At 66.6% G+C, this 54,975-nt stretch carries 55 protein-coding genes and 1 riboswitch (1 of these 56 only partly in view); of the genes, 36 read left to right on the top strand and 19 right to left on the bottom strand.

Going from position 1 to position 54,975, the window contains the following annotated elements; genetic code table 11:
* Positions 1 to 2,309: the 5' portion of an Orn/Lys/Arg decarboxylase N-terminal domain-containing protein gene (locus ACQR1F_RS28880; protein WP_316218493.1), read on the bottom strand. The gene continues 49 nt to the left of window position 1, outside the view; the window shows 2,309 of its 2,358 coding nt (coding positions 1-2,309); the start codon lies at positions 2,307 to 2,309; its stop codon lies off the left edge, out of view.
* A 144-nt stretch (positions 2,310 to 2,453) separates the two neighbouring features.
* On the opposite strand from ACQR1F_RS28880, the gene cobT reads away from it, so the two are divergent.
* Genes cobT through cobS form a run of 3 tightly spaced genes read left to right on the top strand, consistent with a single transcriptional unit; the run spans position 2,454 to position 4,818 of the window.
* Positions 2,454 to 3,509, top strand: coding sequence for a nicotinate-nucleotide--dimethylbenzimidazole phosphoribosyltransferase (gene cobT, locus ACQR1F_RS28875; protein ID WP_434914313.1), 1,056 nt, complete (start codon positions 2,454 to 2,456; stop codon positions 3,507 to 3,509).
* Positions 3,509 to 4,102, top strand: a complete 594-nt coding sequence (locus ACQR1F_RS28870) for a histidine phosphatase family protein (RefSeq protein WP_316218491.1) — start codon at positions 3,509 to 3,511, stop codon at positions 4,100 to 4,102. Before cobT ends, ACQR1F_RS28870 begins: the two co-directional genes overlap by 1 nt.
* Positions 4,099 to 4,818 carry an adenosylcobinamide-GDP ribazoletransferase gene (gene cobS / locus ACQR1F_RS28865; protein WP_316182763.1) on the top strand — a complete coding sequence of 240 codons (720 nt, stop codon included), beginning with the start codon at positions 4,099 to 4,101 and terminating at the stop codon, positions 4,816 to 4,818. The genes ACQR1F_RS28870 and cobS overlap by 4 nt, the downstream gene beginning before the upstream one ends.
* Here the strand turns inward: cobS and cobD are convergent.
* Complete coding sequence (gene cobD / locus ACQR1F_RS28860; protein WP_434914312.1) at positions 4,815 to 5,867, bottom strand: threonine-phosphate decarboxylase CobD; 1,053 nt, start codon at positions 5,865 to 5,867, stop codon at positions 4,815 to 4,817. The genes cobS and cobD overlap by 4 nt on opposite strands.
* Positions 5,868 to 5,904: 37 nt before the next feature.
* On the opposite strand from cobD, the gene cbiB reads away from it, so the two are divergent.
* Positions 5,905 to 6,876 carry an adenosylcobinamide-phosphate synthase CbiB gene (gene cbiB / locus ACQR1F_RS28855; RefSeq protein WP_434914311.1) on the top strand — a complete coding sequence of 324 codons (972 nt, stop codon included), beginning with the start codon at positions 5,905 to 5,907 and terminating at the stop codon, positions 6,874 to 6,876.
* On the opposite strand, the gene ACQR1F_RS28850 is transcribed toward cbiB, so the two are convergent.
* From ACQR1F_RS28850 to cobU, 3 genes are read right to left on the bottom strand one after another with little or no spacing between them, the layout of a single operon-like run.
* On the bottom strand, positions 6,863 to 8,356 hold the full coding sequence (locus ACQR1F_RS28850) for a cobyric acid synthase (RefSeq protein ID WP_434914310.1): 1,494 nt from the start codon (positions 8,354 to 8,356) through the stop codon (positions 6,863 to 6,865). The genes cbiB and ACQR1F_RS28850 overlap by 14 nt on opposite strands.
* Positions 8,357 to 8,360: 4 nt before the next feature.
* Positions 8,361 to 8,969 carry a cob(I)yrinic acid a,c-diamide adenosyltransferase gene (gene cobO / locus ACQR1F_RS28845; RefSeq protein ID WP_042339416.1) on the bottom strand — a complete coding sequence of 203 codons (609 nt, stop codon included), beginning with the start codon at positions 8,967 to 8,969 and terminating at the stop codon, positions 8,361 to 8,363.
* A gap of 16 nt (positions 8,970 to 8,985) precedes the next feature.
* Positions 8,986 to 9,522 (bottom strand): bifunctional adenosylcobinamide kinase/adenosylcobinamide-phosphate guanylyltransferase, encoded by a 537-nt coding sequence (cobU, locus tag ACQR1F_RS28840; protein ID WP_434840406.1) that lies wholly within the window; start codon positions 9,520 to 9,522, stop codon positions 8,986 to 8,988.
* Positions 9,523 to 9,556: 34 nt separating this feature from the next.
* Positions 9,557 to 9,749: riboswitch (cobalamin riboswitch) on the top strand.
* A gap of 119 nt (positions 9,750 to 9,868) precedes the next feature.
* Here cobU and ACQR1F_RS28835 point away from each other — a divergent pair.
* Genes ACQR1F_RS28835 through cobJ form a run of 8 tightly spaced genes read left to right on the top strand, consistent with a single transcriptional unit; the run spans position 9,869 to position 18,802 of the window.
* Complete coding sequence (locus ACQR1F_RS28835; protein ID WP_316182768.1) at positions 9,869 to 10,501, top strand: HupE/UreJ family protein; 633 nt, start codon at positions 9,869 to 9,871, stop codon at positions 10,499 to 10,501.
* 3 nt (positions 10,502 to 10,504) lie between these two features.
* Complete coding sequence (locus ACQR1F_RS28830; RefSeq protein WP_315805170.1) at positions 10,505 to 10,900, top strand: DUF1636 domain-containing protein; 396 nt, start codon at positions 10,505 to 10,507, stop codon at positions 10,898 to 10,900.
* A 20-nt stretch (positions 10,901 to 10,920) separates the two neighbouring features.
* Positions 10,921 to 11,958 carry a cobalamin biosynthesis protein CobW gene (cobW, locus tag ACQR1F_RS28825; protein WP_434840407.1) on the top strand — a complete coding sequence of 346 codons (1,038 nt, stop codon included), beginning with the start codon at positions 10,921 to 10,923 and terminating at the stop codon, positions 11,956 to 11,958.
* Positions 11,959 to 11,967: 9 nt separating this feature from the next.
* A complete protein-coding gene (cobN, locus tag ACQR1F_RS28820; protein ID WP_434914309.1) occupies positions 11,968 to 15,390 on the top strand; it encodes a cobaltochelatase subunit CobN in 3,423 nt (1,140 codons plus the stop codon).
* A complete protein-coding gene (gene cobG / locus ACQR1F_RS28815; RefSeq protein WP_434914308.1) occupies positions 15,387 to 16,658 on the top strand; it encodes a precorrin-3B synthase in 1,272 nt (423 codons plus the stop codon). The genes cobN and cobG overlap by 4 nt, the downstream gene beginning before the upstream one ends.
* Positions 16,651 to 17,283 carry a precorrin-8X methylmutase gene (locus tag ACQR1F_RS28810; protein WP_434914307.1) on the top strand — a complete coding sequence of 211 codons (633 nt, stop codon included), beginning with the start codon at positions 16,651 to 16,653 and terminating at the stop codon, positions 17,281 to 17,283. The genes cobG and ACQR1F_RS28810 overlap by 8 nt, the downstream gene beginning before the upstream one ends.
* On the top strand, positions 17,280 to 18,038 hold the full coding sequence (locus ACQR1F_RS28805; protein WP_315805130.1) for a precorrin-2 C(20)-methyltransferase: 759 nt from the start codon (positions 17,280 to 17,282) through the stop codon (positions 18,036 to 18,038). Before ACQR1F_RS28810 ends, ACQR1F_RS28805 begins: the two co-directional genes overlap by 4 nt.
* Positions 18,035 to 18,802, top strand: coding sequence for a precorrin-3B C(17)-methyltransferase (gene cobJ, locus ACQR1F_RS28800; protein WP_315805131.1), 768 nt, complete (start codon positions 18,035 to 18,037; stop codon positions 18,800 to 18,802). Before ACQR1F_RS28805 ends, cobJ begins: the two co-directional genes overlap by 4 nt.
* Here the strand turns inward: cobJ and ACQR1F_RS28795 are convergent.
* Positions 18,766 to 19,539, bottom strand: a complete 774-nt coding sequence (locus ACQR1F_RS28795) for a cobalt-precorrin-6A reductase (RefSeq protein ID WP_434894274.1) — start codon at positions 19,537 to 19,539, stop codon at positions 18,766 to 18,768. The two genes, cobJ and ACQR1F_RS28795, sit on opposite strands and share 37 nt — an antisense overlap.
* Before the next feature lie 14 nt (positions 19,540 to 19,553).
* Between ACQR1F_RS28795 and cbiE the strand changes: the two genes are divergently transcribed.
* From cbiE to cobM, 3 genes are read left to right on the top strand one after another with little or no spacing between them, the layout of a single operon-like run.
* A complete protein-coding gene (gene cbiE / locus ACQR1F_RS28790; RefSeq protein ID WP_434840411.1) occupies positions 19,554 to 20,789 on the top strand; it encodes a precorrin-6y C5,15-methyltransferase (decarboxylating) subunit CbiE in 1,236 nt (411 codons plus the stop codon).
* Positions 20,786 to 21,190, top strand: a complete 405-nt coding sequence (locus ACQR1F_RS28785; RefSeq protein ID WP_316182776.1) for a cobalamin biosynthesis protein — start codon at positions 20,786 to 20,788, stop codon at positions 21,188 to 21,190. Before cbiE ends, ACQR1F_RS28785 begins: the two co-directional genes overlap by 4 nt.
* Positions 21,187 to 21,948 (top strand): precorrin-4 C(11)-methyltransferase, encoded by a 762-nt coding sequence (cobM, locus tag ACQR1F_RS28780; protein ID WP_434914306.1) that lies wholly within the window; start codon positions 21,187 to 21,189, stop codon positions 21,946 to 21,948. The genes ACQR1F_RS28785 and cobM overlap by 4 nt, the downstream gene beginning before the upstream one ends.
* Here the strand turns inward: cobM and ACQR1F_RS28775 are convergent.
* Complete coding sequence (locus ACQR1F_RS28775) at positions 21,918 to 23,048, bottom strand: cobalt-precorrin-5B (C(1))-methyltransferase (protein WP_434896340.1); 1,131 nt, start codon at positions 23,046 to 23,048, stop codon at positions 21,918 to 21,920. The genes cobM and ACQR1F_RS28775 overlap by 31 nt on opposite strands.
* 47 nt (positions 23,049 to 23,095) lie before the next feature.
* Between ACQR1F_RS28775 and ACQR1F_RS28770 the strand changes: the two genes are divergently transcribed.
* Positions 23,096 to 24,436 (top strand): cobyrinate a,c-diamide synthase, encoded by a 1,341-nt coding sequence (locus ACQR1F_RS28770; RefSeq protein ID WP_434888099.1) that lies wholly within the window; start codon positions 23,096 to 23,098, stop codon positions 24,434 to 24,436.
* Positions 24,433 to 25,089, top strand: a complete 657-nt coding sequence (gene bluB / locus ACQR1F_RS28765) for a 5,6-dimethylbenzimidazole synthase (RefSeq protein WP_316182780.1) — start codon at positions 24,433 to 24,435, stop codon at positions 25,087 to 25,089. The genes ACQR1F_RS28770 and bluB overlap by 4 nt, the downstream gene beginning before the upstream one ends.
* 1 nt (position 25,090) lies before the next feature.
* On the opposite strand, the gene ACQR1F_RS28760 is transcribed toward bluB, so the two are convergent.
* The gene (locus ACQR1F_RS28760; RefSeq protein WP_434914305.1) at positions 25,091 to 25,816 is read right to left on the bottom strand and encodes a formyltransferase family protein; all 726 of its coding nucleotides are present in this window, start codon (positions 25,814 to 25,816) and stop codon (positions 25,091 to 25,093) included.
* Positions 25,817 to 25,834: 18 nt separating this feature from the next.
* Positions 25,835 to 27,166 (bottom strand): hypothetical protein, encoded by a 1,332-nt coding sequence (locus ACQR1F_RS28755; protein ID WP_434914304.1) that lies wholly within the window; start codon positions 27,164 to 27,166, stop codon positions 25,835 to 25,837.
* Between the two features lie 734 nt (positions 27,167 to 27,900).
* Here ACQR1F_RS28755 and ACQR1F_RS28750 point away from each other — a divergent pair.
* The 12 genes from ACQR1F_RS28750 (at position 27,901) to ACQR1F_RS28695 (ending at position 38,222) form a co-directional block, all read left to right on the top strand.
* The gene (locus tag ACQR1F_RS28750; RefSeq protein ID WP_316182783.1) at positions 27,901 to 28,110 is read left to right on the top strand and encodes a hypothetical protein; all 210 of its coding nucleotides are present in this window, start codon (positions 27,901 to 27,903) and stop codon (positions 28,108 to 28,110) included.
* Entirely contained in the window at positions 28,107 to 28,814 is a 708-nt protein-coding gene (locus ACQR1F_RS28745) for an RNA polymerase sigma factor (protein ID WP_434914303.1), read from the top strand. Before ACQR1F_RS28750 ends, ACQR1F_RS28745 begins: the two co-directional genes overlap by 4 nt.
* Before the next feature lie 138 nt (positions 28,815 to 28,952).
* On the top strand, positions 28,953 to 29,777 hold the full coding sequence (locus tag ACQR1F_RS28740; RefSeq protein WP_315756400.1) for a flagellin: 825 nt from the start codon (positions 28,953 to 28,955) through the stop codon (positions 29,775 to 29,777).
* A 61-nt stretch (positions 29,778 to 29,838) separates the two neighbouring features.
* Positions 29,839 to 31,551 carry a flagellar filament capping protein FliD gene (gene fliD / locus ACQR1F_RS28735; RefSeq protein WP_434914302.1) on the top strand — a complete coding sequence of 571 codons (1,713 nt, stop codon included), beginning with the start codon at positions 29,839 to 29,841 and terminating at the stop codon, positions 31,549 to 31,551.
* Positions 31,551 to 31,976: a flagellar export chaperone FliS gene (gene fliS, locus ACQR1F_RS28730; protein ID WP_434914301.1), complete on the top strand. Its 426-nt coding sequence runs from the start codon at positions 31,551 to 31,553 to the stop codon at positions 31,974 to 31,976. The genes fliD and fliS overlap by 1 nt, the downstream gene beginning before the upstream one ends.
* Positions 31,977 to 32,208: 232 nt before the next feature.
* Entirely contained in the window at positions 32,209 to 32,481 is a 273-nt protein-coding gene (locus ACQR1F_RS28725) for a hypothetical protein (RefSeq protein WP_434914300.1), read from the top strand.
* A gap of 365 nt (positions 32,482 to 32,846) precedes the next feature.
* The gene (locus ACQR1F_RS28720) at positions 32,847 to 33,512 is read left to right on the top strand and encodes a flagellar hook assembly protein FlgD (RefSeq protein WP_434914299.1); all 666 of its coding nucleotides are present in this window, start codon (positions 32,847 to 32,849) and stop codon (positions 33,510 to 33,512) included.
* Between the two features lie 22 nt (positions 33,513 to 33,534).
* On the top strand, positions 33,535 to 34,773 hold the full coding sequence (gene flgE / locus ACQR1F_RS28715) for a flagellar hook protein FlgE (protein WP_315805148.1): 1,239 nt from the start codon (positions 33,535 to 33,537) through the stop codon (positions 34,771 to 34,773).
* A gap of 2 nt (positions 34,774 to 34,775) precedes the next feature.
* The gene (locus tag ACQR1F_RS28710; protein WP_315805149.1) at positions 34,776 to 35,045 is read left to right on the top strand and encodes a hypothetical protein; all 270 of its coding nucleotides are present in this window, start codon (positions 34,776 to 34,778) and stop codon (positions 35,043 to 35,045) included.
* Between the two features lie 15 nt (positions 35,046 to 35,060).
* Complete coding sequence (locus tag ACQR1F_RS28705) at positions 35,061 to 35,513, top strand: flagellar protein FlgN (RefSeq protein ID WP_315805150.1); 453 nt, start codon at positions 35,061 to 35,063, stop codon at positions 35,511 to 35,513.
* 27 nt (positions 35,514 to 35,540) lie between these two features.
* Positions 35,541 to 37,298 carry a flagellar hook-associated protein FlgK gene (gene flgK / locus ACQR1F_RS28700; RefSeq protein ID WP_434891076.1) on the top strand — a complete coding sequence of 586 codons (1,758 nt, stop codon included), beginning with the start codon at positions 35,541 to 35,543 and terminating at the stop codon, positions 37,296 to 37,298.
* Between the two features lie 15 nt (positions 37,299 to 37,313).
* Positions 37,314 to 38,222 (top strand): flagellin, encoded by a 909-nt coding sequence (locus ACQR1F_RS28695; protein WP_434914298.1) that lies wholly within the window; start codon positions 37,314 to 37,316, stop codon positions 38,220 to 38,222.
* Between the two features lie 316 nt (positions 38,223 to 38,538).
* Here the strand turns inward: ACQR1F_RS28695 and ACQR1F_RS28690 are convergent, their stop codons facing one another.
* The 6 genes from ACQR1F_RS28690 to ACQR1F_RS28665 form a co-directional block, all read right to left on the bottom strand.
* Entirely contained in the window at positions 38,539 to 39,078 is a 540-nt protein-coding gene (locus tag ACQR1F_RS28690) for a hypothetical protein (protein ID WP_434914297.1), read from the bottom strand.
* A 140-nt stretch (positions 39,079 to 39,218) separates the two neighbouring features.
* On the bottom strand, positions 39,219 to 39,617 hold the full coding sequence (locus ACQR1F_RS28685; protein ID WP_434872405.1) for a BA14K family protein: 399 nt from the start codon (positions 39,615 to 39,617) through the stop codon (positions 39,219 to 39,221).
* 123 nt (positions 39,618 to 39,740) lie between these two features.
* The gene (locus ACQR1F_RS28680; protein WP_434914296.1) at positions 39,741 to 40,523 is read right to left on the bottom strand and encodes an alpha/beta fold hydrolase; all 783 of its coding nucleotides are present in this window, start codon (positions 40,521 to 40,523) and stop codon (positions 39,741 to 39,743) included.
* A 3-nt stretch (positions 40,524 to 40,526) separates the two neighbouring features.
* Positions 40,527 to 41,822: an O-acetylhomoserine aminocarboxypropyltransferase gene (locus tag ACQR1F_RS28675; protein WP_434914295.1), complete on the bottom strand. Its 1,296-nt coding sequence runs from the start codon at positions 41,820 to 41,822 to the stop codon at positions 40,527 to 40,529.
* Between the two features lie 92 nt (positions 41,823 to 41,914).
* A complete protein-coding gene (locus tag ACQR1F_RS28670; protein ID WP_315805157.1) occupies positions 41,915 to 42,535 on the bottom strand; it encodes a nitroreductase family protein in 621 nt (206 codons plus the stop codon).
* Between the two features lie 81 nt (positions 42,536 to 42,616).
* On the bottom strand, positions 42,617 to 43,615 hold the full coding sequence (locus ACQR1F_RS28665; RefSeq protein WP_434882703.1) for an aliphatic sulfonate ABC transporter substrate-binding protein: 999 nt from the start codon (positions 43,613 to 43,615) through the stop codon (positions 42,617 to 42,619).
* 1,153 nt (positions 43,616 to 44,768) lie between these two features.
* On the opposite strand from ACQR1F_RS28665, the gene ACQR1F_RS28660 reads away from it, so the two are divergent.
* On the top strand, positions 44,769 to 46,604 hold the full coding sequence (locus ACQR1F_RS28660; RefSeq protein WP_316238628.1) for a hypothetical protein: 1,836 nt from the start codon (positions 44,769 to 44,771) through the stop codon (positions 46,602 to 46,604).
* 313 nt (positions 46,605 to 46,917) lie between these two features.
* Here the strand turns inward: ACQR1F_RS28660 and ACQR1F_RS28655 are convergent, their stop codons facing one another.
* The gene (locus ACQR1F_RS28655; protein WP_434914294.1) at positions 46,918 to 47,568 is read right to left on the bottom strand and encodes a TetR family transcriptional regulator; all 651 of its coding nucleotides are present in this window, start codon (positions 47,566 to 47,568) and stop codon (positions 46,918 to 46,920) included.
* A 92-nt stretch (positions 47,569 to 47,660) separates the two neighbouring features.
* On the opposite strand from ACQR1F_RS28655, the gene ACQR1F_RS28650 reads away from it, so the two are divergent.
* Both ACQR1F_RS28650 and ACQR1F_RS28645 read left to right on the top strand, forming a co-directional pair.
* Complete coding sequence (locus tag ACQR1F_RS28650) at positions 47,661 to 48,323, top strand: O-methyltransferase (RefSeq protein WP_434882704.1); 663 nt, start codon at positions 47,661 to 47,663, stop codon at positions 48,321 to 48,323.
* Between the two features lie 115 nt (positions 48,324 to 48,438).
* Entirely contained in the window at positions 48,439 to 49,089 is a 651-nt protein-coding gene (locus ACQR1F_RS28645; protein WP_434914293.1) for an aspartate/glutamate racemase family protein, read from the top strand.
* Between the two features lie 16 nt (positions 49,090 to 49,105).
* On the opposite strand, the gene ACQR1F_RS28640 is transcribed toward ACQR1F_RS28645, so the two are convergent.
* Positions 49,106 to 50,464, bottom strand: coding sequence for an LLM class flavin-dependent oxidoreductase (locus ACQR1F_RS28640; RefSeq protein WP_434914291.1), 1,359 nt, complete (start codon positions 50,462 to 50,464; stop codon positions 49,106 to 49,108).
* Between the two features lie 210 nt (positions 50,465 to 50,674).
* Here ACQR1F_RS28640 and ACQR1F_RS28635 point away from each other — a divergent pair, with 210 nt between their 5' ends.
* Both ACQR1F_RS28635 and ACQR1F_RS28630 read left to right on the top strand, forming a co-directional pair.
* Positions 50,675 to 52,342: a tannase/feruloyl esterase family alpha/beta hydrolase gene (locus tag ACQR1F_RS28635; protein WP_434914290.1), complete on the top strand. Its 1,668-nt coding sequence runs from the start codon at positions 50,675 to 50,677 to the stop codon at positions 52,340 to 52,342.
* Between the two features lie 140 nt (positions 52,343 to 52,482).
* Entirely contained in the window at positions 52,483 to 52,692 is a 210-nt protein-coding gene (locus tag ACQR1F_RS28630; protein WP_315805163.1) for a PRC-barrel domain containing protein, read from the top strand.
* Positions 52,693 to 52,722: 30 nt separating this feature from the next.
* Here ACQR1F_RS28630 and ACQR1F_RS28625 read toward each other — a convergent pair whose 3' ends face one another.
* Complete coding sequence (locus ACQR1F_RS28625) at positions 52,723 to 53,163, bottom strand: NUDIX hydrolase (protein ID WP_434872397.1); 441 nt, start codon at positions 53,161 to 53,163, stop codon at positions 52,723 to 52,725.
* A gap of 268 nt (positions 53,164 to 53,431) precedes the next feature.
* Between ACQR1F_RS28625 and ACQR1F_RS28620 the strand changes: the two genes are divergently transcribed.
* Together ACQR1F_RS28620 and ACQR1F_RS28615 are read left to right on the top strand one after the other, a co-directional pair.
* On the top strand, positions 53,432 to 53,659 hold the full coding sequence (locus ACQR1F_RS28620) for a hypothetical protein (protein ID WP_315805173.1): 228 nt from the start codon (positions 53,432 to 53,434) through the stop codon (positions 53,657 to 53,659).
* Positions 53,660 to 54,247: 588 nt separating this feature from the next.
* Positions 54,248 to 54,532, top strand: coding sequence for a hypothetical protein (locus tag ACQR1F_RS28615; RefSeq protein WP_434914289.1), 285 nt, complete (start codon positions 54,248 to 54,250; stop codon positions 54,530 to 54,532).
* 89 nt (positions 54,533 to 54,621) lie between these two features.
* Here the strand turns inward: ACQR1F_RS28615 and ACQR1F_RS28610 are convergent.
* On the bottom strand, positions 54,622 to 54,975 hold a 354-nt coding region (locus ACQR1F_RS28610), incomplete at its 5' end, for a hypothetical protein (protein ID WP_434914288.1).

Here is a 54,975-nt window from a genome sequence, read left to right as displayed (position 1 = left end):
AGCTCCTTGTACAGTCCCTGGATCTCGACGTCGAAGCCGGGATAGGCGTTGAACGCCCGCTCGAACATCTTGAGGTAATCGATCATCGGCTGGGCGCGCGCGGAGAGCCGCTCGCCCGGAACGATGGTAGCGATGCCCGGCGGATAGACCACGAACGGCGTCGTCGCAACGCGCCCGGCGATCTGGTCGATCGGCAGGTAATCGACCTCGTTGCGCATCAGTGCACGCGCTGCCTCGCGCGGCGACATCGCGATCTCCGGCAAATGCTGCGGCTGGAACTGCTTTGCCTGCAGCGCGCTCACCTCGGCCTCGCGATAGAACCGATGCATCTCGCCGCAGAGGTCGCGCAGCCGCAGCTTGCCGTAGCGCGCAAAGCGCTTCCGGGTGAACTCCGGAATGGCGTCCTCCAGCAGCACGTTGTCATCGTGGAGCCGCTTGAAGGCGACCAGGCCGCTGATCAGGGTTCCGGCCTTGCTGGCCTCGACACCCGGCGTCAGCAGGAACAGCAGCGAGTTGAGGTCGTTCTTCTCCGCCACGATGCGGTTCTCGCGCAGATATTGGGCGACGATCGGCGCCGGGATGCCGTGGTCGGCATAGCCGCCGGTGGCGCGATCAAAGCCTGGGGTCAGCAGGGTCAGCTTGTTCGGATCGGTCATGGTGAAGCCGGCGGCGAGATCCGGAAAGCCGTGCCATGCGGCCCCGGGCGCGAGCTGCCAGAGGGACGCGTCGGTCGCGAGCTGGTCGGTCGAGATCGCCTCCCAGGCCACATCGTGGCTGGCTCCGGGATTGGCCGCATCGGGAATCGAGACGCGATCCGGCACGAACGGCTCGAAGAACCAGCGCCGTGCCGGATCCTTCTCCTTCTCCTCGAATTCCCTGCGCATCGCCCGGATCTTCTTGCGCAATTCGATGCCGAGCCGGATCGTGTCGTCCCACAGCACCTCGCCGGAGCGGCCCTTCATCATCTGCGCGCCGACGTCCAGCGAGGCGAACAGCGGGTAGAACGGCGATGTCGAGGCGTGCTGCATGAAGCTCTCGTTGAAGCGCCGATGCTCGATCCGCCGCCGCTGCCCCTTGATGTGGCGGTCCTTGACGTGGATCTGCGAGGCCTGGGAGAAGCTCGCGAGCTGCTTGTGGGTCGATTGCGTGGCGATGATGCCTGGTGCGTCGGGTCCGAGATCGCCGAGGCCCATGGCGAAGCGGCCGGCATAGAGCGGGTGGAACTTCATGAACCCCGCCCAGGCCTCGTCGAACATGATGTAGTCGCAGAGGTGGCCGATCCGCTTCAGGATCATCTCGGCGCTGTGGATCGTGCCGTCATAGGTGCACTGCTCGACCACCGCGACGCGGAACGGCCGCTCCTTGCGCCAGGCGTCGGGGTCCTTCACCAGCGGGTTGTCGCGGATTTGTTGCCGCAGGTGCTGCTCGTCGAGCAGGTCCCAGCGCATCGGGCCGATCAGGCCCCAGGGGTTGCGAACTGTCGGGACGTAGATCGGGACGCCGCCCGAGATGAGCAGCGCACCATGATGGGCCGCCTTGTGGTTGTTGCGGTCGAACAGCACGAGGTCACCATCGGTGACCAGCGCGCCCAACACGACCTTGTTGGAGGTCGAGGTGCCGTTGAGGACGAAATAGGTCTTCTCGGCGCCAAAGATTTGCGCCGCTTCCTTCTGCGCGCGCAGCGCCGGTCCCTCATGGGTCAGGAGATCACCGAGATCGAGCACGGAATTGTCAAGGTCGTCGCGGAATACGGCTTCGCCGAGATGCTCGACGAAGATCCGGCCGATCGGGCTGCGGCTGTAGAACACGCCGCCATTGTGGCCGGGACAGGTCCAGAGCTGGTTGCCTTCCTCGGCATAGTCGACCAGCGTGCCGAAGAACGGCGTCTTCAGCGTCTCCGCGTATTGCTTCAGCCGGCTGATCAGGTTCTTGGCGATGAAGGCGGGCGTCTCCTCCGACAGGAAGACATAGCCGTCGATGAAGTCGAGCACCTCGACCGGCAGATCCTCGAACCGCTTGCGGCGGATCAGGAGGATGATCGGGAAGTCCAGTCCGCGCCGGCGCATCAGATTGATCAGCGACGCCGTCTTGCCCTCCAGTCCCTTCTTGCCCCAGTCGACGACCATGCAGCCGATCGCGGCGTCCGTCTGCACCGCGATCTCGGCGTCCTCCAGCTTGCGGGCGCGCACCACCTCGAAGCCCGAGCGCTGGATCTCCTCGATGATCTGGTTGAAGCGGACGCCGGCGAGATCGTCGGTCTCGAACACGGGCGCGGCGAACAGGAAGGTGAAGCGGCGGAAGTAATCCATGAGCGTCTTTCGGGCTGGGTGGGGCAGCCACCTGTCGTCACGTTCGATGACGGTTCGATGACAATTGGGCGCCTCACGGAGCTTGTCTCGGCCGTCTCGCGGTGGCAATCGTCCCGAACCCGAGTGACGCTGAAAGGATCCGCGGTGCTTCCTGAATGGATCAGCCTTGATTGTGCGGCCCCGTCCGAACTCCATCGGCAGGCGGCGCTGGAACGCCAGGCGCAGTTGACCAAGCCGTTTGGCGCCCTTGGGCGATTGGAGCAGGTGGCGGTCGAACTGGCGGCGCTGCAGGCCCTGGAACGGCCGGGGGCCGACAGGGTCCCGGTGGTGCTGTTCGCAGGGGATCACGGCATCGCGGCGCAGGGCGTGTCGGCCTATCCGCCGGAAGTGACGGTGCAGATGCTGCACAACTTCGCGGCCGGTGGTGCGGCGATCTCGGTGCTGGCGCGCAGTCTGGGCTGCCCGCTTGAGGTGGTCGACGTCGGGACGCTGGCGCATGAGCCGGTGCCCGGCGTCGTCGTCGACAAGCCGCGGCGCGGCACCCGCGATTTCAGCACCGAGGCGGCGCTGACGCCGGAGGAGGTTGCGTTCGCGGCCGAAGCCGGACGGCGGGCGGTGCTGCGGCAGGCCGATCACGCGCCGCAACTCGTGATCTTCGGCGAGATGGGGATCGGTAATACAACGTCGGCGGCGGCGATCGCCGCCGCGCTGCTGTCCTGTGCGCCTGTCGACACCGTCGGCAGCGGCACCGGGCTCGACGCCGACGGGCGGGCCAGGAAGGCCGCGGTGATCGTCGACGCATTGCGGCGACACGGGCTCACGGCGGGAGCGGCCGTCGCGGACATCCTGAAAGCGGTCGGCGGCTTCGAGATCATCGCGATGGCCGGCGCGATCGTCGCCGCCGCGCAGCGGCGCTGGCCGGTGCTGGTCGACGGCTTCATCGTCTCGGTCGCGGCGCTGGTTGCCGTCCGCCTCAATCCGTCCTGCCGTGCGTGGCTGCTGTTCTCGCATCGCTCGGCCGAACGCGGCCACGCCATTGTGCTCGACGCGCTCGGCGCGCGTCCTCTGATCGACCTCGATCTGCGGCTCGGCGAGGCCTCCGGCGCCGCCACCGCGCTGCCGATCATCCGGCTGGCTTGTGCGCTTCACGGGGGCATGGCGACCTTCGCGGAGGCCGCTGTATCAGGAGCCAAGCCCTGATGCGGATCGATCTGCTGCGGCACGGGACGACGGGGCGGGACGGCCATCTCGACGGCCGTACCGACCCGCCGCTCAGCGACCTCGGCTGGGACCAATTCCGGCGGCAGACGCAGAGCCGGATCTGGCGCAGCGTTGTCAGCTCGCCGTTGGCGCGCGCACGTGCGGCGGCGGAGGACTATGCGCGACAGGCCGGCTGCGCGCTGGACATCGATGCGGACTGGAGCGAGCTCGATTTCGGGCACTGGGACGGGCGAAGCCGCCGTGACCTCGCCGCCGAGCCCGGGGGGAAAGGTTTGCTCGACGCCTTTCATGCTGATCCCACAGTCCGGGCACCGGGCGGTGAGAGCTGGGTCGATCTGCGAGCGCGTGTCACGCGCGCGACTGATCGCATTCTGGCAAAGTCCGGGCCTGCGCCGGTTCTGGTGGTGACGCATGGCGGCGCCGTGCGTGCCGCGCTGTCGCATCTGCTCGGCTGGCCGCTGCGCCAGCTATGGAGCCTGCGTATCTGTCCCGGCACGCGGATCACACTCGAAGCCGGGCAGGGCGATGATGGTGTAGCTTGGGGCGAAATCGTCGAGATCATTCAGCCATGACGCTTCGTGAATTCTGGATTGCATTGCAGTTCCTGACGCGGCTGCCGACCCCACGCGTCGCGGAGTCGCGACCGGACGATCTTGCGCGGGCGTCGGTCTGGTTTCCGGCCGCGGGACTGGTGATTGGCGCCTGTCTGGCGCTGATCGCCCGCCTTTTTCATGAGGCCGATCCGTGGATCGTCGCGCTGGCCGTGCTGGTCGCCTGGATCTGGATCACCGGCGCGCTGCATCTCGATGGGCTCGGCGACGTCGCTGATGCGTTCGGCGCCGCGCATGGCAAGCCTGAACGCTTCATCGCCGTGCTCGGCGATCCCCATGCCGGCAGCTTCGCCGTGGTCGCGATATCGCTTCAGATCGCCGCCAAGCTGGTGCTGATCGCCGAGCTGGCCACGGGCCCGACGGCCTGGGTGCTGCTGCTGATCCCGGCTTGGGCACGGCTGGGAACGCTGGTCTGCACCAAGACGCTGCTGTCGCTGAAGCCGGGGCTCGGCGCGAGCGTCGCGAACAGCGTCGGTTGGAATGTCATTATCGCGTGGGGCGGCGTGCTCGTGATCGCCGCGCTGGCCGGCGCGGTCCCGACGCTGCTCGCCATCGTGCTCCTGCCGGCGGTCGCATTCTATTGGCAATGGCGGCTCGGCGGCATCACTGGTGATTGCCATGGCGCTAGCATCGAGGTCACGGAAACACTGCTGCTTGCCGCCTGCGTGCTCGGCTAGAAGGCGCCGCCGAGCGCCTGCGCCAGCCGCTGCCACTCGGACTCGTCGCCTGGCAGGCCGAAGCGCAGCCAGTTTGGCTGAGCCGGAAAACGCCGGACGTGGATGCCGTGCCGGGCGAGCCGCTCGGCCAATGCGGCAGCATTCGCGTTCTCGACCAGCCTGAACAGGGGTGTTCCGCCAAGAGCCCTGGAACCGAGGCTGTGAATTTGGCAGCCGGACGCGGTCAGCATCGTATCGAGCCGTTGTCCGTCGGACACCAGCCTCACGCGTGCGTCCCGCAGCCATTGGTCGTCAGCCAGAGCAATCGAACCTATCGCAAGCGCAGGTCCAGACACGGCCCATGGACCCAGCGCACGGCGCAATTGATCGGCCAGGTCCTGGGAAGTTATGGCAAAGCCGAGCCTCAATCCTGCCAGGCCGTAAGCCTTTCCGAACGATCGCAACACCAGAGTGGCTGGTGGCAAGTTCGGAATCAGGCTCGCCTCCACGGGACAGAAATCAGCAAAAGCTTCGTCTACCACAAGCAGGCCGTTGCGACGCGCGAGCGTCACGCCGAGCAAGTGGAGCGTGGCGCGTGGCAGCAATCGTCCAGTGGGATTGTTCGGGTTGACCACAATGGCGACGTCTGCTTCCGCCAGCGCATCGACCTTGTCGACCAAACGCACTCGGTGACCGCAGCGGCGCCAGCAGAGCTCATGTTCTTCGTAGGTCGGCGCAAACACAGCGACCGAACTTGAAGCGCGCAGGCGCGGCAGAATCTGCAGCAGCGCTTGGGTGCCTGCGGCCACAACAATCGATGCGGGTGTCTGCAGGCGGTACCGTGCAGCGGCAACGGACAGCAGCGCGTCCTCGTCGGGCTTGCTGGGCAACCGTGTCCAGCTCTCAGCCGGGACCGTCGGCACGGGGTAAGGGATCGGATTGATGCCGGTCGACAGATCGATCCACGGCAGCGGTGCGTCCGGGTAGAGACGGCTGACCGCAGCGAGATCGCCGCCGTGAAGGATCGCTTCCGGCTCATCCTTATGCGTGCTAGTCGCTCTGTCGTCCATCTCGTTCCTTTACATGCCTTTCCTTCAGCGGAGATCGATGTTCGTCTCTCTCGCGCTCACGGCGCTCCTCGTCGAGGCGGCGGTCGGCTATCCCCAGGTGCTGGTGCAGCGGATCGGACATCCCGTGATGTGGATGGGCGCGCTGATAGCATGGGGGGACCGCCGCTGGAACAGGGCAGCAGACAGCTTTGCCGCACGACGCGCGCGCGGCATTGCGCTCGTGTGCCTGCTCGTCGTCGGGATGATGGCCACCGGCCTCATTGCAACATGGGTCGTGCAGGCGCTCGTCGGCGAGCCGGTTGCAACCATCATCCTTGGTGTGGCGGCAAGCAGCCTGCTGGCCCAGCGCAGTCTCGATACGCATGTCGCCGCGGTCGCAGAGGGGTTGGAGCAGCAGGGACTCGACGGCGGCCGCCGGGCCGTGGCGATGATCGTCGGCCGCGATCCCGAGCGGCTGGATGAAGCCGGCGTCGCGCGGGCTGCGGTCGAGAGCCTGGCTGAGAACTTCTCCGATGGTATCGTTGCGCCGCTGTTCTGGCTCGTCTTCGGCGGTCTTCCAGGCATCCTGATCTACAAGACTCTCAACACCGCCGACAGCATGATCGGTCATCTCTCTGACCGTCACCGCGCATTCGGCTGGGCGGCGGCGCGGCTCGATGATCTCGTCAACTTGCCGGCCTCGCGCCTGTCCGCGCTGTGGATCGCAGCCGCTGCGGTCTGCATCCCCAACGCCTCGGCTTCGGCCGCACTGCGAGACGTTGCACGCGATGCATCGAAGCATCGTTCGCCCAATGCCGGCTGGCCGGAAGCGGCGATGGCCGGTGCGCTTGGATTGCGCCTGGCAGGACCGCGCGTCTATCACGGGCATCTCGTCACCGACGCCTGGATGGGAGACGGGCGCGCCGATCTCGACGCGTCCGACATCCGGCGCGCCTTGCGGCTGTATCGGCTAGCGTGTCTGGTTCAGGCCGTGGTCGTCGCAGGACTCGTCCTGGTCAGGATCGTGTAGCCGCCTCCGGTGGTGCGGGCTGGCTGGCCAGCGCGAGGATGCGGTCGACGTCGACGTGGCGTTCAAGATGCGCCGCGAATGCATCCAACGTCGTGTCCACATCGGTCTCATAGGAGAGGCCGCTCGTCGTCGAGCCGAGGCCGCGCAGCCAGTGGCTACGCAGGCCGTCGTCGGCGAACAGGCCATGTACGTAGCAGCCGGCAACCAGGCCATCGGCCGTGACGGCACCATCGCGCCGGCCATCGGAGAAGGTCAGGAAGGGGCGCTGTGTCGCCAGTCCCTCGGTGCGGCCGATATGCATCTCGTAGCCGTGAAACGACAATTGACCGTCCATCAGCGTGCCCTGGACCTCGCGCAACGCCTTGTCGTCGGTCAGGGTCGTTTCGACGTCAAGCAGCCCAAGTCCCGTGACGGAACCAGATGCCCCCTCGTGTCCGTCGGGATCGCTGATCATGCGTCCGAGCATCTGATAGCCGCCGCAGATGCCGAGCACGCGGCCGCCGCGGCGCAGATGCGCGATGAGATCGATGTCCCAGCGGGCGTCACGCAGGGCGCTGAGATCGGCGATCGTCGCCTTCGAGCCCGGCAGGATCACGATGGATGCGTCGCCGGGAATCGGCGTGCCCGGCCGCAGGAACTGCAGATCGATTCCGTCCTCCAGCCGCAACGGATCGAACTCGTCGAAATTGGAGATGCGCGGATAGGCGAGGATGACGACCTTCGGCCTGCGTCCTTCCGATGATCCGCGTTCAGCCAGTCCGAGCGCATCCTCGGCGGGCAGGCGGCGCGCATCGGAAAAATGCGGAATGAGCCCGAGCGACGTCCAGCCCGTCCGCTGCGCGATCTCGTTGATGCCCGACGCGAATAACGCCGGATCGCCGCGGAACTTGTTGACGAGGAAACCCGCGATGCGTGCGGCATCCGCGGGCGCGATCACCGCCTGGGTGCCGACCAGGCTCGCAATGACGCCGCCGCGGTCGATGTCGCCGATCAGCACCACCGGAATCTGCACCGCCTGGGCAAAACCCATGTTGGCGATATCGCCGGCGCGCAGGTTGATCTCGGAGGCGGAGCCGGCGCCTTCGACCAGCACGATGTCGGCATCGGCAGCCAGATGGTGAAAGCTCTCGAGCACCGTATTCATCAATTGCGGCTTCATCGCCTGATAGGCCGATGCCTTGGCGTTGCCGATCACGCGGCCCTGCACCACGACCTGCGACCCGATCTCGCTCTGCGGCTTCAGCAGCACCGGGTTCATGTGCACCGTCATCGGCCGCCGCGCCGCGCGCGCCTGCAGCGCCTGGGCGCGGCCGATCTCGCCGCCATCCGTGGTGACGGCGGCGTTGTTCGACATGTTCTGCGGCTTGAACGGCGCCACTTTCAGGCCGCGCAAGGTCAGCGCACGCGCGAGCCCAGCGACGATCAGCGATTTGCCGACGTCGGAGCCGGTGCCCTGGAACATGATGGCGCGCGCGCTCATGAGCCTAGTACTCGATGCCTTCCTGCGCCTTCACGCCGGCCGCGAAATGATGCTTCACGAGGTTCATCTCGGTGACGAGATCGGCGGCCTCGATCAGCTCCGGCTTGGCGTTGCGGCCGGTGACGACGACGTGCAGATCGGGACGGCGCCCTGCGAGCGTGGCGACGACGTCGGCGATATCAAGATGATCGTAGCGCAGCGCGATGTTGAGCTCATCGAGAACGAGCAGCCGGATCGACGGATCCGCCATCAGCTCCTTTGCCTTGGCCCAGGCGCGCTCGGCCGCGGCGACGTCGCGCGCGCGATCCTGGGTTTCCCACGTAAAACCTTCGCCGAGCGTGTGCCACGACACCTGGTCGCCGAACGTCTCGATGGCCTTGCGCTCGCCGGTCTCCCACGCGCCCTTGCCGAATTGCACGACGCCAATGCGAAAGCCGCGGCCGATCGCGCGCAGCATCAGGCCCCACGCCGCCGTCGATTTGCCCTTGCCCTTGCCGGTGTGAACGATGAGCAGGCCCTTCTCCACGGTCTTGGAGGCGACCTCGGCATCCTGCACCGCCTTGCGGTTCTCCATCTTCGCCTTGTGGCGGGAATCGTCGGCGCTTTCGGTCACGGGCATGTTCTCCTTGTCACTTCAAAGTCAGCGGCAGTCCTGCCGCCATCAGGATCACGCGATCGGCCACGGCCGCGACGTCCTGGTTCAGTCGACCCTGGGCGTCGCGAAAGGCGCGCGCCAGCGCATTGTCCGGCACGATGCCCAGCCCGACTTCGTTGGACACGGCCACGATGGGGCCATTCGCGCTCCTGAGCGCATCGATCAGCTCGGCACATCTGGCCGGTACGTCCATGTCGGCGAGCATCACATTGCTGAGCCAGAGCGTCAGGCAATCGATCAGCATCGGCGTGCCCGAATCTCCATGTGCCCGGATGAGGCCGGCGAGATCATGTGTCGTTTCCAGCGTCTGCCATCCCTCAATGCGGCGCGCCTTGTGCTGGGCGATCCGGTCGGTCATTTCGGCGTCGAACGCCTGCGCCGTCGCAACATAGGTCCAGGGCGGCGGAAGGGCGGTGACGAGCGCCTCGGCATGGCGGCTCTTGCCCGAGCGCGCGCCGCCGAGCACCAGCGTCAGGCGCGGCAGGACGGGGTGCGGCGGGGCAGGGGCCATGGGGACGATTCCGATTGACGGGCTTTGGCGCGACCCGTATCTAACAGATGACGGTTCTCCGAAAGGAGAGATTTAGGGAACACGGTGCGGGTTCTTGACCCAAGGCCGTGGCTGCCCCCGCAACTGTAATCGGCGAGTGTGAGGCCAAGACACCACTGGGAAACCGGGAAGGTGGCCTGATGCAGCGACCCGAGAGCCAGGAGACCTGCCGTCGACATTGCTGTTGGCCGACCCGTCGCGCGGGGAGTCGCGATGCTGGTTCTGATCCCGCCGGGATGGGCGGGATGCCGTCGGATGCAGCGCATCGTCCGGTCCTCTGGGGAGCCGGCAAGCGACGGAGACGGCCATGAAGTTGACCCGTACCACGACCTTTGCAGCCGCGAGCCTGTTGCTGCTCGCCGCCGATCCCGCCTTCGCGCATCACATGATGGGCGGCAAGCTGCCGCAGACGTTTGCGCAGGGGATGCTGTCCGGCCTCGGCCATCCCATCATCGGAATCGACCATCTGGCGGCGATCGTGGGCGCAGGCATCGTTGCAGCTCTTCTGGGCCGCGGCTTCGCGCCGGTGCTCGCCTTCACCACCGCGATGATCGCGGGCGTCGGCCTGCATGTGGCCAAGGCCAACATCCCCGCTGCCGAGCTGCTGGTCGGCCTGACCACCGCCGTGGTTGGGCTGGTGGTGGTGATGCGTGGGCGTTTCGGCGTGTTGCCGGTTGCCGGCCTGTTCGCCGTGACCGGCCTCGTCCACGGATATGCGCTGGGTGAATCGATCGTCGGCGCCGAGAACTCTCCGCTTGGAGCCTATCTCGCCGGGCTGCTCGTGATCCAGACCGTCATCGCGGCCGGTGCGTTCCTCGGCACCAGGCTGCTGTCGGCGAAGGCCAAGGCGGCTGCGCCGCTGGCGCTGCGGCTCGCGGGCGCTGCCATCGTGCTGGTGGGCGGCGTTGCCGCCGCAACGGCCGCCGGCGTGATCGGCTGATTGATGATCGCATCGGAGACTGGAGAGACGACGCTGTTCGTCTGCGTCACCTGCCGCACGCAGGCGCCTGAAGCTGCGCCGCCGGACGAGCCGCGGGCCGGTGCCCGTTTGCTCGCAGCCATCGAGACGGTGCCGGCCGCGCAGCGCGCCGGCGTCACCGTTGTCGGTGTCGAGTGCCTGTCGAACTGCAATCGTGCGTGCACGGTTGCGGTGACAGCGCCGGGCAAATGGACCTATGTGCTCGGCGCGCTCGATCCGGATCTGCATGCGCGGGATGTGCTGGCATTCGCGCAGCTGCATCAGCGCCATGATGCGGGCCTGCCGGCCTGGCGCGAGCGCCCGGAATACATCCGCAAGAACACCGTCGCGCGCGTGCCTGCGCTGTCGGCGCCACGCTGAAACCGAGAGATCGCATCGCCATGACGAAGTCGTTCGCCAAGACGCCTTGCACCATCGTCACCGGTTTTCTCGGCGCCGGCAAGACGACGCTGGTGCGCAATCTGATCGAGACCGCGAACGGCCGCCGGCTCGCCATCATCGTCAACGAGTTCGGCGACGTCGGCATCGACGGCGACATCCTGAAGGGCTGCGGCGTGCCGGACTGTCCGGAGGATCGCATCGTCGAGCTGTCGAACGGCTGTCTGTGCTGCACCGTCGCCGACGATTTCGTGCCCGCGCTCAGGAGCCTGCTGGATCAGAAGGAGCCGCCGGAGCATATCGTGATCGAGACCTCGGGGCTGGCGCTGCCGAAGCCGCTGGTGCAGGCCTTCAACTGGCCCGAGATCGCGACGCGTGTCACGGTCGACGGCGTCGTGGCGGTCGTCGACGGCCCGGCGGTGGTTGCGGGCCGCTTCGCCGACGATCCGGAAGCGCTCGCGGCGCAGCGCGCCACCGATGCCTCGCTCGATCACGACAACCCGCTGGAGGAGGTCTACGAGGACCAGTTGCTGTGCGCCGATCTCGTCGTGATGAACAAGAGCGATCTGATGAGCGAGGGGCAGCGCAAGGATGTCGCCGCCGAGATCGCCGCCAAGGTGCAGCGCGCGGTCAAGGTGATCGCGACCGAGCATGGCAGGCTGTCGGCGTCGGTGCTGCTCGGGCTCGGCGCCGCAGCGGAGGACGATCTCGCCGCCCGGCCGTCGCATCACGACAACGAGGCCGAGCATGATCACGACGATTTTGAGAGCTTCGTGCTCGACGTCCCGGCGCAGGCCTCGCCCGATGCGCTCGTCGACCGGATCGCGGCCGCCGTCGATGCGCATGATGTCTTGCGGGTGAAAGGGTTCGTGGAAGTTGCCGGCAAGCCGCTGCGCCTCCTGGTGCAGGCCGTGGGCAGCCGCATCCAGCATCAGTTCGAGCGCCCGTGGCGCTCGGGCGAATCGCGGCAGGGGCGGTTGGTGATCATCGGCGAGCGCGGCCTCGATGCCGCCGCCATCCAGAGCCTGATCACAGGGTAGGCGTCACCGATGCACCTGCTGGCGACAACGGGCGGGGATCTCGACGACCTCGAACAGGCCGTGGATCTTGCGCAGTCGCCGGCCGAGATCGTCGTGCTGTCGTTCTCGGACACCGACCTGTCGGCGTTGGCCGAAGCCTGGACCGCGACGTCGACCGAGCTGCCCAGCCTGCGCCTCGCCAGCCTGAAGCGGCTGAAGCATCCGATGTCGGTCGATCTCTATGTCGACCGCGTCGTGCTCGGGGCGCGCGCCGTCGTCGTGCGTTGTCTCGGTGGGCTCGACTATTGGCGCTACGGGCTGGAGCGCATCGCGTCGGTGTGCCGCAGCCGCAACATCCTGTTCGCGGCACTGCCGGGCGACGATCGCGCCGACGACCGGCTCGATGCGCTCTCGACCTTGCCGCACGACGCGACGTCGCGGCTCTATGGCTATCTGCACGAGGGCGGCGTCGGCAATGCGCGCGAGGCGCTGCATTATCTCGCGAGCCTGCTTGGCGGTGACGCGCCGTTTGGCGAGCCGCTCGCGCTCGGCTCCATCGTCGGCTTCGCGCGCGACCGCGGCGCGGTCGGCATCGATGACCTCTGCAGCCACGATGATGCACGGCCGAGCGCGCTGATCGTGTTCTACCGTGCGAGCCTGCTTGCCGCCGATACGGCCGGGATTGCGGAATTGATGCGTTCGATCGAAGCCGAAGGGCTGGCGGCGGTCGCGGTCGCGGTGACCAGCCTGAAGGATCCCAGCATCGGCGATGCGCTGGCGCGACTGGTCCGGCACCGGCGTCCTGCGGTCATCTTGAACGCGACCGCGTTCTCGGCGCAGCGCGAGGACGGCACAACGGCGCTCGACCTCGCGGACGCGCCGGTTCTGCAGATCATCCAGGCGCAGAGCACCGAGGACGCGTGGGCTTCCTCGGCGCGTGGACTGTCGCCGACGGACCTTGCGATGAATGTCGTGCTGCCGGAGCTCGACGGCCGGCTGCTGGCGCGCCCGATTGCGTTCAAGGGTGAGGCGCCGGCGGACGAGCGTCTGCAGTTCAGCGCGATGCGTTATGTGCCTCAACAGGACCGTATTGCTTACGTCGCCCGGCTCGCGGCGCGATGGGCGCAATTGCGCGCGCTGCCGGCCAGCGAACGGCGCGTAGTGCTGATGCTGTCCGATTATCCGGCGCGCGGCGGCCGCCGCGGCTATGCGGTCGGTCTCGACACCAGCGCAAGCGCGGCCGCGATCGCGCGGCTGTTGGCGGACAGCGGGTACGACATCGGCCGCGCAGCGCCGATCGCCGACGACATCGAAGCGCTGCTGCGGGACCAGGCAGATGAGCTCGTCGTGCCGCTCGCGACCTATCGGTCCGCACTGGCGCTGTTGCCGGATGATCTGCAGCGCGCCTTGCACGACACCTGGGGAGAGGCAGATGTCGACCCGGCATTCCGGGATGGCGCGTTCCGTTTCCCGGTGCTGCGTACAGGAAAACTGCTGATTTTGTTGCAGCCGGATCGTGGCCATCGCGCCGACCGCAAGTCCGGCTATCACGACACCAGCGTGCCGCCGCGGCACGCTTTCGTCGCGCTCTACGCGCATCTTCGTGAGGCCGAGCGGATCGATGCGCTGATTCATCTGGGTGCGCATGGCACGCTGGAATGGCTGCCGGGCAAGGCGCTGGCGCTCTCGAGCGCGTGCTGGCCGGAGGCCGTGCTGGGCCCGTTGCCGGTGATCTACCCCTTCATCGTCAACAATCCCGGCGAAGCGATGCAGGCCAAGCGGCGGTTGTCGGCACTGACGCTCGGGCATCTGACGCCGCCGCTGTCGCAGGCCGGCCTGCACGGACCCTTGCTGGAGCTGGAGGGGCTGGTCGAGGAGTATGCCGAGGCGGATGGTCTCGACAAACGCCGCTTGAAGCTGCTCGAGGAGGAGATCGTCGCGCGGGCCTGGCAGAGCGGCTTGGCCGCCGATTGCGGGCTCGACCGTGCCATGGCCGGACGCGAGGCGATCGCGCAGCTCGATGCGCAGCTCTGCGACATCAAGGAGCTCGCGGTGCGTGACCGCCTGCACGTGTTCGGGCAGGCGCCCGACACGGCGGCGACCGGCCTGTTGGCCGATGCGATCATTGCGGCCACGGGACAGGCGGCAGCGACTATCGATCGCGCCGACATCGCAGCCCGGATTGACGGGAGCGCGGCGGCCGAGCGCAGCGCGTTGCTCGCCGCGCTCGATGGCCGGCGCGTCGCCGCCGGTCCCGCCGGCGCGCCGAGCCGCGGCCGTCTCGACGTGCTGCCCACGGGCCGCAATCTGACCGCGATCGACCCGCGCGCGATTCCGACCCGCACTGCGGCTCTGGTTGGCCAGCGCGCCGCCGACGAGGTGATCCGGCGCTATCTGCAGGACCATGGCGACTATCCGCGCGCGCTCATGCTCGATCTCTGGGCGTCAGCATCGCTGCGTACCGGCGGTGACGATCTGGCCCAGGCCTTGGCTTATCTCGGCGTGCGGCCGCGCTGGGATCTCAACTCCAATCGCGTCACGGGCGTCGATGTGCTGCCGTTGGCGATGCTCGATCGCCCGCGCATCGATGCGACGCTGCGGATCTCGGGGCTGTTCCGCGACCTGTTCGAAGCGCAGATCGCGCTGTTCGATCTCGCCGTGCAGAAGGTGGCGGCGCTCGACGAGGACGATGCCGACAATCCGCTGGCCGCGGCCCGGCGGCGCGGCGAGAGCCTGGCGCGCGTGTTCGGCGGCGCGCCCGGCAGCTACGGCGCCGTTGCCGCCGATCTCGCGCTCGGGATGGACTGGACGAGCCGGTCGCAGCTCGGCGAGGCGTATCTTGAGAGCACCGCTTACAGTTTCGGCGGAGCGCATGACGGCGTGTCGGCCTCCGACACGTTTCGCGCCCGCGTCCGCAGCGCCGATGCCCTCGTGCATCCGCAGGACGATCGTGAGCGCGACCTGCTCGATGGCGAGGAGGTCGCCGATTTCGCCGGAGGTTTTGCCGCCGCCGCAGCGTCGCTTGGCGCGTCGCCCGCGCTGCTGCATCTCGACACCAGCCGTCCAGAGGCGCCGACGGCGCGGAGCTTCAGTGAGGAGATTGCCCGCGTGGTCCGCGGCCGTCTCGCCAATCCGCGGTGGATCAACGGAATGCTCGCTCACGGCTATCGCGGCGTGGCCGAGATCGCGCAGGGCGTCGACGCGCTCTATGCCTTTGCGGCCACCTCCGATGCCGTCGCCGAGCACCTGTTCGATCTGGCGCATGGCGCGCTGCTGCGCGACGAGGCCGTGCTGGACGGGATGGTCGCGCGCAATCCTGCGGCTGTCGCCGCGATCGTCTCGCGGTTCGAGGATGCGCTGCGCCGGCGGCTTTGGGTGCCGCGCCGCAATGCGGTCGCTGACGAGATCGTGCAGGCTCGCGCGCGCCTCACGCAAAAGGAGAGCGTGTCGTGAGCGCCGCGGTCGAGATCAAGGGCTGGTGTCCGGGCGCGCGGCGTCCGATGCCGAGCGGCGACGGGTTGATCGTTCGCGTCCGGCCGCATGGCGGCGCGCTGCCGGTGTCGACGCTGCGCGAGCTTGCCGAGGCCGCGCGGCGTTACGGCAACGGCGAGATCGACCTCACGCGCCGCGCCAATCTGCAGATACGTGGCGTATCGTCCGAGACGCTCGTGCCTCTGTGGGAGCTGATGGCATCACTCGGCCTGCTCGATGATAGCGCCGAGCGCGAAGCCATCCGCAACATCGTCGTCAATCCGCTGGCGGGACACGACCCGGCCGAACGGGCCGACATGCGACCCGTCGCGGCCGAGCTGGAGACGTTGCTGGCCTCGGATCAGACGCTCCATGCGCTGCCGCCCAAGTTCGGCTTTGCGCTGGACGGCGGCGGCCGGCTGCCGCTGACGGAGCTCGCCGCGGATGTTCGTCTCGTCGCCTGTGGCGGCACTCGGGGGAGGCGTGTCGCCGTCGGCATTGCGGGTTCCGATGATCCCGTGTGGCTCGGAACGACAGCCGTGATCGACGCGGCATCGACGGCCGTTCACCTCGCGCGGCTGGTGCTGCAACTTAGCCCCACGCGCCGCTCCGCGACGTTGCCGCCGTCCGCGATCGCCGCGGTCAGCGCAGAGCTGAACCTTGACGTTTCCGACATCGCGCCACCGTCAGCCGCCATGGGGCAGCGACATTGCGGCGTCATTGCTCTCACGGATCAAACCTGCGCCGTCGGTCTCGGCGTGCCGTTCGGCCGCATCGATAGCGACGCGCTGGCGCGGCTTACGGCCGTGCTCGCGGCACATGATGTGGCCGAGGTCCGCCTGTCACCATGGCGCGCGCTATATGTCGTCGCGGGCGCCGTGAGTGCAGGGCAATTGGTGGCGGAGGCAGCCCGGCTCGGCCTGGTCGTCGACGACGCCGATCCACTGATGCGCATCGACGCCTGCTCGGGCGCCGGCTGCTGTCCGTCCACGGAATTGGCGACGCGGCAGCATGCCCGCATGATCGCCGATGCGATGGCCCGGACGGGATTCAACGGCACGCTGCACGTCTCCGGCTGCGCCAAGGGCTGTGCACGGTCGGCGGCTGCCGACATCGTGCTGGTCGGCGAGGCCAAAGGTTATCACATCGTCCGCCACGGCACGGTGAAGAGCGAGCCCTGCGGCATGCTCGATCCCGCCGAGATCGACGTCGACGGGTTGTTCGAAACGAAAGAAAAGGCCGATGTCTGAGCTCCGCGACTACATCAAGGACGGCGCGGAGATCTACCGCCGCTCGTTCGCGACCATCCGCGCCGAGGCCGACCTGTCGCGCTTCCAGGGACTGGAAGAGAAGATCGCCGTGCGCATCGTCCATGCCTGCGGCATGGTCGAGATCACCTCCGACATCGCGATGTCCGAACATTTCGCCGCGGAGGCGCGGGCGGCGCTCGATGGCGGCGCGCCGATCCTGTGCGATGCCAAGATGGTGGCGCAGGGGATCACGCGGGCGCGGCTGCGGGCGAGGAACGAGATCATCTGCACGCTCGAGGCGCCCGAGGTGCCCGCGCTTGCCGCGAAGCTTGGGACCACCCGATCCGCCGCGGCGCTGGAGCTGTGGCGGCCGCATCTCGGCGGCGCCCTGGTGGCGATCGGCAATGCGCCGACGTCGCTGTTTCATCTGCTCGACATGCTCGATCAGGGCGCGCCGCGACCGGCCGCGGTGATCGGGACGGCGGTTGGGTTCGTTGGAGCGCGGGAGTCCAAGGAGGCGCTCGCGGCCGATGGCCGGGTGCCGTATCTGATCGTGAAGGGCCGCAAGGGCGGCAGCGCGATGGCGGTCGCGGCGGTGAATGCGATCGCGAGCGACGTCGAATGAGCCTCTTAGACACCATCGCGGGCTCGGCTCATCCCGGCACGCTGTACGGCATCGGCGTCGGTCCGGGCGACGTTCGCTATCTGACCTTGCGCGCCGCCGGCCTGGTCCGGTCCGTCGATGTGGTGGCGTTCTTTGCCAAGCGCGGCATGGAAGGCAACGCGCGGCGGATCGTGACGCCCTTGATGGAAGCCGGCCGCCACGAGCTGCGGCTCGAATATCCGGTCACGGAGGAACTGCCCGTCGCCGACCCGTCCTATCAGTCAGAGATCGCCGATTTCTATCGGCGCGCGTCGGACAGCATCACCGCGCATCTGGCGGCGGGGCGATCGGTCGGTCTGCTGTCGGAAGGCGATCCGTTCTTCTACGGCTCGTTCATGCATATGTGGCGGCGACTGGAGCACGATCATCCGGTCGAGGTGGTGCCGGGCGTCACCGGCATGTCCGGCTGCTGGACAAAGGCCAATGTTCCGATCACCTGGGGCGACGACGTCCTCTCGGTGCTGCCGGGCACGTTGGGCGAGGACGTCCTGCATGACCGGCTGACGCGTTGCGAGGCTGCCGTGATCATGAAGGTCGGGCGCAACCTCGCCAAGGTGAAGCGCGCGATCATCAGCGCCGGATTGCTCGATCGCGCGCTCTATGTCGAGCGCGGCACGATGGAGGCGCAGCGCGTCGCGCCGCTGGCCGAGGTGGAGCTGGACCGCGGTCCCTATTTCTCGATGATCCTGATCCCCGGGCAGGGGCGACGGCTATGACGGGCACGCTGACCATCGTGGGCGTCGGCCCGGGGCGGGCCGAATTGATCACGCCCGCCGCCGCGGCCGCCATCGCAAGCGCGACCGATCTGATCGGCTATGGACCGTATCTCGACAGGGTGACCTCGACGAGTCCGGGCCAGATCCGGCACGCCAGCGACAATCGCGTCGAGCTCGACCGTGCGCGCCACGCACTGGCGCTCGCACGCGACGGCAAGCAGGTCGTGGTGGTGTCGGGCGGTGATCCCGGCGTGTTCGCGATGGCCGCGGCGGTGTTCGAGGCGGTCGAGGCGGGACCGCCGGCTTGGCGCGACCTCGACATCCGCGTCGAGCCTGGCGTCACCGCCATGCTGGCGGCCGCGGCTGAGGTCGGGGCGCCGCTCGGCGGCGACTTCTGCGCGATCTCGCTCTCCGACAATCTCAAGAGCTGGACGACCATCCGTCGCCGCCTCGAGGCGGCCGCCGCGGCCGATTTCGTCATTGCGCTCTATAATCCGCTGTCCAAAGCGCGGCCTCATCAGCTGGGCGAGGCGTTCGCGCTGCTGCGCCAGATCAAGCCGGCTTCGACCGTCGTCGTCATGGTCAGGGCCGCGGGCAGTGGTGATGTCGGACGGATCATCACCACCTTGGGCGAGGTCGATCCCGGCAAGGCGGACATGCGCACGCTCGTGCTGATCGGATCGAGCGCCACGCGCCTGATCGCGCGCGAGGGAAAGTCGCCGTTTGTCTATACGCTGCGCCGTGAGGTTGAGGGCGGGGCATGAACCAGTTGTGCCTCCAGCCACTGCAATGCGGCTCGCGCGCCGTCCAGCGCGATGCCATGCGGCTTGTCGGGTCTTGCGATCATCACCACGGGAATCGCGAGCCGCCGCGCGGCTGCGATCTTCGGATACGTGGCCGCGCCTCCGGAGTTCTTCGATACCACAAAGGCAATGCGCTCCTGGATCAGAAAGGCTTGCTCTGTCGGCTCGTCGAACGGCCCGCGATCGTGGACGAAGCGAATGTCGGGCGGCAACGCGACGTCGCCAGGCGGGTCGATGGTTCGCGCGACGTAGTGGTGCTGCGGGGCTGCTGCGAAGGCTGCGAGCTCCAGGCGGCCAAGGCTGAGGAATACACGCGCCGGATCCGTTCCGAGCGCGGAAGCCGCGTCGTCGGCACTGCCGACTTCGATCCAGCGGTCGCCGGCCTGGCGTTGCCAGGCCGCGCGCCGGATCGACGCCAGCGGCACCGACAGCGCATGGCAGGCTGCGACCGCATGGCGCGAGATCTGGTCGGCGTAGGGATGCGTGGCATCGATGACGGCGTCGATCGCATGATCCCGCAGCCAGGCTTCCAGTCCGGCGATGCCGCCGAAGCCGCCGATGCGCGTCGGCAGCGGCTGCGGTCTGGGCGCGGCGGTGCGGCCGGCGAGCGAGAGCGTCGCTGCGAACCGGTCGTCGCCGGCGAGCAGCCGCGCCAGCTCCGAAGCCTCGGTCGTCCCGCCAAGAATGAGAATACGCATGCGGGGCAGTGTCCATGGTGAACTCGGCCGCAACTTGCAACGCGCAGCGCTGGCTGTCCATCGTCGGGATTGGCGAGGATGGTGTTGACGGTCTCTCGACGTCCGCACGACGTCTCATCGCGCAGGCGGCGCTCGTGGTCGGAGGCGCGCGCCATCTCGAGCTTGCCGCGCCGTTGATCGCGGGGGAACGGCTGGCTTGGCCCAGCCCGTTGAAGCTCGCGTTCGACCAGATCGCGGCGCGACGGGGACAGCCCGTCGTCGTTCTCGCAAGCGGCGATCCTTTCAACTACGGCGTCGGCAAGCAGCTGATGCAGCGCTTCGCGTCCGCCGAGATGCTTTGCGTCCCGCAGCCCTCGGCCTTCAGCCTCGCGGCGGCGCGGCTCGGCTGGCCGCTGCAGGATGTGGCGCAGGTGACGTTGCACGGCCGCCCGCTCGAAGGGATTATCCGCCATCTCGCGCCGGGCGCGCGCATTCTGGCACTGGCCTGGGACGGATCCACCGCCGCGCGGCTCGCCGCGCTGCTGACCTCGCGCCGCATGGGACGCTCGCGCCTGACGGTGCTGGAAGCGATCGGCGGCGCGCATGAGCGGGTGCGCAGAGCGCTGGCCGACGCGTTCGATCTCTCTGATATTCATCCGCTGACGACGATCGCGGTCGAGGTCGATGCCGAGACCGATGCACCCGTGATCCCGCTGACCGCTGGTCTTGCCGATGACCTGTTCGAGCATGACGGCCAGCTCACCAAGCGCGACGTGCGCGCCGTGACGTTGTTGGCCTTGGCGCCGCGTCCAGGCGAACTGCTGTGGGACGTCGGGCTGGGCTCGGGCGCGGTGGCAATCGAGTGGCTGCTGCGGCACGGCTCGCTGCGCGCGATCGGGATCGAGGCGCGGCAGGACCGGGCCGACCGGGCGATGCGCAACGCGCTGGCGCTCGGCACTCCCGAGCTGAAGCTGGTGATGGGACGCGCGCCGGCGGTGCTGGCGGATCTGGAAGCGCCCGATGCGGTCTTCATCGGCGGCGGCATTTCGGAAATGGGTGTGTTCGAAGCCGTCTGGTCGCGGCTGAAACCCGGCGGCCGCCTCGTCGCCAACGTGGTGTCGCTCGAAGGCGAGGCGCGGCTGAGCGCGTTGTTCGGCCAGCATGGCGGTGAACTGATCCGCATCGCGGTTTCGCGCATCGAGCCGGTCGGCCGCATGCATGGTTGGCGGCAGGCCATGCCGATCACGCAGTGGCGGGTGACGAAACCATGATCGCGCTCGGGATCGGTTGCCGCCGCGCCGCCAGCGTCGCAGACATCGAGGCGGTCATCGCACAGGCGCTCTCGTTGGCGCGCCTCGCCCCGGCAGACGTGGCGGTGCTCGCCACGGCGGCGGACAAGGTCAGCGAGCCTGGCGTGGTGTCCGCCGCGCAGCGGCTCGGCCGTCCGCTCGTCGGAGTCGATCTTGCTGACATGACGGCTGTCGCCGATCGCGCGATCACGCGAAGCGATCGCGTCAGGCGCCTGAAGGGTGTACCTTCGGTTGCCGAGACGGCGGCGCTCGCTGCCGCCGGCGCGAATGCCCGGCTGGTCCTGGCGCGCGTCGCAAACGCCGTAGCGACCTGCGCGCTGGCGGAGGGCGAGGCGGCCATCGATGCGGAGCGTGCGCCATGACGGTGCACTTCATCGGCGCCGGTCCCGGCGCCCCGGACCTGATCACCTTGCGCGGCCGTGACCTGATCGCGCGCTGTCCGGTATGTCTCTATGCGGGCTCGCTGGTCCCTCGAGCGCTGCTCGATCATTGCCCGCCCGGCGCACGTATCGTCGACACGGCACCGATGTCGCTCGACGAGATCGTGGCCGAGATCGAACGCGCCACGGTCGCAGGAGAAGATGTGGCGCGGCTGCATTCCGGCGATCTCTCGATCTGGAGCGCGCTCGGCGAGCAATTGCGGCGCCTCGATGCGTTGCGGATTCCCTACACGATCACACCCGGCGTGCCGTCGTTCGCGGCGGCAGCGGCCGCGCTCGGCCGCGAACTGACCTTGCCGGGACTCGCCCAATCGTTGGTGCTCACGCGGACCTCCGGCCGCGCGTCGGCCATGCCGGAGACGGAGCAGCTTGCGCTGTTCGCGCAGTCGCGCGCCACGCTCGCCATCCATCTCTCCATCCACGTTCTGGACAAGGTCGTCGAGGAGCTGCGGCCGCATTACGGTGACGACTGTCCGGTCGCGATCGTCTATCGCGCGAGCTGGCCGGACCAGCTGGTCCTGACCGGCACGCTGGCGACCATCGTCGGCCAGGCCGCGGCTTCCGCCGTGGAGCGGACCGCGCTGATCCTGGTGGGCCGCGCACTCGCAACCGAGGATTTTCGCAACAGCGCGCTGTACGATGCCGACTATCAGCGGCGCTTCCGCGGGAGAGGGGAGTGAGCCGGTCCATGACTTTGTCCGACCAGCCGGCCGTCGCGGTCGAACACGGCGATGTCGAGGGCCATGTCGTTGTCGCCCAGCGCACGCCGCGCCGTCGTCCAGGCGGCGAGCGCGACCACCTCTCCGGCAGGAAACCCGACCCGCTGGGACTCCTGCAGCACCTGCAGCGCGGTGTTGGCCGTGCGTGCGCTCGTGACGAGCGTGGTCGGCGCACCCGCGTCATGCAGCGTGTTCGCCAGCCAGCCGAGATCGACCTCGCCGGCGCGCGAATGCAGGTCGAGCAGGCCCTGGCCGAGCTTGGTCATCTTGGCGAAGCCGCCGGCCACGGTGACGCGAGCGACCGGATGCCGTCGCAGATATTTCAGCATGCCGCCGGCGAAATCGCCCATGTCGATCAGCGCCGTCTCCGGCAGGCCATGGAGCCGCTGCACGGCCTTCTCGGATGTGCTTCCCGTCGCGCCGGCGATGTGCGGCAGGCCGGCCGCGCGCGCGACGTCGATGCCGCGATAGATGGAGTGGATCCAGGCAGCACAGCTGAACGGCACCACGATTCCCGTGGTGCCGAGGATCGACAGGCCGCCGACGATGCCGAGCCGCGGGTTGAGCGTCTTTCTGGCGAGCTCCTCGCCGCCGGGAATGGAGATCTCGACGGCCACGTCGCCTGTCGCACCGAGCTTTGCCGAGGCTTCGCCAATCGCCGCCGTGATCATCTCGCGCGGCACCGGATTGATCGCAGGCTCTCCCGGCGGCAGCGGCAATCCCGGTCGTGTCACGGTGCCGACGCCGGGGCCGGCGCGGAACGTTACGCCGGAATTGTCTGCACCGCGCCGCAAGGTTGCTCTGACCAGCGCACCATGCGTGACGTCAGGATCGTCGCCGGCGTCCTTGACCACGCCCGCGGTGGCCTTGATGCCGTCGGCCTCATGCATCGCGATCGCAAAGCCGACGCGACGTCCGCCAGGCAGGGCGATCTCGACCATGGCAGGACAGTTGCCCGTGATCAGCAGCTCGTAGGCGGCGCGCGCTGCGGCCGTGGCGCAGCTTCCGGTCGTCCAGCCACGCTTCAGCGGTCGGTTCGGCGGATCCGCGATGTCCATCATGTCGGTTCGCATAGCACATTTTGCCATGCCTCGGCGGCGTTACGGCCATGAGCACGGCGGCGCCCAGCGGAATCATCATCGCCGCGCCGCGTTCGGGCGCCGGCAAGACGACCGTCACGCTCGGGCTGTTGCGTGCACTCAGCCGGCGCGGCGCGCGCGTGCAACCCTTCAAATGCGGCCCGGACTATATCGATCTCGCCTATCACACGGCTGCGGCACAACGGACGAGCTACAATCTCGACAGCTGGGCGATGTCCGCGCCGCAGCTGCTCGGGCTTGCCTGCGGCGTCGCCGCCGACGCCGATATCGCCATCGTCGAGGGCGTCATGGGCCTGTTCGATGGCGCGTCGCATCCCGGGCGCGCGGGCAGGGGCTCGGCTGCGGATCTTGCAGCCCTGACCGGCTGGCCGGTCGTGCTCGTTCTCGATGTCAGCGGGCAGACCGAGACGGCCGCCGCCGTCGCGCTCGGCTGCGCGCGTTTTCGCGACGATGTCCACGTGGCCGGGGTGATCCTCAATCGGGTCGCGAGCGAGCGGCACCGGGCGCTCATCGAGCCGGCGTTTGCGACCGTCGGAATCGAGGTGCTCGGCGCGCTGGCGCGGGACGCGCAACTGACCTTGCCCGAACGCCATCTCGGGCTGGTCCAGGCCCAGGAGATCACGGCCATCGAGGCCCATCTCGAGCGTCTTGCGGCAAGCGTGTCCGGGTCGGTCGATCTCGACGCGGTGCTTGCTCTCGCAAATCCGATTCGGGCGCCTGGCCTCGCCGCGCAGAGCTCCAGCCTCGGCATCAAACCGCCCGGACAGCGCATCGCGCTCGCATCAGATGCGGCCTTCTCGTTCAGCTATCCGCATCTGCTGCGGCACTGGCGCGCTCAGGGCGCGGAGGCCATCCCGTTCTCGCCGTTGAACGACGAGGCTCCTGATCCGGCAGCCGACGCGGTGTGGCTGCCAGGCGGCTATCCCGAATTGCATGCGGGACGGCTGGCCTCGGCGCGGTCGTTCCTGGACGCGTTGCGCGCGATGGCCTCGCGCGGCGTGCCAATCCACGGCGAGTGCGGCGGCTACATGACGCTAGGCGCGGGACTCGAAGATGCCCATGGTGTCCGGCATGCGATGGCTGGGCTGCTGTCACTGGAAACGTCGTTCGCGCGACGCCGCCTGCATCTCGGCTATCGTCAAGCGACGCTCTTGGTCGACTGCAGCCTCGGCCCGAGAGGGGCCGTCGTTCACGGCCACGAATTCCATTATGCAACCATCCTGAGCGAGGCAGACGATCCGCTGATCGCGTGCCGCGATGCCTCGGGCGGCGTCATCGCCGAGCGCGGCGCCCGGCGCGGGTCGATGACCGGATCGTTCCTGCACGTCCTGAGCGGGGAGGGCGCATGAGCGAGCCAGGCCGAAGCCCTCCGCAGTTCGACGCGACATTCCGGCAGCGCTTTGCCGAGCTGGTGCGCTGGCGTCGCGACGTCCGCCGTTTCCGCGCCGATCCGGTCTCCCTTGAGCTGATCGAGCAGTTGCTCGCTCTCGCGTCCTACGCGCCGTCCGTCGGCTTCTGCCAGCCTTGGCGGTTCGTGCTCGTCGAGAGCGCCGAACGCCGCGCGACGGTGATCGAGAACTTCCAGCATGCGAACCAGGCGGCGCTCGCCGGCTATGATGGTGAGCGGCGCGCGCTCTATGCAAGCCTCAAGCTGGAAGGCTTGACGCAGGCGCCGGTCCATCTCGCCGTCTGTGCCGACGAAGGCGCTGCCACCGGGCATCGTCTCGGCCGCGCCACGATGCCGGAAACGCTCCGCTACTCGGTGGTCGCAGCGATCCAGACGTTCTGGCTGGCGGCGCGCGCGGAAGGTCTCGGCGTTGGCTGGGTGTCGATCCTGGACCCGGAGGCTGTCTGTCGCGCGCTCGAATTGCCGTCGGACTGGAGCCTGATTGCGTATCTCTGCGTCGGCTGGCCGCAGGAGGAGCATGACGATCCCGAGCTGGAACGTCACGGCTGGGAAACGCGGCTCGACCAGACCGTGATCAAGCCGCTCAAGCGTTAGGTCACGACGCGAGCGCCAACGCCGGCGCGTCAACCGTCATCGGCTCGCCGACGGCGGCCTCGGCGCGCATGAGCTGAAACCGTGTGCCGTGCAGGTTGACGGTCAGTGGAATGCCGCGGAAATCGTCGTGAAAGGCGTGGATGCGGCGCGCCATCTCGGATCGATCGATGTCGGCGGGCATGTCGCATAGGGCGGCGTACATCTGCCTCGTGCTCTTGGGGCCGCTCCAACCGGTGCCGAGCGCCGGCAGCGGGCCGGCCTGGCAGGCGAGGTCGCGCGACATCCGCCAGAACAGATAGGCGAGCCGCACGAACGCCATCTGCTCCAGGCCGCGGACATCCACGCCTTGGGGGATGTCGAACGGCTCGACACCGACGATCGCGCCGCAGTCGACCCGGGTCTTCATCGCGTGGGCCGTCGCGCCGAAGCGCTTCGTACCGTCGTACATTGCGAAATGGGCCGGCGCCCAGCCGGGATAATCCGGTGGGCCCGGATGAAAATTGTAGGCGCCGTAACCGAGCGCCTGAAGGATGGCGGCAGGCACGACGACGCCGGTCGTGAACGCAAGCAGGCGGGATCTGCCGAGCACGTCGCGTTCGATGGCTTCGAGGTCCTGCAGGCTGACCGCGCAACGGAATGCGAGGGCAGGGTTGTGCGCCCGCAGGAGCTCGGACAACGCGAGCTGCTGGTCACGGCTGCCGGTGAGAAGAATGATGGTGTCGAACATGATTTGTCCTGGCTGGCGTCAGTGGCGATGGGCGTTGAAGCTGGCGGGCCGGCGCATGGCTTCCGAGGCGGCGGTGGCGGCGAACAGATCGGCCGGCAGCTCCTGACCGGGGACGATCTCGAGTACCATGTTGTCGGCCAGCAAAGCGGCCTGCCGCGCCATGCGAACCTCCGGCGCCCACGAGCACAGCGAAAGCTCGAGGCGGCCAAAGCCGCCGCAATCGGCGACGAAGGCGCTCGTCAGCCGCTCGATGCTGTCAGCCGTTGCGCGCGCGCTGCTGCCTTCGACATCGCGCAGGATGACCGTGACGCCCCGGCCGGATTTTACTTTCGAGCGCACCACGAGCAGCGACTCCAGCGCGCCGACGCGCCCCGCCCGCCGCGGCGAGCGTGCCACTTCGGCGAAGTCCGGGTCGGGGCCGAGATCAGCGTTTGTCGGCTTCAGATTGTGGACGATCGTCGCGTTGCCGACTCCGGCTTCCCCTGCAACGGCATGGTAGCTGCGGGGAAGCCAGACCGTATCGAGTGCGATCTGGGACGTCACCGCACTCCAGGCCTGGTCGATCAGATAGCCGTCCCAGACATCGGGATATGACGAGGCAATCTCGCGCCAGGTCGTCAGCATGGTCTCGGCCGCCTTGGAGCGGCCGAAATAGAGAGTGCGCGGCGACATCTCCCAGCCGTTCCACTTATGGACGGCGAAGTCGCAGCCGGCCAGATGAGGAAGGCCCGGGGCGGCTTGAAACATCACGTCCGCCTCGACGTACAACAGCGGCTCGCGGTGCCGCTGCCACATCCGCGCGACGAAGTCGGCCTTGTCGGCAGCGCTCAGGCGTTCGCCGGGGCGGCAATCGATCGCCTCGATGTCGAATGGGAGCCCGAGCCGCTGCAGCGAGCGTCTGAGATGATAGACGTGCAAGTCGCCGACCGTCGTCGGATGGCAGGACACGACACGCATCGTAGTTGCGGGTGCCGTCTCCGGAGCAGGCCAGTCGCGGCCGCCCCACCACAATTCATGCGGACCGTCGGCCGAGGTGCCGACGGTGCCGAACGCCGTCAACTTGGATTTCAGGAAATCGAACGCGGGGTTTTCGCCGAAAGGGATCGCCACGGCATCGTGCGAGGTCAGCGTGCCGTACAGCAGCTCCGCACCCGCGCCGGTTGGCGGATCGAGCAGGACGATCGTGCGGCCGCGGCCAGGCGATGGACGTTCGTCGCAGTGAACCAGCGGCCCGAATGTCCGCGACAGCCACTGCAGACGAAGACCTTGCTGCTGACCGAGCCTGACGCCTCGAGCGCGCAAGGCTTGCGTCGGGTCGTCGTCGATGGCTTTCGGGTCTTGTCGCATCATGCCGGGTCCTCCTGCACAATCAAACGGACCACGTCGGCCAATCAGGCGCGTCGATCACGCATGCGCCGGCGTCGGTCACTTGCGATGATGCGAGCAGGACGAAGCTCTCGACACGGAAAACGCGAACTTCGTTTCGCAATGTTGCCGGCGCGCCGCGCGAAGCCCGCACAGATGAATCAACATCGTGGATGCGTAAGAAGACGTACGGGCATTCGCTTTCGATCTGATAGCGCTTGGTCGACGCCGAAGTACGAAATCGGGCGTTAAAAAGCAGTCGCGGGCGCGGATCGCGCGCTTCGCGCTGAGATATCGAACGCGACGATACTCACGAAAGTCGACGTCGATCGAAACATTGAGCAACATTCGGTGACGCTACAGACATCGATTGACACCTACGCGTGCGTCGTCGGCGCGCGACGCATCACGTCGATCGCTTCATTTGTCGTTCCATCAGCAACTACAACGTACGAGCACGACAGATCAGGCGCGCCTTGTCGCAAAAATCGTCACGAGATTCAAAAATCGCGTCTGCGGAAACTGACAGAGTCGAAAAATGCGATAATTTCGTCGAGGTGATTCGGAAAAAATTGCCGGGCGAGATGATCGTTTCGCAAGAACTCCGGATCTTGATCGACCGCAGATTTGGTGTGCGCGGTCCGCATCCAGGGATGCTGTTAGTAAGCGTTGCAGCCCGCGTTTTCTGCTGAACTCGTCTTCCGGAATGAACCCGCGCCATGCCGAACATCGGCCTCTCCTTCTCAATGATCGTCGAGCGCTCGATCCGCGTGCGGCAGAATTTGCCTGTCCCTAGGCAAAACATTCCATCTAACTACCTGAAAAATCACGAAGAATCTTCGCCTGCTTCTCTCGATCACAGCGTTCAACGATCGGAAGCCGTCTGCGAATACCGCATTCGGCATTGCGGGTTGGAGATGCGGAAATGAGCTACGCGCTGGACGTCTGGGCCCCGGCCGATGGCGTATCTTCGAAGGAGCCGGGGTCCCCGGACGTCGCGGTGGTGCTGCCGTCGAGCGAGTCGGTCAGCACCGTTCCAGACTCTGCGCCGCCGGGCGAGGCCATGGTCTTCGACGAGGACAAGGATCTGCTCGACCGGCTGGCCACCGGAGAGGAGCTCGCATTTCGCCTTCTCGTCGAGCGCCACATCGACCGCGCCTATGCGATTGCGTTGCGCATCGTCGGCAATGCCGCCGACGCCGAGGACGTCGTTCAGGATACGATGCTGAAGGTCTGGACTCATCGCGGGCGGTGGCAGCACGGCCGTGCCAAATTCTCGACCTGGCTCTATCGCGTCGTCAGCAACCGCTGCATCGACATCCGCCGCAAGCCGCGGACCGAGAATGTCGATGTGGTGCCCGAGGTTGCGGACGGCAAGCCGGATGCCGTGAGCGTCATCGAGCGTGCGGAGCTCAGCGACCTCCTGGAAGGAGCGATGCAGCGGCTTCCGGAGCAGCAACGGATCGCCGTGATCCTGTCGTATCACGAGAACATGAGCAACGGCGAAATCGCCGAGGTGATGGACACGACAGTGGCCGCCGTGGAGTCGCTGTTGAAGCGGGGTCGCCAGCATCTGCGCGACATGCTGCGGCGTCACGAGCGCGACATTCGCGGCGCATTCACCGATTGCTAACCATAAAATTCCCGGCGCGGGAGAATTCCCGCCTGATTCCCACAGGCGCTTCCGTTTGATCGGTCAGACGGGGCCGATCCGCACCGTCAGTCCTTCCACGATGCGGCGTGCTTTGCCGATCACTCAGGAGTCCTCACCGTGCCCGCAATTTCCACCAACATCGCCGCCAACTCCGCCGTCCGCTACTTGAACATCAACTCCAACCAGGAGACGAGCTCGCTCTCCAAGCTGTCGAGCGGTTCGCGCATCACGTCGGCCTCGGACGACGCGGCCGGTCTCGCCATTTCCACGCGCATCTCCTCGGATATCACCACGCTGCAGCAGGCCGCGACCAACGCCGCCCAGGCGACGTCGATCCTGCAGACCGCGGATGGCGGCGCGTCGAACATCAGCGACATCCTGGCGCGCATGAAGTCGCTGGCCTCCGAGTCCGCATCGGGCACCACGGTCGGAACCAGCCGCACCTACATCCAGTCGGAATTCTCGCAGCTCATCAGCGAAATCTCGTCGATCGCGACCGGAACGCGCTACAGCGGCCAGAGCCTGCTCGACGGCACCAGCACGTTCTCGTCGGGCGTCTCGGTTCTGGTCGGATCGTCCGCGTCCGACACCATCAACATCACGCTGTCGGATCTCACCGCGAGCACGCTCGGCGTCTCGTCGCTCGACGTCAGCACCCAGACCGGCGCCACCGCCGCCTTGACCGCTCTCGACACCGCGATCGACACGGTGTCGAAGGCCCGCGCCGACATCGGCGCGCAGGAGTCGCGCTTCAATTTCTCGGCCGACTCGATCTCGACGCAGACGCAGAACCTGCAATCGGCCAATTCCGCCATCAAGGACGTCGACATCGCGTCGGAACAGGCGAAGCTGTCGTCGGCGCAGGTGAAGACCCAGGCCGCGGTATCGGCGGAAGCCGCCGCCAACCAGATCCCGCAGTACCTCCTGAAGCTGCTGGGCTGAGCCGTGATCTGCCGGGCCGGCGCCTCGCCGGTCCGGCTTTTTCCTCGGAGGACGACGACGGATGACGGTGAGCAGCGCAACCTCGAGCACGAGCAGCACGACATCGTCTTCTTCATCATCGACGAGTTCGAGCAGCTCGCTCACGACGTCGGGAACGAGCACCACGAGCACGATCGACTGGACCGCGCTGATCGAGTCCGCCGTCAATGCCAAGCTCACCCAGGCGACCCAGATCTCGACCAAGATCACCGCCAATGAAGCCAAGATCACGGCGTACCAGACGCTGCAGACCGCACTGAAGACACTGTCATCGGGATTGTCGTCGCTGGCGACATCGATGGTGAACTCGCTTGCGACCAACGCCTTCGCCACGCGGGCCGCCACCATCAGCGCGACCGGCGACGTCAGCGCCTCATCGGCGCTGTCGATGTCGGTGAGCAATGGAGCCGCGACCGGCAGCCACACGCTGACGATCGGCCAGGTCGCCACGGCGCACAAGGTGACGGGCACGACGCAGTCGAGCCAGACCGCGGCCCTCGGCTATTCCGGCACGTTCTCGCTCGGCCTGTCCGGAGGCAGCACGGCCGACATCACCATCACCAGCGGCATGTCGCTGCAGGATGTCGTCGACGCGATCAACGCGCAGACCTCCACGACCGATGTCGAGGCGTCGATCGTCCAGGTATCGAGCGGGTCCTATCAACTGGTGCTGACGGCGACCCAGGATGCCGCCGACATCACCTATGCAAGCTCGTCCGGGGACGACATCCTCAACAAGCTCGGGGTGACCGACAGCTCGGGAGCCTTCGCGACGGTGCTGCAGACGGCCCAGGCCGCGGAGTTCACGCTCGATGGGATCAGCCTGACCCGCAACACAAACGACATCACCGACGTGCTCAGCGGCGTCACGTTCGATCTGCTGCAGGCGACACCCTCCGGAACGACGCTGACCGTCACCATCGGCGCCGATACGAGCCAGATCTCGTCGGCGCTGCAGACCTTCGTCACCGACTACAATGCGTTCCGCGATGCCGTGATTGCGCAGCAGACCACCAACTCCGACGGAACCGCCTCATCCAGCTCGGTGCTGTTCGGCGACGGCACCATGCGCGACATCATGAACTCGCTTCAGGCCGTGCTCGGAACGTCCGTCGGCGGGCTGACGATGGCGGACCTTGGTCTCTCGTTCAACGAAAAGAACGAACTCGAACTCGATACGGGCACGCTGTCGACGATCCTGAGCACCAATTTGAGCGGTGTGACGACGTTGTTGTCGGCGCAGACCAAGACCTCGTCGAGCCAGCTCAGCGTCGTCAATACCGGGTCGTCGCCGCAGTCGTTCACCCTGGATCTGACGGTGGATGCCTCGGGGAATCTCTCGGCCGCATCCGTCGGTGGCGACAGTTCGTTGTTCACGGTCAGCGGCAACACGATCGTGGGCAATTCCGGGACGATCTATGCCGGCATGGCTTTCACCTATACCGGCTCGACCTCGCAATCGATCACGGTGACCTCGACCCAGGGGCTTGCAACCCAGATCTACCAGATCGCCAAGACCGCATCGTCCAGCACCGGCTCGTTGCAGACTTTGATCGACAATCTGACGTCCCAGGACGAGACGATGCAGGCCAAGGTCAACGACATCAAGAGCTCGGCTGCGACGTTCCAGACCCAGCTCACGGCGCAATACGCCAAGTACCAGGCCGCGATCGAGAGCGCCAACAATACGCTGACCTATCTGAAAGCCCTCCTCAATTCGAGTTCGAGTAACTGATGACCCAGAGTTCGATGGCGCAATTTGCAAGTCAGGCCTACCGCGGCACGGCCGTCGCCGTTCCGCCGCTGCGGGCCGTGATCATGCTGCTCAACGGCGCGGTCACCTGCCTGCAGAAATCCGTGCAAGCGCAGGAGGTGCGTCGCTTCGAGGAGGGGCATGCCCACCTGACCCGGGCAACGGCGATCCTGCGCGGGTTGAGCTTGCACCTCGATTCCACGCGCGGCGGACCGGTCGCCGACCAGTTGTTCGGAACCTACAACGCCCTGATCGTGGCCGCGCTGCGGGCCTATGGTCGACCTCACATGCGCGAGAATTTCCAGCGGATCACCGAAAGCCTGCTGGAACTGCGGCAGGCGTGGGAGGCTGTCGATGTGGCGGCCCGGGGAAAGCGAGCGACCGCTGATTCGGCCAACCGTCGGTAGATCTCGCCGAATCGGGCACCCGCCGCACTGCGGAAATCTTGAGAAATCGATCAGAAATGGGCTGCATTGTCTCCCGTTTCGGTATCCAGTGCGGCCTCGCGTGCATACGGCTCCCGAAAAGTACGGAGTTTCCAGGGCTTGGTTGCGGTCGATCGCCACAATTGCCGATATCAATTTCGTTCACGGGCTGAATGCTTTATGACCGGGCTGGAAGCGCTGGATTGGGCGGACAATGGACGTCAGGGAATTCGAGGATCTGATCGGCAGGCTGGGTGAGGACATCTCGCGCTGGCCGGCGGAGCAGCGTCAATCGGCTGCTGATCTGCTTGCATCCTCTCCCGAAGCCGATCGATTGCTATCCGAGGCACGTCTCGTTCGTGAGGCGCTGTCGTCGCCGCCGGTTCGTGCACCCGCCGGCCTGACGTCGCGCATCCTTGCTGCGGCCCATCGCCTGGCCCAAGAGGAAGCGGCAACCCCGCCGGCTGACGCCCATCAGCCCGGCTGAGCCTTAGCCAGGACCGCGCTTGCGCGGCTGCGCTTCGGCCGGTCGGACTTCGCCGCTGGAACCGCAACACCATCGCAACTGTCATCTCGCTCAGTTTCTTGAGCTCGCTTGCGCGCGAATCGAGGGCGCCCGAGTGCGACGACGGCGAGCCGTCGCGCCGATGCAGATCGGGGCTTCGCACCAGGCGATTTTTGCCGCCTCTGCGCAACAGCGCGGCGGCAAATTCTGCCGTCGGATCAACTAATTCGATCGACTAATTGTGCGCCTGGAATCGGCGCTCTGGCCGTTTGATCAGCAAACGCCTTCACGACCGCGTGGTCGTGCTGTGTCCCGCCGCCGCTCGCGGCGCGAGCCGGAGTTCTGCCATGACCGTCACCGCCGCGAGTTCGTCGACCGCGACCACCTCATCGACATCATCGTCCAGCGACACATCGCGTACGACGCTCAGCTCGACCGACTTTCTTCAGCTGCTGGTGAGCGAACTGCAGAACCAGGATCCGCTCAACGCGACCAGCGTGACCGACTTCATCAACCAGATGACGTCCTACGCCAATTTCACCTCGCAGCAGTCGCTCAACAGCAGCATGACCTCGCTGGCCGGCTCGTTCTCGAGCCTGGTGACGCTGAATTCGGTGAACTACATCGGCCACACCGTCGAGGCCAAGAGTGACACTGCCGTCCTCTCGAACGGCTCGGCGACGTTCGGCTATTCGCTGTCGTCAGCAGCGTCAAACGTTTCGATCTCGATCAAGGATTCCTCCGGAAGCACGGTCTGGACAGGCACCGGGACCGGCAACAAGGGCGCCAATTCGATCACCTGGGACGGCACCGATTCCAGCGGCAATCAGCTCAGCAATGGCGGCCAGTACACGATCTCCGTGACGGCGACGGACTCCGCGGGCACCTCGGTCCTCAACTACACGACGGTCACCGGGACCGTAACCGGCATCGACACCTCGACCAGCACGCCGTCGCTCACCGTCGGCGGCGTTCCTGTCAGCGCCAGCAACATCATCGGCGTCACCGCCTGACCGCATTACCCGGAGTACAATCATGAGTCTTTCTGGAGCCCTGTCATCGGCGATCTCGGCGCTCAACGCGCAGAGCTCGTCGCTCGCCATGATCAGCGACAACATCTCCAACGCCGATACGACCGGATACAAGACCACGTCCGGCCTGTTCGAGCAGCTGGTGACGGCATCGAGCAGCTCGAAAGCCTATTCCTCGGGGGGCGTCTCGGTCTCCGGCCGTGCCAACATCACGCAGCAGGGGCTGCTGGCCGCCACCACCAACGCGACCGACGTCGCCATCCAGGGCTCGGGCTTCTTCGTCGCGACCAACTCGACTTCGGCCGGGGGTGAGACCTTCTACACGCGCAACGGCGCGTTCACGACCGACAATGCCGGCTATCTCGAGAACGACGGCTACTATCTCGAAGGCTGGCGCACAGATGCGAGCGGCAACGTGGTCGGCAACGGCCTCGAGCCGGTCAATACCAAGGTGGCGCTGACGAATGGTGGGGCGACGACCAAGACGTCGCTTGCGGCCAACCTGCCGGCCGATGCTGCGAGCGGAGACACCTTCAGCAGCTCGATGACGGTGTACGATTCGCTTGGCCAGTCGCATACGCTCAATGTGACCTGGACCAAGTCGGCGACGGCGAACGAATGGACTGCCGATGTCGCGCCTGCCACGGCGTCGGACGGCACCGTGACGAGCGGCACCTATACGATCGATTTCAACTCTGACGGCTCGCTGAGCACGGTCTCCTCGACCAATCTCGGCATCACCTGGAACAACGGCGCCGCGGCGAGCTCGATCACGCTCAGCTTCGGCACCACCGGCGGCGGCACCGACGGTCTGACCCAATTGTCGTCCGGCAGCACGACGCCGAGCGTCTCCAATTTCAGCGCCAATTCCGACGGCATCTCGTTCGGAACGCTGAGCAGCATTTCGGTCGGCAAGAACGGTCTTGTCGAGGCGACCTATTCCAACGGCCAGACGGTTCCGATCTACAAGATCGCGGTGGCGACCTTCGCCGATCCCAATGGCCTCGTGGCGCATAGCAGCGGCATGTACACGTCGACGGCGACATCGGGCAACGCGACCCTGCAGGCATCCGGCGAGAATGGTGCAGGGACCATTTACGGTAGCGAGCTGGAGTCGAGCACGACCGATACCACGGGCCAGTTCAGTAGCATGATCTCGGCTCAGCAGGCCTATTCGGCGGCGTCGCAGGTGATCTCGGCCGTCAACAAGATGTACGACACCCTGATCTCGTCGATGAGGTGATCATGGCCGACCTCAAGAGGGAGCGGCTCGGCGAGGGCGAGGTTCTGCTGAAGAAGCTGCGGCGGCTGAGACTGCGCGCCGCGACCGCCGGCAAGGACGACCGCGTGCAACTGTTGGCCTTGATCGACGATATCGAAACGGTCCGACGAAAGCTGCTTCGCGAATGTGCGCTGCTCGACGAGGAACTCAAGGTCGCCACCGTGAGGGTGACGGCGCTGAATACCTATGCGCGCGTCGCGCAAATCAGTCGCCGACCGCAGCGTGAACAGTAAGAGGGGAGCGACAGGATGAAACACGCAATTCAGGCCGATCGACGGCCCGCAAGCGAGGACGAGGTGCGGACCTTGATCGCGCTGATCGACGAACTCATCGCGGTGGTGTCGGAGGAGAATGTGGAGCTCGCCAAGGGATTGCCGGCCTCGCGCTCGAAGCAGCTCGACGACAAGAACCGGTTGGCCGGGTTGTTCGAGCAGCGGGTGGCCGAATGCGCCAGGCAGACGGCAAGCCTCGACGTCCGCGACCGCGTCCTGCGCGAGCAGCTCATGGAGCACATCCTCAACCTGCGTGGCGCGATGGATGAGAACCTCGTGCGGCTGCGGGCCGCGATCGAAGCCAGCAATCGTCGCATCGAGGCGGTCATGCAGGCGATCCGCGAGCAGATCGCAAATGCCTCCCCCTATGGAGCCGGTGGACGTCGTACCGCGCGTGCGACATCGTGCGGAACCAATGTGAGGGCGTGATGGCCAGCCAGCAGCGGGAGTAGGGCAATGTCGCTCGACATAGCACGGTTGGTCGCCTTCAGCGGCATCTCGGCCACGGAGCTGCAGATCAGCGTGGCGTCGTCGAACATCTCGAACGCCGACACGAAGGGGTATACGCAGAAGACGGCCAACCAGGTCACGAACGTGACCGGGGGAGTTGGAACCGGCGTTTCCATTACCGGCATTTCGAGCAATGTCGACAAGCTGCTGCTGAAATCCCTGATCGGAGCCAACTCCGAGCTCGGCGCGGCCGACACCACGAACAATTACCTGACGCAACTTCAGCAGTTGTTCGGCAGCGCGTCCACGTCCGGCACCTCGACGACGGGAACGTCGCTGGCAAACTCGCTGGCCTCGCTGGAGTCCGCCTTGTCGTCGCTGGCGAGCTCGCCCAGCAGCGTGTCGCTGCAATCGGCCGTGGTCAGCGCGCTGGACGATTTCGCCAGCCAGCTGCGCAGCACGTCGAGCGGCGTGCAGACGCTGCGCGCCAATGCCGACAAGGACATCGCGTCGTCGGTCCAGAGCGTCAACGACGACCTGCAGCAGGTCGCCGATCTCAACGTCGAGATCCGGAAGATGGCGGCGTCCGGCCAATCGACCGCGGATCTCGAGGACGAGCGCAACGCGGCGCTGCAGGACCTGTCGTCCTACATGAACGTCAGCTACTACACGGCGTCGAACGGCGATCTTCAGGTCTATACCTCGTCGGGGCGGGCTCTGGTCGACAGCTCGGCGCACACGCTGAGCTATACGGCCTCGGCGAATGTCTCGGCGGCGTCGAGCTATGCGTCCGGCGGCTTCAGCGGCATCACGGTCGACGGCGTCGACGTCACGTCCCAGATCACGTCGGGCAAGATCGGCTCGCTGGTCACGTTGCGGGACGAAACCCTGCCGGCCGCGCAGACCCAGCTCGATCAACTGGCCTCGCAGCTGAAATCGGCGCTGAATTCGATCACTGATGGCGCGTCGGCCGTTCCACCTCCGACTACCCTGACCGGATCCGCGAGCGTCAGCAGCACGACGGCCCTGGCGGCGTCCGGAACGGTCCGCATCGCCGTGGCTGACCAGAGCGGCAATCTCGTTTCGTATCAGGATCTCGACCTGTCGTCCTATGCGACGGTGGGCGATCTGGTCACGGCGCTCAACGGCATCTCCGGCGTCTCCGCCTCGATCGATTCCAGCGGGCACCTGTCGATCAGCGCCACGTCGTCGTCGAACGGCATCGCGATCAACGACATGACCAGCGCGATCGGCGGCAGCGGCTTCGCCGGCTATTTCGGCATGAATGACCTCGTCACCGGCACGAGCGCGGCCAATTTTGCCGTCAACAGTAGCATCCTGAGCGGCGCTGCCGGTCTTCCGACCGGCACGCTCGACGGCTCCGCGACCCTGACGACCGGCAGCCAGGTGCTGACGGCCGGCTCGGCGACGGTCATCAACGCGCTCATCGACAAGCTGACCGGCTCGACCAGCTTCGCCTCGGCCGGCGGCCTGAGCGCAACGAGCGGTTCGTTTGCCGACTATGCCGCGGCGATCGTCGCCAATGTGGCCAGCAAGGCGTCGCAGGCCGCGACGGCCTACACCGCGAAATCGACGGCCCAGTCGAGCTATGCGAGCTCGCTGTCCTCGCAGTCGGGCGTCAACCTCGACGAGGAGACGGCGCGGCTGAGCTCGCTTCAGAACAAATACGCTGCCGCCTCGCAGCTGATCTCCGTGATCAACAGCATGTTCTCGTCGTTGCTCACTGCCGTGCAGTCGACCTAGTCCGGAGCGCCTATCATGACGATGCGGATTGCGACATTCTCGAACTCCGACCAGATGATCGCGAGCGCGCTGCGGACGCAGGCGACCATGGCCAACCTCCAGGTGCAGGAGGCCTCGGGGCTGAAGACCGAGTATCTCGCCGGTTATGGCGCCGACACCCAGCACGTCGTCAATCTGCAGGTGTCGGTCACGCGGGCGCAGTCCTATATCGATGCCGCGACCCTGGCCGACAGCAAGGTGCAGGTGATGTATTCCGCCGTGGGACAGGTGTCGGACATCGTCAGTCAGCTGCGCACGGCGCTGAGTGCAGCGAGCTCCGGCAGCAGCACGGGAACCACGTCCGCGATCAGCAGCGCGCAGCAGTTGCTGCAGCAGATGGCGGGCATCCTGAACACCCAGTATGACGGGCAGTATCTGTTCGGCGGCGGACGAACCGCGACGGCGACGGTCGACACGTCGAGCTTCGCCTCCGGCACGGGATCGCTGACCACGACGGATAGCAGCTACTATCGGGGCGACGGCGAGCTGGCCTCGGTCCGGGTTTCCGATGGGCAGTCGGTCACCTATGGCGTCACCGCCCACAACCCGGCGTTCGAGGAGGTCATGCGGGTCCTGAAGTTCGTCGCCAACAGCTCGACCCTCTCCGGAACCGACGTCACCTCCGCATTGACGCTTGCCGATCAGGCGGTGGACGACGTCGCGACGGTGCAGGCCAAGCTCTCCGATGCGGCGTCCCGGATCGAGAGCGCGAAGTCGCAGCAGACCGATTACAAGAGCTATGCCGAGAGCCTGGCGACCGACCTGACCAGCGTAGACGTCGCTGCGGTCACCGCCCAGCTCTCGACATATCAGGCCCAGCTCACGGCGAGCTATACCGCCATCTCCAAGATCCAGAGCCTGAACCTCGCCAGTTACCTGCGCTGAGACAGCGGCACCGATTGCGGTCGGCGGGATGGGAATGGGCGGATCAAGGAAAACGCGAAAGCTCAGCAGCTCCATCTGCGGGAAGAGGATGATCAGGACGCCGAGCTGCCGAGGAATTTCGCACTGGAGTCGTCTGCGCCTTCGTCGCCACGGTCATGGGTCTCGCGCAGATCTGGTGGGTGATGGCGCTCGGCGCAATGAGGCGTTGGCAGCATTTGCCGTGGCGCGATCATGACGAGTCCGTCATCCGCGCGGCGGAGGTTGCGCATTGACGTGCCGGTGCGTCGGGCGAGCCCCACGCACCGGCGAACTCACGTCACCAGCGATGATGGGTGCGGATCACGCCATGGCCGTGGCGGTGTCCGAAATGACGGCCGCCGTGCCAGCCATGATGATGGCCCCAACCCGGACCGCGGTAATAGCCGTAGCTGTGCCGCCACGGCCGCGGGCCATAGGAATAGCCGTAGCTGCGATAGGCCGGGCGCGGCGCGTAACTGTAGCCATAGCCGCCGTAATAGGGGCGGTAGGCCGGGTAGTAGCCGCCATAGCCGTAGGGATAGGCGGCGTAGCGATACCCGCCGTAATAGGGATAGGGCGCGTAGCCGCCATAATAGGAGGGCGCGGCGATCGCTGATCCGATCACGGCCCCCGCCAGCAGCCCCGCGCCGATCGCGGCACCGCCGCCCCAGCCGCCATGCCAGCCGCCGTAGCGGACCTGCACGGCATGCGCGCTTTCGGCGCCCGGTTTGGCGGCTGCTGACAGCGACGTCAGCGGCGCAGCCGAGACCGAGTGCAGCGTGGACAGAGAAAGTGCGCCGGCGATGGCGAGCGTCGCGGCGGCTTTGAAGGTGACCATCCTGGTGTCTCCCGTTGATTCTGGGTCATGCTCAACCGGAACAGACGATCTTCGTTGCAGTCGTCCCGACGGACGTTTTGTCGCGCGCCATTGGTCCAGGTGGCGGTCGATGCCGGAGACCGGCATCGACCCTGGTGTCGTTACGGGCAGGAATGGCGCAGGCCGTCATTGCCGAGATAGGTGCCGGAGCCCGGGTCGTAGGACCGGAAGCGCTGGGCGCAATAGGCCTGGGCATTGGCGGCCTCGGCGCGGCTGTTGGCGATCGCGCCACCGATGATCGCGCCGGCCGCCAGACCGCCCAGGGCCGCGGCACCCGCACCGTAGCCGTGCCCGCCATAGCGATGGCCGTAATAGCCGTGGTGATGACCATAGCCGCCGCGCCAGTGGCGATACTGCACCTGCTGCAGCTCGGTCGCGTTCTGCGTGGCGGCGGCCGGCGCCGGATGGTTCGGCAGCAACGGCGCGGCGGCGAGCGGCGATGCGGTCGCGAGCGTCATCGTTCCGATGGTGGCGACCGTGAAAAGTTTGCGCAGATCCATCTGCGTGCTCCTTTCTGTTCGTTATGCGGAGGGCAACGGCTCGCCGCCGTCCTCCGTTCCGCGCCGCGACGGAGCATGTCGGCGGCACGAGGTCGCATCCCAGAGGGGAACCGTGACCGCAAGCTACTCGATCAGCGCATCGAGCAGCGCATCCGGACATTCTGTCATCATCGTATGCCCCGCACCGGGCAGCACGATGGTGCGCGATTGCTCGATCGCAGCCGCCAGCGCCTTGCCGGCTTTCAGCGGCGTCATCATGTCCTTCTCGCCGAGGATCAGCCGCGCCGGCACCTTGATCTTGGCCGCCGCCGCCAGCGCATCCTGATAGGCGTTGCAGGCGGAGAGATCGTTGAACAGCACGCCTGGCGCGCAGCGCTCCAGGGTCGCCTGCGCGCCGCCATGCATCCACAGCCCCGGCGCGCGGCTGCCGCCGAGCTCGGCGGCAAAACCGAGGCCCCAGATCGAGACCATGTCGATGGCGGCGTGATCATTGGCTTCGGCGGCGTTCAGGAGGTCAGGCCCGACTGTCATCGTGGCCGCGGTGCCGATCAGGCTCAGCGCCGACACGCGATCGGGATGGCGGGCCGCGGCATCGAGCGCGATCAGCGAGCCCATCGAGTGGCCGATCAGGTGCGCAGGCTTGGCGTGCACCGCCTGCAAGAGCGCGACGATCCAGTCGGCCATCGCAGCAATGGTCGGCAGCGCCGGGCCGGCCGAGCGGCCGTGGCCCGGCAGGTCGGGCGCCAGCACGGCAAAGCCGTGATGGGCGAACCAGCGGCTGTGCAGCGCCCAGACCGAATGATCGAAGCCGGCGCCATGGATGAAGACGACGGCGGGCAAGGACGAATCGAACTCGCGGCCGCCCGTGGCGGCGAAGACCTCATGATCTCCGATCGACAGCTGCATGGCTCACACCTTCTGCGAGGCGCGCAGCGCCTGTCCGAGATCGTCGATGATGTCGCCGGCCGCCTCGATGCCGACGGAGAGCCGGATCAGCTCCTCGCCGATCCCTGCCGCGGCGAGCTGGGCTGCGTCCATCTGCTGATGCGTGGTCGAGGCGGGATGGATCACCAGCGTCTTGGCGTCGCCGACATTGGCGAGATGGCTGATCAGCTTCAGGCTCTCGATGAACTTGCGTCCTGCGGGACGTCCGCCCTTGATGCCGAACGAGATGATCGAGCCGGCGCCGCGCGGCAACAGCGCCTTGGCGAGCGCATGGTCCGGATGCGTCTCGAGCGAGGGATGCAGCACCCAGTCGACGGCCTTGTTGGCCGTCAGCACCGCCAGCACCGCGGCGGTGTTCGCGACGTGGCGCTCCATGCGCAGATGCAAGGTCTCGACGCCCTGAAGCAGATGGAACGCGTTGGTCGGCGACAGGCAGGCGCCGAAATCGCGCAGGCCCTCGGTGCGCGCGCGCATGATGAAGGCGGCTGTGCCGAACTGCTCGTCGAAGACGATGCCGTGATAGCCGGCATAGGGCTCGGTGAGTTGAGGGAATTTGCCGGACGCGCGCCAGTCGAACCGGCCGCCGTCGATGAGCGCGCCGCCGATCGCGATGCCGTGGCCGCCGAGCCATTTGGTGGCGGAGTGCATCACGATGTCGGCGCCTTGGGTGATCGGCTGGCTGAGAAAGGGCGTCGCGAAGGTGTTGTCGATCAGGAGCGGCACGCCGGCCGCATGCGCGATCGCCGAGACCTTGGGAATGTCCAGCACCTCGAGGCCGGGGTTGCCCAATGTCTCGCCGATCAGCAGCCGCGTGTTCGGCTTGATCGCGGCGCGGAAACCGTCGTGATCCCTGGGCTTGACGAAGCTCGTGGTGATGCCGAAGCGCGGCAGCGTGTGGGCGAGCAGATTGATGGTGCCGCCATAGAGCGAGGAGGAGGCGACGATGTGATCGCCCGCATTCAACAGCGTGGCAATGGCGAGATGCAGCGCCGCCTGGCCGCTCGCGGTGCAGACGGCGCCGACGCCGCCCTCGAGCGCGGCAAGCCGCTCCTCGAGCACGGCGGTGGTCGGGTTGGAGATGCGGGTATAGATGTGGCCGGCGCGCTCGAGATTGAACAGCGCCGCGGCGTGCTCGGTGTCGTCGAACACATAGGACGTGGTCTGGTAGATCGGCACTGCGCGGGCGCCGGTTGCGGGATCCGGGTGCTGGCCCGCGTGCAGGCTCAGGGTCTCGAAGGCGGGCGGTTTCGGCGGCGGCATGCGGATCAACTCTCCTCAAGCAGAACGCGTCTTCTGCCACAGATTTCGCCGTCCGTCAGGGGCGGCGCGGCGTGCCGCCCCTGACGCATCGATCAGCCGGCGAAGCGCTGCGGGAAAAGGCCGGCCGAGGCGATCTCGGCGATGGAGAGACGTGCGCTCGGCTTCTCGCGCTCCTTGAGCATGGCCGGCAGCTTGTCGCCATCGCCCTTGCGGCCGACCGCGATCGCGATCTCCACGGCGAAACCGTCGGGGACGCCGAGCGCCGTCTGCGCGGCGGCGACATCGAACCCGCTCATGCCGTGGGTGACCCAGCCGGACACCGCCGCCTGGTTGGCGAAATTGGCCCAGGCCGCGCCGGCATCGAAGGAATGCGTCCGCGTCGGTGCCGGCTCGGTCTTCCCCGCCGGGATGAAGGTCTTCTTCGACAGCACGTAGACGATCGCCGCGGCATGCTGCGCCCAGCCGCGATTGAACTCGACCAGCGGCGCCAGGAAGGTGTCGAACTCGGCCGAGCCGCGCAGCGCGTAGAGGAAGCGCCAGGGCTGCGAGTTGTACGAGGAGGGGGCCCAGCGCGCCGCCTCGATGAAGGTCAGGAGCTCCGTTTCGGGCAGCGCCTCGTCGCTGAAGCCGCGCGGCGACCAGCGATCGACGAAGATGCGATGCGCCGGATGCTCGGTGATGCGATCGGTCGGCGGGGGAAGATGGGCAGTCACGGTGGTCTCCTTCGTTCAGGCCCGTCGTCGGGCCTCGTGCCGCGCCTCGCTGCGGAGCACAATCCTCGGCCCCTGTGTGGCTCACGGCGCCTTGGGAGTCCAGATCGCCAACGCAGATGTGTCCACCTTGACCGGCAGCACGCGCTCGGCAAGGAAAGCGTCCGCGATCTTCTGCTGCTCCGAGAGGCCGGCCGCGGTGACCGCGCCGACCTGGTAGGAGCGGTGGCTGTTGGCCTCCTCGACGGTGGCGGCATCGATGCCCCAGAGCGCCGCGAGCTGGCCGGCCGCGGCGGCCGGATTGGCCTTCACCCATTTGCCGGTCTCGACCAGCTTGCCATAGATGACGTCGAGCGCGTCGCCATGCTTGGCAGCGTAGTCGGCAGCGGCGAGATAATAGCGCTTGTAGCTGGCAAGCCCGTCGCTACCGTCGGCGAGCACGCGCGCCCCGGACTGGCGGATGGTGCTGGTCAGGAACGGATCCCACGCCACCCAGGCGTCCACATTGTTGCTGACGAAAGCGGTGCGGCCGTCGGCGGGTGGCAGATAGGCCGGGGTGATGTCCTTGAAGGTCAGACCAGCCTTGGCGAGCGCCGACAGCAGCAAATAGTGGCTCCCCGCGCCCTTGGTGACCGCGATCTTCTTGCCTTTCAGATCGGCCAGCGTCCTGGTCGGCGATGCCGTCGCCACGAGGATCGCCTGCGCCGACGGCGAGGCGGCTTCCTCCGCGACATAGGCGAGCTTCGCGCCCGCGGCCTGCGCAAACACCGGGACGGTGTCGGCAACATCGGCGCCGAAATCGATGCTGCCGATGTTGATCGCTTCCAGCAGCGGCAGGCCGCTGGAGAATTCGTGCCAGGACACCTTGATGCCGAGCGGCGCCAGCACCGTCTCCAGCTCGCCATTGCTCTTGAGGAGAGCAATCAGGGTCGAGGACTTCTGATAGCCGATGCGCAGCGTCTCGGCGGCGTCGGCTCGCGGCGTGGCGAGCGCGCCGAGCAGGGCGAGCGCCATCACCAGGACGCCGCGGCGGGCGAGATGCGAGGATCGCGCGCGGCGCAGTCCGCTGAAGGACGGGGTCATTCGGAAATCTCCCAAACAGGCGATGGCGTGCACTTGTCCCGGATCATTCGCAGGATCGGGAGTGTTGCGCAATTTTGCAGATCGGTTCGGATGGAGAGGAAAGTTCTTCATGTGGCCGCGTCGCGAGAAGTTTGTTTTCTTGGCGCGTGAGAGACCCGGTGGACAGCCGCTCGCATCCTCGCGGCGCGCATGGCGTCCGAGATGTGTCTGCCGTTTGTCCCTCTTTCGATGAGAGGGCACAGGGAAGGCCGGGCGTCGACTGACACCCATGGCCCGCGTGCAAAAAGGAAGCACGCGGCGGTTACCACAGGATCAGCCGGACATCCGGCCTTCCCTGCGCAATGGGCTTACGGCTTATACGCGATCTCCCCGGTGCGCCGGGCTTTCTGGCCACCGTCATCCGCGAGACACGCAAGCATCTTCGCGAACTTGATACTAGCGTCGGAGTATCAGGACCACGCGATTTCGCCGTCCGGCTCCCCTCGTTCGTCCGCGCGCTTGACGCACGCTGCGACGAGAACCGGCCATCGCATCCCACACCAACGTTTCGTGACGTTCGCGAAGCGCCCCTCTCGATCGGGCGGGATGGGGTGATACAACCATGAATTCCGAAAAAAAGAAACAAGAATATTTTCTGTTGGGGGACTGGACAGGGCAAATCAGCTTGAGAACGCGGGCGAATTTCGTTTTTTCGCGCAAGCGCGAGGAGAAGCAATAGGCTCGTCACGCAAGATCTGGAGCTTCGGCGTATGACAATCGGCTTGTGCCCCTCTGCCTCCACGTCATGGCCGGGCGTCGTCCCGGCCATCTTTGGTAACTCTCCGCGGAGGTTTGGGCGGGTTGTCCGATCGAACGTCCCTACAACTGCCGGCCGAAATGAAGCGCGGGAGCTCAAGAGCGGATTTGGCCTGACGTCTGCGACTTGCTCCGTGCAGCAAACCGGCAGCCATTGGGGGCAGTAGCCGCGGAGCAGGCGCATTCGGAGGACAGCCGTGACTAAAGCAAACCTCAGCGACCGAGTCAGCGGCGTCCGATTCAGCCCAAAGGAGACGTCGAGCACACCGACTGACCGGACATCAGGAACTCATCCAGTCATTGCCATTTCCCGGCCACAGCACGATGGTGCAAAAGTGCGGCAGGAGTCAGGAACGTCATGATCTGGACGATCATCATCCGCCCGTTTATCCTCGCCTTGGCATGCGGTGCAGCCGCTCAATCGGTCGCGAACGCGTCCGACGCCAGTTGGGATAAATGCCTCATAGCCCCGAGACGGGCCTGCGTCCTACGTGAGGCCGCAGAAGTCGCCGGCACCATCGGCGACCCGCACTTGTCTGCGCGCGAACTCGGCGAGATTGCCAAGGCACAGTTGAAGGCCGGCCTGTTCACTGAGGCCGCCACGACGATCGATCTGGCTTTGCAGGTCGCGAAGTCGATCGCCAAGGATAGCTATGATCGCGACGACGCACTCGAGACCATCACGCAGGTTCAGGCGCAGGCCGGCAAGCTCGCCGACGCGCTGGAGACCGCCAAATCGATCGAGAACCGCCACGTACAGGCCGCGGCGTTCGGGGCGATCGCTATTGCAGAGGGGAACGCCGGCCGGCTGGAAGATGCGCTTCGACGGGTGCAGGCGATCGAGGACTTGCCGGATCGTGCCCTCATCATACGCCGGGTGACCTGGGAGCTGCGCGCCAGCGCAGTGGCGCGGGGAGAGGACGACAAGATCGTGGCCGCGCTTCAAACAGTGCTAGCGGTCGAACAGCGGTATCCGCCGCCCATAGTGATTACGGGCGTTCATCACCCCTCGGAATTCATCCCGGCGCTCGCCATCATCGCGCAAGCGCAGGCCCGCGCGGGAAAAGTCACCGACGCCATGCGGGTTGCGAGACTGGTCTCGCGCTCGATGGAGCGCGCCCAGACGTTTGCAGCCATTGGCGTCGCGCTAGCGCGGGCCGGTGCGGTCGGTTCGGCCTTGGAAGTTGCGCGATCGATCGACGATCGCTGGGAGCGCGGCATCGTGCTCGGGTACATTCTCGAGCCTCGGCTGACGCCCGATCTCATCGCCGATGAGGCGACTACGTCCGGCTCGCCTGTGAAAGCGGAGGTCCCTAACAAGGTCCGGGATTTCGTCGCCGCCTTCACAGATCGCGAGCAGCGTGCCACCGTGCTCTGCCTTATCGCGATGACGTTGGCGAACAACGGCCGCCTGGACGAAGCCATCGCGCTCGCGGAGCCAATCGATCAGGACAAACCACGCGCCTTCGCTTGGCACGCCATTGCCAAGGCGCAAGCGAAGGCCGGCATGGCCACACAATCGATCGCGTCCTTCGACCGGGCCGTCCAGGCTGCGTTGTCGTTCCAACCGAACGACGGGATTTTGTCGAAAATCGCCGTCTCACAAGCGGATGCCGATCAGATCGATGAAGCCCTCCATGTCACCCGACTGATCGGCGGTACCATGGCTACGGCGGGATCTGTCGCAAAGGTCATGAGCGATGGCAAGCTCGCCAACGTCGACTATGACCGTCGCTATGCACTGCGCGCGATCGCCAAGGCGCAAGCAAGAGCCGGCAGGACGGTGGACGCCTTTCAGAACGCGTCGGCGCTCAGGCTGGGTCCTGATATCATTTCCCCAGGGCTCGGCGTCGTCGCCGAAGAACTCGCCGAGGCTGGACGGATCGCCGAAGCGATCGATGCCGCCGCGGCCGAGGACAATCTCCATCGTCGCTCCGAGCTGCTCGCATCGATTGCCAAGGCCATGGCTGAAGCCGGCAGGATCGACCAGGCGAAGCAGGTGACGCAACACGTCACCTGGGGGCGCGATCAGGTCGAAGCCCTAGCGTCAATCGGCGGCGCGCAGGCGAAGGCGGGCCTCATGGCCGATGCTCTGGCGAGCTTCGCCGAGGCCATGCAGATCGCGTACGCGCAGCCTTACAAGAACACGACGGCCGATGCCCTCGTGAAGATTGCGAGCCGACTATCGAACTGAACTTGCAGGTCCGCGATCGGTATATGAACACATTGCACGAGATCACCCCATTCTCTTGTTTTGCGCGACTTTCCGGTTAGGTATTTCGCGACACGGTCGGGCGCCTCTGTCATGTCCCGAGATCTCCTTTACAGGCACTCCCGGACTCTGGAGGTCTGTCGTTGGCTGCGGCTGCCGACTTGCGGCGCTGCATCAAGTCAGCGGCGTATCTGGGATACGGCGGCATCACGTCAACGTCGCGTCGCGGCAGCCCGTGGTCGTGCAGAGGTACTCAGTTTCGCTAAGGAGAGGCGGAGACGCGCCGGCTGCGGGACTACCCGGCCTTACGTCTGGGAGGCTTATTCGCGGTGGAAAGATACGCACAGAACATGTCCGCCATCGCATCGGCATAGGCTGATATCTCGGCCCGGCTGCGCGGCGTTTCCGAGAAGTGCTTGCCCACCTGGCTGAGCGTCGTCTTGATCAGGTCGGCGGCCCGCACGCGTTCCGCCTGGCCGGAATCGGGCAGCACCTCGCGCATGAAAGCGAGCATGGCGCGGTGGCCGCTTGTCCTGGCCCGGCGCGCCTCGGGCGCATCGCGATAGAGCGGGGCGGCGTCGTCGAGCGCGCCACGCACCGCGGCTTCGTCGCACTCCGATTGCAGGAACGCGTGAACGAGGGCGCGCAATCGCGTCAAGGGCGGACGGCTGGTGTCCTCCAGAATGCCGTGCAGCAGCTGCGTCGTCTGCTGCCACTCGTCGCTCTGCAGCCGGAACAGGATCGCCGCCTTGTTCGGGAAATACTGATACAGCGAGCCGATGCTGACGCCGGCCTTCTCGGCGACGCGCGCGGTGGTAAAGCGCTGCGCGCCCTCGGTTGTCAAAACCTGAACGGCGGCCTGCAGAATGGCCGCGACGAGGTCGGCCGAGCGCGTCTGTTGCGGCTGTTTTCTCGCGGAAATCTGGGCTTTTCGAGCAGGGGCCATGGCGTGGTCCGGAATGCGATTAGCGAATGCGAATGATTAGTCGTATTTTGACCTGGACGCAAACGACCCACCTCAGAGGACGGAGAACGAACATGATCACCCTCACCACCCAACCAGTGGCATCGCTGCTGGATCGCCTGCTCGCCGAGGCCACGCTGCTGCGGCCGGAGACGAGCCCGATGTTTGCCGGCATGACCGAACGCGGCGAGCAGCTGATGCGCAGCAAGTCCGGCCATGTCGAGCTGTACACGCAGCTGAAGGACTTTCCGCTTCCTGTCTCGCGCGAGACCGGCGTGCTGCTTTACATGCTGGCGCGCAGCTTCGAGGTCCGCACCGTCGTCGAGTTCGGCACCTCGTTCGGCATCTCGACCCTGTTCCTCGCCGCGGCGCTGCGCGACAATGGCGGCGGCCGGCTGATCACCACCGAGTTCGAGCCGTCGAAGATCGCGCGTGCGCGCGGCAATCTGGCCGCCGGCGGTCTGCTCGATCTCGTCGAGATCCGCGAAGGCGACGCGCTGCGGACGCTCAGCACCGATCTTCCGGAGACGATCGATCTGGTGCTGCTCGACGGTGCCAAGCCGCTGTACGGCGATATCCTGGCGCTGCTCGAGAGCCGGCTCAGGGCGGGCGCGTTCATCATGGCCGACAACGCCGACGACAGCCCGGATTATCTCGCCTACATCCGTTCGCCGGCCAACGGCTACCTCTCGGTGCCGTTCGGCGACGATGTCGAGCTGTCGATGCGGCTTGGGTGAGCGGCGCGCGACGAACGGCGATGCCTGTCGTCCTCAAAAACGAGGGGATCGGGAGTTGACGTTCCACCGGCGATTGGTCACGAGGAAGTCCCCTCATCGTGAGCGACCGACCTGCATGCTTCGTATCCTCCTGATCAATCCCAACAGCTCGGCCGCGACCACCGCGATGATGGTGTCGATTGCGGCCGCCTGCTGCGCCGGCCGGGCAGAGGTGGTCGGCGCGACCGCGATGCGGGCGCCGGCCATGATCGTCGATGCCGAGGCGCTGGCGGCATCGGCTGCGGAGGTGGTCGACATCGGCTGCGCGCATCGCGATGCTTGCGATGGCATCATCGTTGCGGCGTTCGGCGATCCCGGCGCCGCGGAGCTGCGCGGGCTCTGCCCGATGCCGGTGGCCGGGATCGGCGAGGCGTCGATGCGCGAGGCTGCGCAAAGCGGGCGGCGCTTCGGCGTCGCCACGGTGACGCCGGCGCTGGTCGCGAGCATCGCAGGTCTCGCAGAGAGACTCGGGCTGTCGGCGCAGTTCACCGGGACGCGGCTGACCGAGGGCGACCCGGCTGCGCTCGCCGCCGATCCGGCGCGGCTTGCGTCGGCCCTGGCCGCAGCCACGCGCGCCTGCATCGCGGACGATGGTGCGCAAGCCGTGATCATCGGCGGCGGACCGCTGGCGCAGGCGGCCGATCAGCTGCAGCCGCAATTCGCCGTGCCGATCATCAAGCCGATCGCGGCAGCGGTTTCGCAATTGCTGCAGCGGCTGTCCGCGTGAGGCCAAACGCGCTGTGCTATGGCCGGTAGCCCGCCGCCGGATGCGGGGCCGCGAGCCGGGCACGGCCGAACAGCTTTTCGCGCAGCGTCCCCGGCTGGTAGGCCTTCTTGTAGCGGCCGCGTCTGGTCAGCTCCGGCACCAGCATGTCGGCGACATCGGCAAAACTCTCCGGTGACAGCGCAAAGGCGAGGTTGAGACCGTCGATCCCGGTCTGCTCGATCCAACTCTCGATGAGATCGGCGACCTTCGCCGGCGAGCCGACGAACACCGGGCCGATGCCGCCGATGCCGACATGCTCGGCAACCTCGCGCACGGTCCACACCCGGTCCGGATCGGCCCGCGTGACGTTGTCCATCGCGCTGCGGCCGGCATCGTTGAGCACGTGGCGGACCTGCTGGTCGAGGTCGTAGGTCGAGAAGTCGACGCCGGTCCAGCCCGACATCAAGGTCAGCGACGCCTCGTGGTCGATGTAGCGGCGATAGTCGGCGAACTTCGCCTCGGCCGCCGCATCGGTTTCGCCGAGCACGACGGTGGCGATGCTGAAGATGACGATGTCGCTGCCCGCGCGACCCGCGTCGGCGGCGGCCTGGCGGATCGCGGCGACGCGCGGCGCGATGATCTTGGCCGACGGGCCGGACATGAACACGCATTCGGCATGCCGGCCGGCGAACACGCGGCCGCGCGGCGAGGTGCCGGCCTGATACAGCACCGGCGTCCGCTGCGGCGACGGCTCACAGAGATGGATGGCGTCGAGCTGGTAGTTCTCGCCGTGATGGCTGACGCGGTGGACCTTCGTGGGATCGGTGAACACGCCGCTGGCCCGGTCGCGCTTGACGGCGTCGTCCTCCCAGCTGCCTTCCCACAATTTGTAGACGACCTCCATGTATTCGTCGGCGACATCGTAGCGGTCGTCATGCGCGGTCTGGCGGTCCTTGCCCATGCCACGCGCGGCACTGTCGAGATAGCCGGTGACGATGTTCCAGCCGATGCGGCCTTCGGTGAGATGATCGAGCGTCGACATCCGCCGCGCGAACGGGTAGGGCGGCTCATAGGACAGCGTGCAGGTGACGCCGAAGCCGAGATGCTCGGTCACGGCGGCCATGGCCGAGATCAGCATCATCGGATCGTTCACCGGCACCTGGATGGCGTGACGGAGCGCCGCGTCGGGGTTGCCGCCATAGACATCGTAGACGCCGAGCACATCGGCGAGAAACAGTCCGTCGAAGCGGCCGCGCTCCAAGGTCTTGGCGAGGTCGAGCCAATAGGGCAGGCGATTGTAGTCGGAGGACCGGTCGCGCGGATGCCGCCACAGGCCGGGCGACTGGTGCCCCACGCAGTTCATCGCAAACGCATTCAACCTGATGTCCGCAGCCATGATGTCCCTCGGCGCTTCCTCGACGCCCATCAGATGGCACGCTTCGGCCGACGTTTTCAATCGCACCCCTGCGCACGGCCGCTTGCGGCGGGCGCAGGCTTGGCTATGGTCGGAAGCGATCGAGCGCGCCGCGAAGCAACGACGATGCGTGACGGGCTTTGGCCCGCAGGTGTGGGGACGACTGTGAGGACGATCGTGAGGACGACCGTGATGACGATCCGTGTGACGGCGCTGACCGCGGTCTTGCTGACGACGTCCGCCATGGCGGCCGCGCAGGCGGAGGAGTTCAAGGCGAGCTGCACCACGCTGGCGCAAGGCTTCTCCGGCAGCGGCCGCATCGTCACGGCGGAATTCGTCGCTGCAGGCGGCGTGCAACTGGCGCCGCCCGCGCCTGCGGGCGCGACCGCACCCGCGCCGGATCACTGCCTGATCCGGGGCAAGATCAACGAGCGTACCGGCATCGACGGCAAGCCCTATGCTGTTGGCTACGAGCTGCGATTGCCCGCGACGTGGAATGGCAAGTTCGTCTTTCAGGGCGGCGGCGGCGTCGACGGCGTGCTGCGCCCGGCACTCGGCCTGCTCACCGGCGCGACGCCGCCCAACGGACTCTCGAACGGCTATGCCGTCGCCTCGACCGACTCGGGCCATCTCGAGGAGCCGGGGCCGCTCGGGCCGTATCTGTTCGGCCTCGATCCGCAGGCGCGGCGGGACAAGGGCTACAGCTCGATCCCGCCGGTGGCCGCGGCGGCGAAGGCCGCGGCCGAGAAGCTGTACGGCAAGGCACCGCGCCGGTCCTACTTCGCTGGCTGCTCCAACGGCGGCCGCCAGGCGATGGCGGTGACGCAGCGCTTCCCCGAGCTGTTCGACGGCGTCATCGCCGGCGCGCCGGCCTATCGCGTGCCGCTGGCCGGCATCGACGTGATCGCGCAGGAGCAGGCGCTGCTGGCGATCGCGCCTCCGGGACCTGACGGCAAGGCCGATGTGGGCAGCGCGCTGACCGACGACGACCTGAAGCTCGTCGCCGATGCCGTGACCGGCTCTTGCGACGGCGCCGACGGTGCCAAGGACGGCATGGTGCAGGATGTCATGGCCTGCCGCTTCGATCCGGCCGTGCTCGCCTGCAAGGAGGGCGAGAGCGCGCAATGCCTGTCCGCTCCAAAGCTGAAGGCCGTCAGGCTGATGTTCGACGGCAGCCGCAATTCCATGGGCGGATTGATCTATGCGCGCTGGCCGTATGATCCCGGCCTTGCCGCGCCCGGCTGGCGCGCCTGGAAGCTCGGTACGCCCAAAGCGAGTCCGCCCAATGCGCGCAACCTCACGCTCATTCCCGGCGGCGTCGCCTATGATTTCATGAGCCCGCCGGAGACGCCGGAGGATCTCGTCGCCTGGGTGCGCAATTTCGATCTCGACCGCGATCCGCGGAAGGTGATGAAGGGCGCCGGCGGCTTCGACGCCGGCATGGAATATGAGGCCGCGACCTCGACCGATCTCGACGCCTTCAAGGCGAAGGGCGGCAAGATGCTGTTCTATCACGGCACGGCCGACCCGATCTTCTCGGCGCTCGACACGATCGACTATGTCGATCAGCTCAAGACCAGATACGGCCCTGATGCCGACGGCTTTGCGCGGCTGTTCCTGGTTCCCGGCATGAACCATTGCGGCGGCGGACCCGCCACCGATCAGTTCGACTTGCTGACCGCGCTGGACCGATGGGTGGAGGGCACGGCCGCGGCGCCCGAGGCGATCCGGGCCACCGCGCGGCGCGCGCCCGATGTGCCATGGCCCGGGCGCACACGCGATCTCTGCGCGTTCCCGAGGGTGCTGACCTACAAGGGCAGCGGCAGCCTCGAGGATGCGGCGAATTTCGAGTGCCGCTGAACCGGTCGTGCATGTCGTCTGCACGGTGCACGATCACTTGATGAGCGGTTGAATTGGGATGGGTACGAGCCGATCTATCCGCCAGCGCCGGCCTGTCTCCGCAGCGTTGCGGCTCCCATCAGCCCTCAGACCGTTCAATCATGGTTGCCGTCAAGACGCGAGCCTTCACCATTCTGTGCGAGTTCGAGCACGCCCAGACCGAGCTGATCGGGAAATGCGTGGCCTTGAGCGACGGCAAGGCGGGAACCGTCGAGCAGGTGTATCTCGACGAGCTGCATGGGTTGCGCATCACCCTCAGCGGTCATGACGGGCGCTGGCCGGTGTCGACCATCAAGTTCACGCAATCCTGAGCGGCGGCGTTGGTCTCGGATCTGGAGCGCTCAAGCGATCGAGCGGCTCGATAAACGCTGCTTGGCGTGCCCGCTGGCAAAGCTCTCGATGAGGCGCCGCAGCTTGGCCCGGTGCACGCGACGTGCGGCTTCCGCGGCGGGCAGCCAGGCCAGCTTCCGCTGCCCGCGTTCGGGATAGCGTCCATGCTGCTTGGTCACCTTCAGCGGGTAGAGCTTGACCTCGCACGGGATCTTCCGCTTGCCCTTGCGCTTGCTGTGCTTGAAACGGCCGAGCGGCTGGCGGCCGATCTTGCCGCGCAAGCCTGCCTCTTCATACGCCTCGATCGCCGCGACCCGATGCGGACCCTTGCGAAGGATCGGCGAGCCCTTCGGCACCGACCAGCGCTGCTTGCGCCGGGTGGTGATCAGCAGGATGCTGAGCTGCGCGGCCTCGATACGAAAGGGCAGGGCGGCAAATTGCTTGTTCTTCATGAGACCCCCTTTCGTCGAATGCCTTGAACCATACACCGGCTCGATTGGTTCCTGAGAGAGCTGCCGGAAAACCTGGGCCGCTGCATATCAAATGATCCGAGAGCGGGCCGGCGCCGCGGCTACCGTCGATGCTCCCGGCGCGGCCGGCCGCTGCTGGTCTGCCGTCCGGGACGACGTTGGTCACGGCCGATTCACCTATGTTGATGCGCGCGGCATCGCCTGATCTAGAGTTGTCGATGCGCATCAATGAAACTGGATGCAATCCCGCATGGAAGTAGAAGGTCAAAAGAAGCGGCGCCGGCGTGTCAAGCAGACGATGTCGCTGGGTGAGCGGTTGCTGGCGATGGCGCGCGAGGCGCGAGACAGGGCGAAACGTCTGCCCCCGGGCATCGAACAGGCCACGCAGCTGCGGCGCGCCCGCGAGGCCGAAGCGATCGTCGAGCTCGATCGCTTCCTGACGGCTCCAGCACGCAGCACGCCGCCGCGATCGCGTTGACGCCGTCTCGCGCCGGCCTCGGACGACGTGGCGCGGCGCCGCAGAGGTCGCCACGCAGCAGGTCACCAAGCAACAATGCCGACCGAGCAATACTGCCGCGGCTGCTGTTGCTCGAATTGATGCAGGCATCGCTGCAGCAACGCGCTCGACAGGATCGACGTCCTGAGCGACCGCAACGACCATGCGTTGGGCAAGGCAGTCCAGAGACGCGAGCACGATCAAACCATTTCCAAGGCCGCGCGGATTGAAGCATGTTTGGTTGGTGGCGAGGGCGCCCTCGGCTTCACGGCCGACGGGCGTTTTTTGGGGACGCGGGACGGACGACGTGTCGCGTTGGGGGGCTCTCGACGACCGGCTCCGTCCGGCGTCGTCGCGCGCATCGCTGATCTGGCTGCGGCCGCGAAGGCGAGAGCGCCGGGCTGGTGGTATTTCCGGAGCTTGCGGCAACAGGGCTGACCGAATCCGGCCGAGACGGCGAGCCAATTCCCGGCCGCGTTACCGCCGGGCTTTGCGGATATCGCCAATCCGTATCACCGGCGTCACTTCGGTGTTCGCGGTGGCGAGAGCAATGCCAATTCGCATTCGCGAATGTGTGCGACGCCGCGAATTTCGATCCCGGGGTCAGCGGCGTGTTCGGTCCGGAACCATTGGCGTTTCCGCGCCGCGATCGTCGCAGGCGGGGAGGGGATCGCGACCGTCGAAATCGACACCCGCAATCTCGACAGCGTCTGTTCGACCAACGTTGTCAGGCGGAAGGATGTCGTCCTGCATGCCCATGCCGCGCTCGTATCGTCCGCCGGTGCAACCGAAGGCGGGCAATTCCTGACGCTGCGCGCGCCCACCGTTCCAAAATGGAACGGAAACCGCGTGTGAGGGGTTCGAGCGTGGGGGCGACAGCGCTATCCACATTTCTGCACAGCCGTCGCAAAAAGTTCTTGCGCGGGATGCGGCATCGCACTATCTCACCACCACGCCAGCCGGACATCACTGATGACTGAGGCCCCCGACTTTCGGGACCGACGTTGCTTTTCGTCTGACTGGCTCCTGAGTTTTTCTTCAAGAAATGCTCTTGACGGTCTCTGAAAATCGGCTATGTGAAGCGCCCCGGACATCGGGACTTCTTCGGCGAAACAGACGATCGAAGATGATGCACTAAGTAGTTCGAGCGAACTAACAAGTGCGGGCTGTTTGACAAGTGAAGATGAAGAAAGAGAAACGTGGACGGCGGAGTCCTTGCGGGTCTCGGGATTGAGGGCTTCGGCTTTTGGTTCTGAGATCGGACGAGAAGACTTCGGCGGACAATGTTTCAAAGGTAA

Origin of the sequence: Bradyrhizobium sp. HKCCYLS3013 (assembly GCF_051167615.1) — a bacterium.
GTDB lineage: Bacteria > Pseudomonadota > Alphaproteobacteria > Rhizobiales > Xanthobacteraceae > Bradyrhizobium.
The sequence above is the reverse complement of the archived record's forward strand: the minus strand, read 5'-3'. Positions and strand labels throughout refer to the sequence as shown.

Bases quoted from the DNA above. Each gene is read 5' to 3' on its own strand.
- ACQR1F_RS28870 (WP_316218491.1), top strand. From the start codon at position 3,509: ATGCGGATCGATCTGCTGCGGCACGGGACGACGGGGCGGGACGGCCAT.
- cobS (WP_316182763.1), top strand. From the start codon at position 4,099: ATGACGCTTCGTGAATTCTGGATTGCATTGCAGTTCCTGACGCGGCTG.
- cobD (WP_434914312.1), bottom strand. From the start codon at position 5,867: ATGGACGACAGAGCGACTAGCACGCATAAGGATGAGCCGGAAGCGATC.
- cbiB (WP_434914311.1), top strand. From the start codon at position 5,905: ATGTTCGTCTCTCTCGCGCTCACGGCGCTCCTCGTCGAGGCGGCGGTC.
- ACQR1F_RS28850 (WP_434914310.1), bottom strand. From the start codon at position 8,356: ATGAGCGCGCGCGCCATCATGTTCCAGGGCACCGGCTCCGACGTCGGC.
- cobU (WP_434840406.1), bottom strand. From the start codon at position 9,522: ATGGCCCCTGCCCCGCCGCACCCCGTCCTGCCGCGCCTGACGCTGGTG.
- ACQR1F_RS28835 (WP_316182768.1), top strand. From the start codon at position 9,869: ATGAAGTTGACCCGTACCACGACCTTTGCAGCCGCGAGCCTGTTGCTG.
- ACQR1F_RS28830 (WP_315805170.1), top strand. From the start codon at position 10,505: ATGATCGCATCGGAGACTGGAGAGACGACGCTGTTCGTCTGCGTCACC.
- cobW (WP_434840407.1), top strand. From the start codon at position 10,921: ATGACGAAGTCGTTCGCCAAGACGCCTTGCACCATCGTCACCGGTTTT.
- cobN (WP_434914309.1), top strand. From the start codon at position 11,968: ATGCACCTGCTGGCGACAACGGGCGGGGATCTCGACGACCTCGAACAG.
- ACQR1F_RS28810 (WP_434914307.1), top strand. From the start codon at position 16,651: ATGTCTGAGCTCCGCGACTACATCAAGGACGGCGCGGAGATCTACCGC.
- ACQR1F_RS28805 (WP_315805130.1), top strand. From the start codon at position 17,280: ATGAGCCTCTTAGACACCATCGCGGGCTCGGCTCATCCCGGCACGCTG.
- cobJ (WP_315805131.1), top strand. From the start codon at position 18,035: ATGACGGGCACGCTGACCATCGTGGGCGTCGGCCCGGGGCGGGCCGAA.
- ACQR1F_RS28795 (WP_434894274.1), bottom strand. From the start codon at position 19,539: ATGCGTATTCTCATTCTTGGCGGGACGACCGAGGCTTCGGAGCTGGCG.
- cbiE (WP_434840411.1), top strand. From the start codon at position 19,554: ATGGTGAACTCGGCCGCAACTTGCAACGCGCAGCGCTGGCTGTCCATC.
- ACQR1F_RS28785 (WP_316182776.1), top strand. From the start codon at position 20,786: ATGATCGCGCTCGGGATCGGTTGCCGCCGCGCCGCCAGCGTCGCAGAC.
- cobM (WP_434914306.1), top strand. From the start codon at position 21,187: ATGACGGTGCACTTCATCGGCGCCGGTCCCGGCGCCCCGGACCTGATC.
- ACQR1F_RS28775 (WP_434896340.1), bottom strand. From the start codon at position 23,048: ATGATGGACATCGCGGATCCGCCGAACCGACCGCTGAAGCGTGGCTGG.
- ACQR1F_RS28770 (WP_434888099.1), top strand. From the start codon at position 23,096: ATGAGCACGGCGGCGCCCAGCGGAATCATCATCGCCGCGCCGCGTTCG.
- bluB (WP_316182780.1), top strand. From the start codon at position 24,433: ATGAGCGAGCCAGGCCGAAGCCCTCCGCAGTTCGACGCGACATTCCGG.
- ACQR1F_RS28760 (WP_434914305.1), bottom strand. From the start codon at position 25,816: ATGTTCGACACCATCATTCTTCTCACCGGCAGCCGTGACCAGCAGCTC.
- ACQR1F_RS28755 (WP_434914304.1), bottom strand. From the start codon at position 27,166: ATGATGCGACAAGACCCGAAAGCCATCGACGACGACCCGACGCAAGCC.
- ACQR1F_RS28750 (WP_316182783.1), top strand. From the start codon at position 27,901: ATGCCGAACATCGGCCTCTCCTTCTCAATGATCGTCGAGCGCTCGATC.
- ACQR1F_RS28745 (WP_434914303.1), top strand. From the start codon at position 28,107: ATGAGCTACGCGCTGGACGTCTGGGCCCCGGCCGATGGCGTATCTTCG.
- fliD (WP_434914302.1), top strand. From the start codon at position 29,839: ATGACGGTGAGCAGCGCAACCTCGAGCACGAGCAGCACGACATCGTCT.
- fliS (WP_434914301.1), top strand. From the start codon at position 31,551: ATGACCCAGAGTTCGATGGCGCAATTTGCAAGTCAGGCCTACCGCGGC.
- ACQR1F_RS28725 (WP_434914300.1), top strand. From the start codon at position 32,209: ATGGACGTCAGGGAATTCGAGGATCTGATCGGCAGGCTGGGTGAGGAC.
- ACQR1F_RS28720 (WP_434914299.1), top strand. From the start codon at position 32,847: ATGACCGTCACCGCCGCGAGTTCGTCGACCGCGACCACCTCATCGACA.
- flgE (WP_315805148.1), top strand. From the start codon at position 33,535: ATGAGTCTTTCTGGAGCCCTGTCATCGGCGATCTCGGCGCTCAACGCG.
- ACQR1F_RS28710 (WP_315805149.1), top strand. From the start codon at position 34,776: ATGGCCGACCTCAAGAGGGAGCGGCTCGGCGAGGGCGAGGTTCTGCTG.
- ACQR1F_RS28705 (WP_315805150.1), top strand. From the start codon at position 35,061: ATGAAACACGCAATTCAGGCCGATCGACGGCCCGCAAGCGAGGACGAG.
- flgK (WP_434891076.1), top strand. From the start codon at position 35,541: ATGTCGCTCGACATAGCACGGTTGGTCGCCTTCAGCGGCATCTCGGCC.
- ACQR1F_RS28695 (WP_434914298.1), top strand. From the start codon at position 37,314: ATGACGATGCGGATTGCGACATTCTCGAACTCCGACCAGATGATCGCG.
- ACQR1F_RS28690 (WP_434914297.1), bottom strand. From the start codon at position 39,078: ATGGTCACCTTCAAAGCCGCCGCGACGCTCGCCATCGCCGGCGCACTT.
- ACQR1F_RS28685 (WP_434872405.1), bottom strand. From the start codon at position 39,617: ATGGATCTGCGCAAACTTTTCACGGTCGCCACCATCGGAACGATGACG.
- ACQR1F_RS28680 (WP_434914296.1), bottom strand. From the start codon at position 40,523: ATGCAGCTGTCGATCGGAGATCATGAGGTCTTCGCCGCCACGGGCGGC.
- ACQR1F_RS28675 (WP_434914295.1), bottom strand. From the start codon at position 41,822: ATGCCGCCGCCGAAACCGCCCGCCTTCGAGACCCTGAGCCTGCACGCG.
- ACQR1F_RS28665 (WP_434882703.1), bottom strand. From the start codon at position 43,615: ATGACCCCGTCCTTCAGCGGACTGCGCCGCGCGCGATCCTCGCATCTC.
- ACQR1F_RS28660 (WP_316238628.1), top strand. From the start codon at position 44,769: ATGATCTGGACGATCATCATCCGCCCGTTTATCCTCGCCTTGGCATGC.
- ACQR1F_RS28655 (WP_434914294.1), bottom strand. From the start codon at position 47,568: ATGGCCCCTGCTCGAAAAGCCCAGATTTCCGCGAGAAAACAGCCGCAA.
- ACQR1F_RS28650 (WP_434882704.1), top strand. From the start codon at position 47,661: ATGATCACCCTCACCACCCAACCAGTGGCATCGCTGCTGGATCGCCTG.
- ACQR1F_RS28645 (WP_434914293.1), top strand. From the start codon at position 48,439: ATGCTTCGTATCCTCCTGATCAATCCCAACAGCTCGGCCGCGACCACC.
- ACQR1F_RS28640 (WP_434914291.1), bottom strand. From the start codon at position 50,464: ATGGCTGCGGACATCAGGTTGAATGCGTTTGCGATGAACTGCGTGGGG.
- ACQR1F_RS28635 (WP_434914290.1), top strand. From the start codon at position 50,675: ATGACGATCCGTGTGACGGCGCTGACCGCGGTCTTGCTGACGACGTCC.
- ACQR1F_RS28630 (WP_315805163.1), top strand. From the start codon at position 52,483: ATGGTTGCCGTCAAGACGCGAGCCTTCACCATTCTGTGCGAGTTCGAG.
- ACQR1F_RS28625 (WP_434872397.1), bottom strand. From the start codon at position 53,163: ATGAAGAACAAGCAATTTGCCGCCCTGCCCTTTCGTATCGAGGCCGCG.
- ACQR1F_RS28620 (WP_315805173.1), top strand. From the start codon at position 53,432: ATGGAAGTAGAAGGTCAAAAGAAGCGGCGCCGGCGTGTCAAGCAGACG.
- ACQR1F_RS28615 (WP_434914289.1), top strand. From the start codon at position 54,248: ATGTGTGCGACGCCGCGAATTTCGATCCCGGGGTCAGCGGCGTGTTCG.